This is a genomic window from Alterinioella sp. (genome assembly GCF_058343375.1).
Map to the genome: position 1 here is coordinate 1 of NZ_JBTUJH010000032.1, position 43,259 is coordinate 43,259.

The following is a 43,259-nucleotide window of genomic DNA, read 5'->3' on the forward strand; positions in this document are numbered from 1 at the left end:
GATCTGGCGGCGATCCTGACCAATCTGGAGGCCCGCGATGTGCTGTTCATCGACGAGATCCACCGGATGAACCCGGCGGTCGAGGAAATCCTCTATCCCGCGCTGGAGGATTTCGAACTGGATCTGGTGATCGGTGAAGGCCCCGCGGCGCGCACCGTGCGGATCGAGTTGCAGCCCTTCACGCTGGTCGGCGCGACCACAAGGATGGGGCTGTTGACCACACCGCTGCGCGACCGGTTCGGCATTCCGACCCGGCTGCAATTCTACACCGTGCCGGAATTGCATGAGATCGTGACCCGCGGGGCCCGGCTGCTTGGCATTCCCTCCGACGCCGATGGCGCGCTTGAAATTGCCCGCCGGGCCCGTGGCACGCCGCGAATTGCCGGGCGGCTGTTGCGCCGGGTGGTGGATTTCGCGCTGGTCGAGGGTGACGGGCGGCTGTCGCGCGCTCTTGCTGATTCTGCCCTGACCCGGCTTGGCGTCGATCATCTGGGGCTTGACGGGGCCGACCGGCGCTATCTGACGCTGATCGCGGAAAACTATGGCGGCGGGCCGGTGGGGGTTGAAACCATGTCGGCGGCGCTGAGCGAAAGCCGCGATTCGATCGAAGAGGTGATCGAGCCCTTCCTGCTGCAACAAGGGTTGATCGCGCGCACCCCGCGCGGGCGCATGTTGGCCGCCAAGGGCTGGTCGCATCTCGGGCTGGCGGCCCCTTCCGCCCCCGATCAGAGCGTATTGCTCTAAACCGATAAGGCACCCGGTGGGGCAGGGGCTGACCGCATCGGGCCCGGCAGCATCATGGTGGCCGATACATTGGTATGGGCACGTAGTTCGAAGGATTTGGCATGAAAATCTGGATATATGCGCAGGCGCTTTTCCTGCTCAGCGTGACGACGGCAACCGCACAGGTCGAGCCGGGCTTTTTCGACCGGTTTCAGACCCGGTTCGGGCTGGTCGAGGTGGTCGGTGAGACTTATCAGCAAACCATCGCCATCAACGGCCAGATCCTGCCGCTGGAGCCGAATTTCTCCTTCAACATCCTCGGGGCCTGGGGGCTGGCCGATGTCGATCAGGATTGGGTCTTCGTGCAGGGCCATCATGGCGGCAACATGTGCGGGCCGGGGCTCAGCGTTCTGCGCCTGTCGGTGGCGGCGATCGAGGTGCTTGGCACGCTGGAGGATTGCACCGGTTTTCCGTTCCGGACCCGCATTTACCCCGATGCGATCGAACTGGATATCTATGACAGCGGCTTGCAGGTGGATTTCACCACCTATCGCTTTGACGGTGCCGGGGCCACGCAAACCGCCAATGCGGGCGTCTTTGCCAGTGCCATAGCTGCCGGGCCGGGGGCGGATGCGCTCAGATGGGTTGGAACACATCCCTCCGAGCTGTTTCGGGACGCCTCTGAGCGGGCCCGGTTTCTGACCATCATGTCCGAGGATCAGATCCGCGATCTGGCCGCCCGCATCGGCCCGGCGGATAATGCCCTCCAGCGCGGCGATTGGGTGCTTGGCGCGGGCTGCATGGCGTATGCCTGTAACGTGGCGGGCGCGCTCTGGGGCATTCGCATCTCGGATGGGGCGGCGGCGGCGGCAATGCTGGATCAGGGCCAGCCGCCGGTTGGCTATGGCGCTGGCTCCCTTGACCCGGTATTCAGCGGTTGGATGGACGAAAACCGGCTGTGACGGGGGCGGGTATGGACGCAAGCCAGATCGCGCAGTTTTTTACCCGCTCGGATGGGCAATATCTCTTTGCGCGGTGGGGGCGGCCGATTGTGCCGGTGGTGTTCGGGGTCGAGGATGCGACCGTCAGCATCCTGAAAGGTGCGATCGAGGCGGTGGTGGCGCTGGCCGGTCACGAGATGGCCGAGACAGACCCGGAGCTTGGGGCCAACCTGATGCTGTTCTTCATCCGCGATTGGGCAGAGCTGACCGAGACCCCCAATCTGGCCCGCCTGATCCCCGATCTGGCCCCGCTGGTGGCGCGCCTGCAGGATGCCGATGCCAATCAGTATCGCAGTTTCCGCTTTGACAAGGCCGGGGCGATTCAGGCCAGTTTCGTCTTTATCCGCATGGATGATGCGATGGCGGCGGTTCCGGCGGAAACCCTTGCCCTGGCCCAGATCGTGCAGATCATCCTGCTGTGGTCTGACCGCGCCTTTGCCGGGGCCTCGCCGCTGGCCGCAGTTGCGGGCGGGCCCGCGATGCTGAAGCCTGAAATCGCCGATCTGATCCGGGCCGGATATGATTCGGTGATGCCGGCCTGTGCCCGTGATACCAGCCACGCGCTGCGGCTGGCGGCACGAATGGGGGCGGGGCTATGAAGCGGACGCTGACGGAATTCGGGGCGCTCAGCCCGGCGGAAGAGACGCTGCGCGATGAAATCTGCGGCGGGCAGGGTGTTGTTCTGGGTGACGGCACGCGCCCGGGCGAGGCGGCAGGGCCGGACCGGCAGGTGCGGGCCGAGTTTCTGCGCTACCTGATCCTTGGCGGCTGTGACGGCTTGCCGGGGGCTATCCCGGAACATGGCGTGCGGGTCGTGGGCGCGTTTGTGATGGGGGAGCTGAACCTGGAGGGCGCACGCATTCCCCGCGATGTGGTGCTGATCAATTGCCGCCTCGATACCATCCCCAATTTCAGCTCGGCGCAGATCGACACGCTCAACCTGACCGGGTCGGCCTTGCCGGGGCTGTTCGCGGATCGCTTGCAGGCTGGGAGCAATGTGTTTCTGAGGGATGCCGACGCGACCGGGGAAGTGCGGCTGCGGGGTGCGAGGTTGGGCGGGGATCTGGATTGCGACGGCGCGTGGTTTATGGCGGGGGTGAGCGGCAAGGCGCTGATCGCGGAAAGCTTGCAGGCCGAGGGCAATGTGTTTCTGAGAGATGTCGTGGCGACCGGCGAAATCCAGCTTTTGGGCGCGAGGTTGGGCGGGGATCTGGATTGCCACGGTGCGAAGTTTACGGCGGGGGAGGGAAGGCGGGCGCTGACTGTCTCCGAGGCGAAAATCAGCGGCGTGTTCTACCTGCGCGACAAGGCCGAGGTTGAAGGCGTGCTGGACCTGACTGCTGCGCGGTTTGGCAGCATTCATGATGAGGAAGCCAGTTGGCCCAAGCCCGGCTACCTGAAGCTCGACCGCTGCCAATACGGAGATTTTGCCGGCGGGCCAGTCACCGCTGCCGCGCGCATGCGCTGGCTCGATCTGCAGGATCCCGCCCGGTGGGATGCGGATTTCTGGCCACAGCCTTGGGAGCAGTGTGCCAAGGTCTTGCGCGAAATGGGCCACGCGGATGCGCCGCGGCAGATCCTGATCGGCAAGGAAGCGCGGCAGCGGGCGGACAGACGCAAACGCTTGCGGCGCGACAGTCGCTATCTTTGGTCGGCCTGGGCCGGTTTCTGGGATTTCGTTCTTGGCATCACTGTGCGGTATGGCCATCAACCTCTGCTGGCATTCCTGTGGCTGGCTCTGCTCTGGGGTGCGGGCGTTGGCATTTTCGGATACGCTGCAGCCACCGACGCTATCAAGCCCAATAACGCCTTCGTCCTGCGCAGCGCCGAATGGTTTGCCTGCGCGCCCGATTACCTGCCTGATGAAACCGGCCCGGCCTCGCGCTGGTCAGAAGATTACGCCTCGCAACTGGCCTGTTTCCTTGCCCAACCCGAGGCCGCCAGCTATCCGGCCTTCAATGCGCTGATCTATTCCGCCGACACCTTGCTGCCCATTGTAGCGCTTGAGATGCAGGAATTCTGGATCCCCGATGAAAGCCAGGGCACGCGCGGGCAGGCGACGCGGGTTTTTCTCTGGGCGCAGATCATTCTTGGATGGGCCCTGTCGCTGTTGGCGGTTGCGGGGTTTTCCGGCCTTGTGAGATCGGATTGATGCCATGACCCACCGCTTTGCCCTGCGCGTCTATTACGAGGATACCGATCTGGCGGGCATCGTCTATCACGCCAATTACCTCAAATTCATCGAACGCGCCCGGTCTGATCTGGTGCGCGCGGCAGGTGTCAGCCAGAGCGAGATGAAGGATCAGGCGGGCATCGTCTTTGCCGTGCGCCGGATGGAGATTGCCTATCTCAGCCCGGCAAGGTTCGAGGATGATCTGGAGGTGCGCACAGCGTTCGGCCCGCTGAAAGGCGCGCGGTTCGATCTGGACCAGAGCGTCTGGCGCGGCGATCAGGCCCTGTTTCAGGCCGATGTGCAGGTGGTCTGCATCGACCAAAAGGGGCGCGCGGTGCGGATTCCGGCGGATATTCGCCAAAAGCTGACCCAATTTGCGCAAGGCCATGGCGGCAAACCGGAATAATTGGTTTTTCCCCTTCCGCTTTGCTAGGGTCTGCCCCAAATGAGGTGTCGGTATAATCAGGCATCCGATCAGAGGCCGGGCAGACAGGAATTACACGTCATGGAAACCGAAACGCTGAACATGGCGCAGGAGATGGATTTCTCGCTGCTGGCCCTGTTCTTACGCTCATCACTTGTCGTTCAGATGGTGATGGTGCTGCTGTTTGCAATGTCGATCTGGGTCTGGGCAATCGCCTTCTCGAAATTCACCACCTATCGGCTGTCGCGCAAGCGGGCGGGTGAATTTGATACGGTGTTCTGGTCGGGCGAGCCGCTGGATGAGCTGTATGAGAAAGTGGTGGAGGCCCCGGGGTCAGCCTCGGAACGGGTGTTTGTGGCTGGCATGACCGAATGGCGGCGCAGCCTGCGCGATGATGGCGCGCTTATTCCCGGCGTGCAGCAGCGCGTCGACCGGTCGATGGATGTGGCCATTACCCGCGAATATGAACGGCTGTCTTCGGGGCTGAATTTTCTGGCCACCACCGGGGCGACGGCACCCTTTATCGGGCTGTTCGGCACGGTCTGGGGCATCATGCGGTCATTTCAGGAAATTGCGACCTCGGGCAATACCTCGCTTGCGGTTGTGGCCCCCGGCATCGCCGAGGCCCTGATGGCCACCGGGCTTGGCCTGTTGGCCGCCATTCCCGCCGTCATCCTCTACAACATGCTGTCGGCCGATGCGGACCGTCTGGTGGCGGGGTATGAGGGTTTTGCGGATGAATTTTCGACCCTCCTGTCACGGCAGTTGGATTAAGCCATGGGGGCCGGGACCAGCCATAAACAGGGGGCAGGGCGCAGGCGCACGCGGCGATCGCGCCATGCAACCATGTCCGAGATCAACGTCACGCCCTTTGTCGATGTCATGCTGGTGCTGTTGATCGTGTTCATGGTGTCAGCGCCATTGATGACGGTCGGGGTGCCGGTGCAATTGCCCGAAACCGCGGCCGAGGCGCTGCCGGGCGAAACCGACGAGGAACCGCTGGCCATCACCATGACCGAAGATGGCCGGATCCTGATCCAGACCACGCAAGTGGCACCAGAGGAGCTGATCTCCCGGCTCCAGGCGATCGCAGCCGAACGCGACAGCAACCAGATCTTCCTGCGCGCCGATGGCGGTATTCCCTATGAACAGGTGATGCGCGTGATGGGCGCGCTGAATGCGGGCGGGTTTCGTGAGATCGGGCTGGTCACCGATGCGGGCGGCCCGCGGTTGAACGCAGGTCAGGAGTGACGTGGCTATGCGGCGCGCGCTTTATGCTTCCGGCGGGATCCATCTGGCCGTTCTTGGGTGGGCGCTGTTGGGCGGGCACCTGTTCCGGGACACGGATGTGCCCGAGTTTGAGGTGACCGGCGTGACGCTGCTCAGCACGTCTGAATTCAATGCGATGTTCAGCGCTGCCCCCTTGCCCGCGCTGACCCAAACGCCCACCGCACCCGTGGCCCTGCCTGAGACCGATGCCCCCGATGCGCCAACCGCCGAGGCAGCCGGCCCCGATTCCGTGACGCCTGAGGCCGCCTTGCCGCCACCGGCCGAATCCGAGCCTGACGTGAGCGCGATGGCCCCGCCACTGCCAACCGATGTGACCGATCAGATCGCCGCATTGCCAAGCCCGCCGGCGCAGGATGAAACCGCGCCGCTGGCCGATACTCCCGCCCCGAGAGAAGCGCCGCGTGTGGCCCCGACACCTGCCCCCGCGCCGCCGCCCGAGGCCGAAATCGCACCCCAGATCGCACCGCAGCCAACGCCTGCCGAGACGCCCACGCCGCTGCCCGACACGCCGCCGACCGCGCCCGAGGAAGCCGCGCCCGAGATCGTGACCGAAGCCGAAACGCCTGCCTCCAGCCTGGCGCCGGTGGCCTCGACCCGGCCTGCCGCGCGCCCCGAACGGGTGGTGCAGGCGGCGGTCGCGGCCCCCGAAACGCAGGCCCCGGCAGCAGATGAAAGCGACCCGTTTGCCGCGGCCATCGCCGCCGCCGTGGCCGAAGCCGCCAACGCGCCCGCCGCCCCGGTCACGCCATCAGGCCCGCCCTTGTCACGCGGTCAGCGCGAAGGCCTGCGCCTTGCGGTGCAGAATTGCTGGAATGTCGGGGCGCTGTCCTCCGAGGCGCTGCGCGTGACGGTGACGATCGAGGTTCGGATGGGGCGCGACGGCGTGCCGGAACAAAACTCCATCCGGATGCTCGGCAATACCGGCGGCTCCGACACCGCCATTCGTCAGGCCTATGAAGCCGCCCGCCGGGCCGTGCTGCGCTGTGGCACATCGGGCTATGACCTGCCGGACGAAAGCTATGACCAGTGGCGGACCATCGAGATCACCTTCAACCCCGAAGATATGAGGTTGAGATGACGCTACTGTGCCAATTCCGCGCGGGCTTTGATTTGGCGCATCCATGCCATTACGATTGGCGCAAGATTGAAATTGCATTTATTCAAGAAGAATTGAGGTTGAGATGACCCGGTTTCTGACATTCCTTTTTCTGGCCATGGCCTGGTTTGGCGCCTCTGGCGCGCTGGCGCAGGTCAACCCCGGCCCGTTGCAGATCGAGATTACCGAGGGCGTGATCGAACCCTTGCCCTTTGCCATGCCGCAATTCATCGCGCGCCGCGGGGTCGAGGATCAGGCCGCCGATATTACCCGCGTCATTGCCGCCGATCTGGTGGGCACGGGCCTGTTTCGTGAAATTCCGCGTGACGCGTTCATTTCCTCTGTCACCAATTTTGACAGCCCGGTGCAATATGCCGACTGGCAGGCGATCAATGCGCAGGCGCTGATCACCGGATCGGTCACGATGGAGGGCGGCCAGCTGGTGGTCCGGTTCCGCCTGTTCGATGTGTTTTCCAATGAACCCCTGGGCAGCGGGCTGCAATTTGTCGGCGCGCCCGAAAGCTGGCGGCGCATGGCCCATAATGTGGCCGATAATGTCTATGAACGGATCACCGGCGAAGGCGGCTATTTCGACAGCCGGGTGGCTTTCGTGCATGAGGAAGGCCCGAAAAACGCCCGCCTCAAACGCATCGCGATCATGGATTATGACGGTGCCAATGTGCAATATCTGACCGATAGCCGGTCGCTGGTTCTGGCCCCGCGGTTCTCGCCCGATGGCCAGACGCTGCTCTATACAAGCTACGAGACCGGGTTTCCGCAGCTCTATACGCTGGATCTGGCAACCGTTGTCCGGCGCCCGCTGGCCGAACAGATCGAAGGCACAATGACATTCGCGCCGCGGTTTTCACCTGACGGGCAGCGGGTTGTCTATTCGTTGGAAAGGGGCGGCAATACCGATATTTATCTGATGGATCTGGCGAGCGGCAGGCAGACCCGCCTGACCGAGGCCCCCTCGATCGAGACCGCGCCAAGTTTTTCCCCCGATGGCACCCAGATCGTGTTCGAAAGTGATCGTTCCGGCGGCCAGCAGATCTATATCATGCCGGCAACGGGTGGCGACGCGCGCCGGATCAGCCAGGGCAATGGCCGCTATGGCACCCCGGTCTGGTCGCCGCGCGGCGATCTGATTGCGTTCACCAACCAGCAGAGCGGGCGGTTCCATATCGGTGTCATGCGCACCGACGGGTCCGAGGAACGGCTGCTGACATCCTCTTTTCTGGATGAAGGGCCGACCTGGGCCCCGAACGGGCGCGTCGTGATGTTCACCCGTGAAACCGCCGGCGTGAATGGTGCGCCCGCGATTTATTCGGTCGATATCTCGGGGCGCAATCTGCGGCGTGTGTCGACGCCGGGAATGGCCTCGGATCCGGCCTGGTCACCGCTGAACGACTGACCCCATGTTCAGCAGGGACGAGACATGGTAAATTGTCGCCAGAGTGGCGCAAAACAAGGAAAATACAGGTATGAACCTCCTTCTTAAACTGACCCTTTTCATCGCGGTTATGGGCCTTGGGGCCTGTGCGCAAACCGGATATCTGGGCGATACGTCGATCAATGGCGCAGGTGCCGCCGGCGATCCCAATTCGGTGGCCTATTTCAACCAGACCCTGGGCGACCGGGTGCTTTTTGCGGTCAATGAAAGCACGCTGTCGCCGGTGGCACAGCGTATCCTGGATGATCAGGCCGACTGGATGCTGCGCAACATGGAATATTCGGCGCTGATCGAAGGCCATGCCGATGAACAGGGCACACGCGAATATAACCTGGCGCTTGGCGCGCGTCGCGCCGCATCGGTCGAGGCCTATCTGATCAGCCGCGGCATTTCGGCCTCGCGGCTGAATACCATCAGCTACGGCAAGGAACGCCCGATCGAGATCTGCTCGGCCGAAAGCTGCTATGCCCAGAACCGGCGCGCGGTGACCGTGCTGTCGGCCGGCACAGGGAGCTGACGGGCATGTGGCGCGCGGTGATCTTTGCGGTTGCACTGGGCCTGCCCGGTGCGGCCCATGCGCAAGCGGAAACGCTGGCCGATATCCGGCAGGAGCTGTCGGTGCTTTTTGTCGAGATCCAGCGCCTGCGTGGCGAACTGAACACGACCGGCGCGCCGTCAGGCTCGGGCGGCAGCGGCACCATGCAGAACCGGATGGACGCTATCGAGGCCGAGCTGCGCCGCTTGACCAGCGCCACCGAGGAGCTGGACCTGCGGGTCAATCGTGTCGTTTCGGACGGGTCCAACCGGATCGGCGATCTGGAGTTTCGCCTATGCGAACTGGAAGCCGGCTGCGACATCAGCACGCTTGGCGAAACCTCGACCCTGGGCGGCGATACGGCCCAGGCGTCAGCGCTGCCGCCGGTCAGCACGGGCACCGACAGCACGGGCGCGCCAACCAGTATGGCGGCGGCCGAGCAAAGCGATTTCGACAGCGCCATGGAATTGTTCGAGGCGGATGAATTTTTGGCTGCGGCAGCGCAGTTCGAGGCCTATACCGAGACCTATCCCGGCGGCGCACTCAGCTCCGAGGCGCATTTCTGGCGCGGCGAGGCCGAGGCGGCGCAAGGGGCCTGGAACCGGGCCGCGCGTGCCTATCTGGCCAGTTTCAGCGGTGCCCCCGATGCACCCCGCGCGCCCGAAAGCCTGTTTCGGCTTGGCACCAGCCTGCAGGAATTGGGCCAATCCGAAGAGGCCTGCCTGACCCTGGCCGAAGTCGAGAACCGCTACCCGTCATCTTCATCGGTGCTGGATGCGCGGGCCGCGATGATCCGTTTCGGCTGCAATTGAGCCTTCGTGACCGGTTTGCAAAGGCGATGGATGCCGTGCTGGCCGGGGCGCATCCCGAACGGCTGTGCGTTGCGGTGTCTGGCGGCAGTGATTCGCTGGCCTTGCTGGCGCTGACCTGTGACTGGGCCGGGCAGCGCGTCGCGGTTGACGCCGTGACCGTTGATCATGGGTTGCGCGAAGGCAGCGCCGAGGAAGCCCGGCAGGTGGCCCGGGAGGCGCGCGCCCTGGGGGCGCGGCACGTGATCTTGCGTTGGCAGGGATGGGATGGCAGCGGCAACCTTCAGGCCGAAGCCCGCACTGCCCGGCGCCGCCTGATCGCGGACCATTGCGCTGCAGAAGGCATTGGTGCCGCTCTCTTGGGTCATACCCAAGATGATCAGGCCGAGACCCTGCTGATGCGGCTGGCGCGCGGATCGGGGGTTGATGGCCTGGCGGCGATGTCGGCGGGGCGCTACGGGCAGGGCCTGTTCCTGCGGCCGCTGCTGAACGAAACCCGGGCTGAATTGCGCGGTTTTCTGAGCGCGCGCGGCATGGCATGGGTCGACGACCCCTCAAATGAGGATCCGCGCTTTGAACGGGTGCGCATGCGGCGTGCGATGGCCGAGCTTGGCCTTGATGCGGCCCGCCTGGCTGAAACCGCCACCGCCATGGCGCGCGCCCGCGCGGCCCTTGAAATGCGGGCGCATGACGTCGCGCAAGCAATTGTGACTGAAACCAACGGTCTGCTGAGTTTCGATGCAGCCGCGCTTTGCGATACCGAGGAAGAAACCCGTCTGCGCCTGGTCGCCCATGCCTTGAAATGCCTGTCATCAGCCCGCTACAGGCCGCGATTGCAGGCGCTGGCCGAGGTGCTGGCGACGGCCCTGGCCGGCCGGTCAGGCACATTGCATGGCTGCCATCTGATCGCGCATCGCGACCGATTGCTGATCTGCCGGGAATATCAGGCGGTTGCGGGGGTGCAGACGGAGGCATCCGACGGCCTGTGGTGGGACAATCGCTGGCACATCACCGCGCCGGATCTGCCCGGTGCCCGCATCCGTGCGCTCGGGCCTGCCGGCCTGAAACAAATGCCGCGTCCGGACGGGTTTCCGCATGCCGCGCTGACCTCATTTCCGGGCCTCTGGCAGGGCGATGATCTCTGCGCTGTTCCGGGGTTTTTGAATGATAATCTGATGGCATATCGCTATGCCCCGTCGGCATCTTTTCACCGGACCATATTATCGCATTGAAACCCCCGCCCGTATGCCTATTTTAGGCGGGTGTCACCGGGCCGCGGCCCGCGCCGGTCACGTCATGTAAGGAGAAGTCATTTGGGTAATGCTAGAAACATTGCTTTCTGGGTCATTCTGTTTTTGTTGATCCTTGCGCTTTTCAACATGTTCAGTGGCAACCAGGCGAATGTGAATGCGCGTGTGGTCGCCTATTCCGATTTTATTTCACAGGTTGAAAATGGCAGCGTGACGGCAGTGGTGCTGGATGGTGAGACCATTCAATTCACCACCGGTCAGGGCAATTTCGAAACCGTGCTCCCGCCTGCGGTCGATGTGACCCCGGTTCTGCTGGAAAACGAAGTGCGCGTTCAGGCGCGCCCGCAGGAACAGTCGGGCTTCATCTCGGGGCTGATGGTGTGGCTGCCGGTGCTGGTGCTGATCGGCGTCTGGATCTTCTTCATGAACCGGATGCAGGGCGGTGGTCGTGGCGGCGCGATGGGATTTGGCAAATCCAAGGCCAAACTGCTGACCGAGAAATCGGGCCGCGTGACCTTTGACGAGGTTGCCGGCATCGACGAGGCCAAGGAAGAGCTTGAGGAGATCGTCGAGTTTCTGCGCAATCCGCAGAAATACAGCCGCCTGGGCGGCAAGATCCCGAAAGGCGCGCTGCTGGTTGGCCCTCCGGGCACCGGCAAGACGCTGCTGGCGCGCGCCATTGCGGGTGAGGCGGGCGTGCCCTTCTTCACCATCTCGGGGTCCGATTTTGTCGAGATGTTTGTTGGTGTCGGTGCGTCCCGCGTGCGCGACATGTTCGAACAGGCCAAGAAAAACGCGCCCTGCATCGTGTTCATCGACGAGATTGACGCCGTGGGCCGGTCCCGGGGCGTCGGGTATGGCGGCGGCAATGACGAGCGCGAGCAGACGCTGAACCAGTTGCTGGTGGAAATGGACGGGTTCGAGGCCAATGAGGGCGTGATCATCGTCGCGGCCACCAACCGCCCCGACGTGCTGGACCCGGCGCTGCTGCGCCCGGGCCGGTTCGATCGCCAGATTCAGGTGCCCAATCCCGACATCAAGGGCCGTGACTAGAGTCTGGCGGTGCAGGCCCGCAAGGTCCCACGGGGGCCGGATGTGGATCTGCGCATCATCGCGCGCGGCACCCCGGGCTTTTCCGGTGCCGATCTGGCAAATCTGGTGAATGAGGCCGCGCTGACGGCGGCCCGTGTCGGGCGCCGTTTCGTGGTGATGGAAGATTTCGAGAACGCCAAGGACAAGGTCATGATGGGGGCCGAGCGGCGGTCCATGGTGATGACCGAGGACGAGAAAAAGCTGACTGCCTATCATGAGGCCGGTCATGCCATCGTCGGGCTGAACGTGCCGCAGCATGACCCGATCCATAAGGCGACGATCATTCCGCGGGGCCGGTCCCTTGGTCTGGTGTTATCCTTGCCCGAACGCGACCAGCTTTCGGTCAGCTACACCAAATACACCTCCAAGATTGCCATGGCGATGGGCGGCAGGGTGGCCGAAGAGCTTATTTTCGGCCCTGAAAACGTCACCTCGGGCGCGGCGTCGGATATCCAGCAGGTCACCCGGATCGCGCGCGCCATGGTCACACAGTTCGGCTTTGCAGAAGAGCTCGGCTATGTCGATTACGCCAATGAAAACCAATCGCATCTGGGCCCCTATGGCGGCGGCACTGTCCATTCGGCCGCAACCCAGAAGATAATTGACGACAAGGTCAGGGAACTGGTCAATGAAGGCTTTGCCACCGCCAAGCGGATACTGACCGAAAAGTCCGAGGATCTGGAACGTCTGGCGCAGGGCCTGTTGGAATATGAGACCCTGACGGGCAGTGAGATTACCAAGGTGATTGCGGGCGAGCCGCTGAACCGCGGTGAGGATGACAGCGATGACGCCGATACTGGTGGCACGCCGTCGGTCACGGCCATCCCCAAGACCAAGCCCAAGAAAGCCGCCCCCCCTGACGATGGCGGGCTGGAGCCGGAACCAACGACCTGATCGTGCAAAAAACATGAAAAAAGCCCCGGCACTGACCGGGGCTTTTTTTCAGGCGCGCGGCTTGGCGGCAGGACCCTAACCGCCGATCAGGAGCAAAACGGTCAGCCCAAGGGCGATGCCGAAACCGAAACCTGCGTGGATCAAAAGGATGGGGGCGGTCATGGTCGGCCTCTTTCGGTTGGATCTGTTTGCGGTTACCCATATGTCGGTTGGCAGGTGCAAATGGTTCAGAAAATTTTCGCTGCTGCATGGTGAAAACCGGAATTGGCGGATGCATGACGGAATTGGTCGCAATCGCTCCGCTTGGCGTGCCAAAGGATTGATATAGCCGACCTATATTTTGCCGCTTCCAACAGGAGCCTGCCACCATGGCCTTCAAGACCGACATCGAAATTGCCCGCGAAGCCAGGAAACGCCCGATCCAGGAGATCGGGGCGAAACTTGGTATCGCCAGCGAGCATCTGCTGCCCTACGGGCATGACAAGGCCAAGGTGAGCCAGGAGTTCATCAACTCGGTTCAGGATCGCCCGAACGGCAAGCTGATCCTGGTGACCGCGATCAACCCGACCCCCGCCGGCGAAGGCAAGACGACCACCACCGTGGGTCTGGGGGATGGGCTGAATGCGATCGGCAAGAACGCCGCGATCTGTATCCGCGAGGCATCGCTCGGCCCCAATTTCGGCATGAAGGGTGGGGCCGCCGGGGGTGGTTATGCCCAGGTCGTGCCGATGGAAGAGATGAACCTGCATTTCACCGGTGATTTTCACGCCATCACCAGCGCCCATAACCTGCTGAGCGCGATGATCGACAACCATATCTATTGGGGCAACGAGCTGCAGATCGACGAACGCCGCGTCACCTGGCGCCGCGCGCTGGATATGAACGACCGGGCGCTGCGCGACATCGTGACCTCGCTTGGCGGCGTCACCAACGGGTTCCCGCGCCAGACCGGGTTTGACATCACCGTGGCCTCCGAGGTGATGGCGATCCTGTGCCTGGCCAAAGACCTTGCCGATCTGACCGAACGTCTGGGGCGGATGATCGTGGCCTATCGCCGCGACCGCAGCCCGATCTACGCGCGCGACATCAAGGCCGATGGCGCGATGACGGTGCTGCTGCGCGATGCGATGCAGCCCAATATCGTGCAGACGCTGGAAAACAACCCCGCCTTCGTGCATGGCGGCCCCTTCGCCAATATCGCGCATGGCTGCAACAGCGTCATTGCCACCACGACCGCCCTGAAACTGGCCGATTACGTGGTGACCGAGGCAGGCTTTGGGGCCGATCTGGGGGCCGAGAAGTTCATGAACATCAAATGCCGCAAGGCAGGTCTGGCCCCCGATTGCGTGGTGCTGGTCGCGACCGTGCGGGCGATGAAGATGAATGGCGGCGTGGCCAAGGCCGATCTGGGTGCCGAAAGCGTCGATGCGGTCAATAAGGGCTGCCCAAATCTGGGCCGCCATATCGGCAACCTCAAATCCTTCGGGGTGCCGGTCGTGGTGGCGATCAACCATTTCGTCACCGATACCGTTGCCGAAGTGGCGGCGGTCAAGGCCTATGTCGAAGGCCAGGGCTCCGAGGCGATCCTGTGCCAGCATTGGGCGCATGGGTCTGCCGGCACCAAAGAGCTGGCAACCCGCGTGGCTGAAATTGCCGATAGTGGCGTCAGCCAGTTTTCGCCGCTCTATCCCGATGAGATGGGCCTGTTTGAAAAGATCGAGACCGTGGCCAAACGCATCTACCACGCCGATGAGGTGTTGGCCGATGCCAAGATCCGCGCCCAGTTGAAGGAATGGGAAGCGGCCGGCTATGGCAACTTGCCGGTCTGTATGGCGAAAACGCAATACAGTTTCTCGACCGATCCGAACCTGCGCGGGGCCCCCACCGGCCATTCGGTGCCGGTGCGTGAAGTGCGCTTGTCTGCCGGTGCCGGGTTCGTCGTGGTCATCTGCGGTGAGATCATGACCATGCCGGGCCTGCCGCGCAAACCCGCCGCCGAAACCATCTGCATCAATGATGAAGGCGTGGTGGAAGGCCTGTTCTGAAGCAGCCAGGCACCCTGAGCCGAGAGTGGCACCTGCCTGCCTGTCTGGATCTGCAATCAGGCAGGTGCCGGTGGCGACGCTGATGAAAAACGCGGTTCTGGCCACCCGGATGCAAATGGCGCATTACAGGTCAAGCCTTGCCAATACGGATTTTTGAGACGAGCAGAGGGAGCGAAAAGACATGAGCGCAACGATCATTGACGGCAAGGCCTTCGCGGCCAGGGTGCGGGCGCAGGTCGGGGCCCATGTGGCGCGGCTGAAGGCCGATCACGGCATCACGCCGGGGCTGGCCGTGGTGCTGGTGGGCGAAGACCCGGCCAGCCAGGTCTATGTCCGGTCCAAGGGCAAGATGACGGTCGAGGTCGGCATGAATTCGTTCGAGCACAAGCTGGAGGCGGACACATCCGAGGCCGACCTGCTGGCCCTGATCGAGCAATTGAACAACGATCCGGACGTGCATGGCATTCTGGTGCAATTGCCGCTGCCGGGTCATCTGGATTCCGACCTGGTGATCAATTCGATCGACCCGGCCAAGGATGTCGACGGCTTTCACATCTCCAATGTCGGGCTTCTGGGGACGGGTCAGAAATCCATGGTGCCCTGCACACCGCTTGGCAGTCTGATGATGCTGCGCGACCACCTTGGCAGCCTGTCGGGGCTGAATGCGGTTGTGGTGGGACGCTCGAACATTGTCGGCAAGCCGATGGCACAGCTTTTGCTTGGCGATAGCTGCACCGTGACCATCGCCCATAGCCGGACCAGGGATCTGGCGGAGGTTTGCCGCCGGGCTGACATTCTGGTGGCCGCTGTCGGGCGGCCCGAAATGATCCCCGGCGATTGGATCCGCCCTGGTGCCACGGTGATTGATGTCGGGATCAACCGTATTCCGCACCCGGAAATTGAGGGCAAGACCAAGCTGGTTGGCGATGTGCATTTTGAAAGCGCTGTTCAGGTTGCGGGCGCAATCACGCCGGTGCCCGGTGGTGTCGGCCCGATGACCATTGCCTGTCTGCTGGCCAATACGCTGACAGCGACCTGTCGCGCCAATGGGTTGGATGAGGCTGAGGGGCTGACCGCCTGACCGCCTGACAAAAGCCTGTTTCGCCGCCTGACGGCGCCGACAAGCGGGGGCTTTGCCCCCGCACCCCCAGAGTATTTTTCAAAGAAGAAGTGAGGGGCCGTCAATGGTTTTTGGCCCTGCCACAGGTTTTGACCCCGCCCGCAAGCCCTGGGTCGACCCTGATGGTGCGCCTGCCAAAGACATGGCCGCAATGATCCGCAGCTATCCGTCGGGTGCCTTGCAGTTCGCGCGGCTGGATGGCGGGGTGGCTGGAAATGCCGCGCCGGTGGCCGCTATCGGGCTGTCCCCCCGCGCGCCGTCAATGCGCGATGGCTTCCTGTGTCACGAACATGTTTTCCCAGGCCCGGTCCAGCAGATCGGGGCGCATTTGAATGGGAATGCCCTCAAATTCACAGATCGCGATGATCTGATCCATCAGGAACGGCGCGTGATAATTGGCGTAGACGTTGTCCACCAATGGGTATTTCTTCTTCAGCAGATGCAACAGCGAGGCCTCATCCAGCGGCACTTTTTTCTTGCGCGCCACCATGGCAAGGATCTTCAGGAACTCCTCCTGCGTCGGGCCGTCGATCTTCACCTTGAAGAAAATCCGGCGCAGGGCCGCGCCATCGAACAGGTCATTGGGGTGGAAGTTGGTGGAAAACACCACCAGCGTGTCAAACGGAACCTCAAACTTTTCGCCCGATTGCAGGGTCAGGATGTCATATCCGACCTCCATCGGGACAATCCAGCGGTTGATCAGGGCCTGGGGCGGTTCTTCCTGACGGCCAAGGTCATCGACAATGAACACGCCGCCCGATGCTTTCAGTTGCAGGCTGGCCTGATAGGTGCGCGAAGTCTTGTTGTAGTTCAGATCGAGCATCGAAAGGCTCAGCTCGCCGCCCGTCATCACCGTTGGACGCTGGCACATCAGATACCGCGTATCGAAACGTTCCGACCGTCGCCGCAGCACGCTGGTCTCGGCTTCTTCAATCGTCACGGGAGTGTGCACGATCGGGTCGAAAACGCTGATGACCTGACCGGCATAGGATATGGCGCGCGGAATAAATACCGTGTCGCCCAACGCCGCCCGGATGCCTTCCGCGATGGAGGATTTGCCGTTGCCCGGGGGCCCGTATAACAGGACCGACCGGCCCGAGCTGACGGCGGGGCCAAGCTGGTCGATCATGCCTTTGGGCAGGATGAGATGGCCCATGCTGGCCTCGAGCGCGGCCCGCGTGATCAGCACGTTTTTCACCGATTGGCGTTTGACCTGGATTTTGTAGGCTTCCAGCGGCACCGGCATCGCGCCGTAATATTCCGACTGGCTCAGCGCATCGAGCGCGCGCGCCTTGCCGGCATCGGTCAGTTGGAACCCCATTTCAGAGCTGGAGGTCGCGTGCAGCGTGCCCATCGCCTGCAACAGGCCCATTTCGCGCAGCGTGTCGATCAGCGCCTGGGTCAGCGGCATCGGCAGGCAAATGGCCTCGGCGATCTGACTGGCCTGTTCGACATTCTTGCGGAACACGGTTTTCAGCAGGATATCGCGCATCATCACCACGGGCAGGCCGGTATCTTCCAGATTGCGCAGCTTGGGCGGCGCGAAAGATGCGGTTTCATTGGCTTGCATGTTCATGGCGCACGGGCCCTTTCGCATCACCTCAAGCCCCCGGGTCGCAAGATTGCCTTGCCGGGGTTTGCGATCCGGTTAAGAGGCGCTCAATATTCCAAGCGCAAGGTAAACGACAAGGGCACCGGCCAAGGCCACGCCCATCGGGAAAAGCTTGCCCCGGTCCCATGAGATCCAGCCCGGCGTTGCCCGGCGCACGGCAGGCACCATGCCCGCGCCGCGATGGGTGATCCAGGCCCCGATCAACACGGCTGCAAACAGCATCAGGAACATCAGATAATCGCCCGGCGCGATGAACGGGGCCATGGCGGCGGCGAATTTCGCGTCGCCTGCACCGACAAGGCCAAGCGAGGTAACCAGAAAACCCGCCAGCAGCACGATCACCAGTTGCAACAGGCGCATGTAATAGACCTCGAACGGCAGCGCGATAAGGCCCACGGCCAGAAACACCGCCGCCAATGCCAGAACGCTGACATTCGGAATTCGCATTTCGCGCAGGTCGGACCAGGCGACATAGATACAGATCGGGAGCACGAAAGGCAGGAACCAGAGGGCTTCGGTAAAGCTCAGGGCAAGTGTCATGGGCGATTATCCTTGAGATTCGAGCGTGCGCAGCGCCTGCACAGCGGCCTCAAAATGGCGCGGATGGGTGTCGATGGCGTCCTGCAACAACCCGCGGCCGATGTCGATATCGCCGCGGCGCACGGCAGACAGAGCCATGGTGTGCAACAATTGCGCGCGTTCGATCTGCGTCATCTGCACCAGCGGCAGAGTATATTGCCCGCGCGCGGCACGGGCCAGAACCAGATTGTTCTTGGCGGTGAAAAGACTGGGGTCATAGGTGATGGCTTCGGTGAACAGGCGTTCGGCGGCCTCATTGTCGCCGCGCGTCAGCATCGAATAGCCCCAGTTGTTCAGAACACCGGCCGGGCGCATCGTCAGCCCGACAGCGGTTTCATAAAAACTGTCGGCCCGGTCCCATTCCTGCCCGCTATCGGCGATCATCGCCTCCAGCCGGTAACGTTCATAGGTCTCGTATGTGGGCGGCACCAGATCCAGCTGCGTCTCGGCCTCTTCCCAGTCATTGGTGCGGATCAATGCATCGGCGTAATCGACACGGTCCTGATCGGTGCCTTCGCTGCTGTTGACGACGCCGCGCCAGGTGGCCACGCCTTCGGTGTTCATGCGGGCGCGGATCAGGCTGACGGCCAGCCCGCGCTGCAAATCAATGCGGTCGGGGTTTTCACGGGCGGCGCGGCGGAAATAGGTTACCGCCTCTTGCGGGTCCGCGGCGGTCAGCATGATATCATTGAGATTGGTTTCGTCGATGGCATTGACGCCATCAAGCGCACGTTCCACGTCGGCTGATCTGGACTGCTCGCAGGCGGCAAGCACAAGCCCGACAGACATCACTGCCGTGATTTTGACAAATTGGCGCATAAACGGCCTCTTACTGCTCTTGTTCCCTTCGATCATGGGGTCCGGAGAAGGACGTAGCGCCCGCCACCGCGACGTTCCAGGTCGAAGCTGTTATTTATATGGTCCTGAGTATAGACCGAATTTTCCATTCGCGCGATAGCCAAGCGCAGGTTTTCGCGGATCGAGTCGGTTTGGCCACTATCCAGCGCATAGGCCTGCTGGAAAACGCGCCGTGCCTCGCCATATTCGCCCAATTCCATCAAAACCACGCCCAGATTGTTCCAGGCCGGCACGAAATCGGGATCAATTTCAACCGCCTGGCGCAGCTGCGTTTCTGATTGGCCAAGACGGCCCAGGCGCAAGTTGGCAGATCCGAGTGAAGAAAGCGTTTCCGCAGTCATGCCGTTTTCACCCGCCGCGCGCAGATAGGCCGACAGCGCCAGCTCGTATTCGCCCGCATTCATCAGGCGATGGCCCACGATCATCTGATCGACGCCATTGCGCAGAACCACGGTGCCTTCGGGCAATGCGGGCCCTTCGCGTAACGGCTCGAGCCGCGCCGATTGCTCGCACGCGGCCAGGCTGAACACTGCCACCACCAATAATGTCTTGCCCCACATCGTCGCTATGTCCCTTGGTTCATTGTCCGCCCAGATTTTGTGCAATTCCGTAGACCGACGGCCCGATCAGGATGATCAACAGCGGCGGCACACAGAACATCATCGTGGCCAGCGTCAGTTTTGTCGGCAGTTTGTTGGCCTTTTCCTCGGCCCGCATCATGCGCTTGTCGCGCATTTCGTCGGCATAGACCTGCAATGCATCGGCGATCGAGGTGCCGAAGGTGGCCGACTGGATCAGCACGGTGACAAAGCTGTTCACATCCTGCACACCGCACCGTTCGCCAAAGTCGCGCAGAACCTTGACCTTGTCCTTACCGGCCTTCATCTCATAGGCCACGATCTCGAACTCATCGGCCAGCGATTCATAGGACGCCCGGATTTCCTTGGCGACGCGGATAATCGCCTGATCCAGCGATTGCCCGGCCTCGACACAGACCAGCATCAGGTCAAGCGCGTCGGGAAAGCCCGATGTGATCTCCTCTTCGCGTTTCTGCACCCGGCGTTGGACCCAGTATTTCGGCAGGTAATACCCGACCGCACCGGGGATCAGGACCGACAGAATGCTTTTCTGCGTGCTCATCTCGCCCGCCATCAGCGTGTAGATCACGCCAATCGCCAGAAACCCCATGCCAAGTGCGAACTGCGCGAAATGGAAAGTCTGAACCGCCCCTTTCGAGCGATAACCGGCGCGGATCAAAGTCAGCTGCACAGCACCGTATTCATCCTGGTTCTGCGGCTCAAGGAACTGCTTGAAACGGTCAAGTTTTTCGTTCTTGCCGCCGACGCGCAGGCCCTTGGGCAAGGCGTCGCTCCGGTCGATCTGCGATTCCTTCAGCTTCGACAGCGGGTCTTTCTTCTGGAACAGGATCGCCGGCAGGGCCAGCAAAACCAGGGCCAGACCCAGACCGCCAATCAGGAACAGGGGGCCAAGCGGTCCAAGAAGATCGGTAACATAGGTGTTGATCGCGTCCATTTCCAGGCACTCCTCAGACCTTGATATTGACCATCATGCGCATGACAATCACGTTGACGCCCAACATGACGGCAACAACGGCAGCAGCCGGAATGAAAGCGGGGCTTTCCATGACTTCTTCGTAGTAATCAGGTTGCGCCACATTGATGGCAATCAGGGCCAGCAGCGGGAAAACCGACAAAAACATGCCCGACCCCTTGGCCTCGGCGGTGATCGCCTTGACCTTGCGAAAGAGCTTGAACCGCGAGCGGATCACGCGCGCCAGACCTGACAGGATCTCGGCCAGGTTGCCGCCTGATTTCTGTTGGATGGCCACGGCAACCGCCAGAAACCGCAGATCCTGAATATCCAGCCGCTCGGCCATCGCCTCGATTGCATCCGCGATGTCGCGGCCATAGGCGGCCTCATCAGCGATAATGCCAAGCTCGGACCCGAGCGGATCGGACATTTCCTTGGCAACGGTGCCGATGGCAGAGACAAATGGGTGCCCGACGCGCAGGCTGCGGACCATCAGTTCAACCGCGTCGGGCAGCTGTTCCTCGATCATGGCGATGCGTTTCTTGGCCTTTGAGTTGACCCAGAAAAACACGCCCCCCACGCCCATGATGACCGACACAAGCGCGCGGATCGGAAAGGCGGCACCGGTTGTCATCGTCAGCATCACAAAGGCCGCGATGGTCAGGCCAAGCATGACCAGCATCAGTTGCTGCGGCGTAAAGGCGATATTGGCCTTTTGTGCCTTGCTGGCGATCAATGTGTAAAGCGGGATGGTCTTTGACCCGGTATGCTGATCCAGCTCCTTGCGCAGCTTGGCCAGCACATCTTCGCGGTTGCCGCCTTTGTTGATCAGGTCCAGCCGGCGGTTGACGCGCGAATTCAGGCTGATGGATTTGCCGAAAACCATCAGGTAGACACCTTCGACCAACATGATGATGCCGATGAAGATGCCGATATAGATAAGCGGTTCAATACTGAGGTTCATGGCGGTCAGTCCCCTGCGGGTTCATAGATGGATGCGGGCAGGTCATAGCCCCATTGGCGGAACCGATCCGAATAATGCGAACGCACGCCGCAAGCGGTAAACCGGCCGATAATCTTACCATCGGGCTGAAGCCCCAGGCGTTCGTAGGTGAAGATTTCCTGCATCGAGATCACATCGCCTTCCATCCCGGTCACTTCGGTGATGGAGACCATGCGGCGCGAACCATCCTGCAGGCGGCTGACCTGCACGATCAGGTTCACGGCGCTTGAGATCTGGCTGCGCACCGCCTTGAGAGGCATTTCGATCCCGGCCATGGCGATCATGTTTTCCAGGCGCGACACACCATCGCGGGCCGAGTTGGCGTGGATCGTGGTCATCGAGCCGTCATGGCCGGTATTCATCGCCTGCAACATGTCGATGACTTCTTCGCCGCGGGTTTCGCCGACGATAATCCGGTCCGGGCGCATGCGCAGGGCGTTGCGCAGACAATCGCGCTGCGTAACCGCGCCCTTGCCCTCGACATTTGGCGGCCGGCTTTCCATCCGGCCGACATGTTCCTGTTGCAGTTGAAGTTCCGCCGTATCCTCGATCGTCAGGATGCGTTCGGAATTGTCGATGAAGGAACTGAGCGCGTTCAGGGTGGTGGTTTTACCGGATCCTGTCCCGCCCGACACGACCACATTCAGGCGACAGGCAACGGCGGCCTGAAGATAGGCGGCCATTTCTTCGTTGAAGGCCCCGAATTGCACAAGATCGTCAATGCCGAGCTTGTCTTTCTTGAATTTACGAATCGACACCAGCGAGCCATCGACACCCACCGGCGGCACCATGGCGTTGAACCGCGAGCCGTCTTTCAGGCGGGCGTCGACATAAGGGTTGCTTTCGTCGACGCGGCGGCCCACGGCCGACACGATCTTGTCGATGATGCGCAAGAGATGGCGTTCATCCTTGAAGTGGATATCCGTTTTGCTGAGCTTGCCGTCGCGTTCGATAAAGACGTTGAAGGGGCCGTTGATCAGGATGTCGTTGACCGTGTCATCCTTGAGCAGCGGCTCAAGCGGACCGAGGCCCGTGACCTCGTCAAACAGCTCGGTTTGCAGCGTGTTGCGGTCTTCGCGGTTCAGAACCGCGCCCATTTCGGACAGTTCATCATTGGTGATCGAGATGATCTCGGCCCGCAGCTCGCTTTCCTTGGCGTTTTCCAACTCGGAAAGGTTGAGATTGTCCAGCAGCCGCGAATGCATCTCGGTCTTGATCTCATCCAGACGGGCGCGGCGCTTGGCCTCTTTGTCCATCGCGGCCGGTTCGGCGGCCGCGACCTCTTTTTTCTGCGGTGCCTTGCGCATCGAGGTTCTTTGGGCCGCAGCGACCGGGGCCGGTGCAGCTTTGGCCGTCAATGCGGGATGGACAGGCGTGGCCGTGTCGGATTTCTTGTAGCGCGAAAACATCCCTGCGATCCTTATTTGGCGACTGCTTGGACCGCGATGGCCCCATGCAGCGTCTTGGCGAGTTTCAGGATTTCCTTGCGCAGCGGGTTTTTCTTGGCCATGTCGGCCAGCGGCACGCCGTGATCACATGCATGGGCCACCTGTTTGGTGCCGTCAGGCAGCTGCGTCTTCAATTCGATATCCAGGCTTTCGGCCAGCCGCTTGATGCGGGCCTTGCCGGACAGGTCCAACCCGCGCGGCGCGCGGTTCAGCACGTAATGCATCTTGTCGACCGGCAAGTCTTCGGCCTGCAACGCCTTGATGAAGCGCATGGTATTCTGGGCCGAGCGCATATCCAGTTCCAGCGTCGCGAAATAGATATCGGCGGCGTTCATCACTGTTTCGGTCCATTGCACCATGGTTGCCGGCATATCGACGATGACCACGTCAAAGGTGTCGCGCGCCAGTTTCAGCAGGGCGGTCACCTCATCGGGGCCGACAATGTCCAGCGGCAGAATTTCTGTCGGCGCGGTAAAGACGGAAAGCTTCTGGTTGAAACTCAGCAGCGCCTGTTTGAACGCCTCGGTATCCATGGTCTGCGCATCTGACAAAACTTCAAAGATCACTTCACGGCGTGGCAGGTCCAGATAGGTCGAGACCGAGCCGAATTGCAGATCCAGATCCATCAGGCACACAGATGGCGGGTTTTTCTTGTCGATATTGGCCAGTTCCCAGGCCAGGTTGACAGCCAGCGTGGTGGCACCGGTGCCGCCCGCCATGCTTTGCACGGCAAACAGGACATGGTCCTTGATATCGGTGGTTGTGGGCTGAATCGCTGTAGCCCCTTCCGAGACATGGCCACCAATGTCAGCCTCGGCGGGCGTTTTCGAGCGGATCCGTTGCAACGAGTCGTGAAATGCGTGTTCGGGCAGGGGGTAGGGCACGAAATCATCGGCCCCCGATTGCAACAGCTTGTGCAATGCGGCGGGGCTGACATCTTCGGCGATCAGCATCACCTTGACGTCCTTGGATTTCGCCAGCCGGATGACCGAACAGACCATCTCGATATCGGGCTCGTCCTGATCGTCAATTGCGATGGCAACGAATTCAAGGGATTCACCGTCGGGCTGGTTCAAAAAGGCCTGCGCCTCCATAAAACCAAGATCGCCCCAGGCTTCGCCCAGTTCTGCCTCGATATCATCGATCAGCAAATCGAATGTCTGCACATCGCGCGCGATGGTGCAGGCAACGATTGGTGCTGGATTCGACTGTAACGCCAAGCCTCCGCTCATCCTCAAAACCCCGAATCGCCCGACTTACTGTCGGGTCAGTTGTCAGTTCAGCTCCGGCACTTGGCCTGTGAACCGGAAGGTCGTTTTGGGATTCACGTTCGATCAGAACCCGGCACCCGCGCCTCCGGTGCAATTCATGCCGGTTAACTTGGGCAAGAATGCGACCAAAAAACCGAAATACTGGGGTATTGTCCCTGATTTGTGGCTATTTGTGCGTGTTACTCGCCGCCGCCGGCGCTGCCGGTAAAGGTCCGGTAAACGATGTTGGCGTAATTGCCGTCCAGGACCATCTGGTTGCCCTGCACAAAGCCGCTGACCTCGGTCACGGTGCGCCGGTTGCGCAATTCACGGTTCGGCGTGGCTACCAGAGGCTGCGTTTCGCCAAGCGACACAAGCGCATCCAACCTGTCGCGATCAATGCCCTGGGCGACCAGGAAATTCACCGCCGCGCGCGCACGGCGCAGACCAAGCCGATAATTGAAGGAATCCGAGCCGACCAGATCGGTATGGCCATAGACGCTGAACCGCACTTCGGGGAATTGCCGGATCCAATTGGCCTGCGCGCGCAACACATTTTGCGACGTCACGTCCAGATCATCCGAATTGAAGGCGAAATTGATCGTGGTGGGCACTTCCCGGGCAAAACGCTCGGCCAGCTGTTCATAATAGCTGCGCTGGCCGGTCATCACGAGGACGTTGTTCATGGTCGGGTCGCCAAAACGCCCTTCGTCCAGAAAACGCCCGGCCTCACCCGCAGAACGGATCCGTTCACAGCCCGAAACCACCAGCAGAACAATGCCCATGGCAAGTGCGATTGAGAGACGTGTATTCATGTTCTTACTCCATCACATAGCCGTAGGAACCGCTGAAATCCTGCTGCGCGACGTCGCCCGCAGCACTGCCCGCGGCGGGGCGCCCTGCGGTCTGGCCCAGAAGGAACAGCTCATTCTCGGTCGGAATGCGGATGCGGTCGGTGGGCAGGGCGAAAGCCTCGCCCCGCGTCGGTGACACCAGATGCGCGGTGATGATGATCACCAGTTCGGACTGGTCACGCTGGTAATTTGCACTGCGAAACAGCGCGCCCAGAATCGGAATATCGCCCAACCAGGGCACCTGGCCGATACTGTCGCGGAAATCATCCTGCAAAAGCCCGGCAATGGCAAAGCTCTCGCCGTCGCGCAGTTGGACCGTGGTGCTGGTGGATCGGGTTCTGAGGCCCGGCACACCGGTGGTTGCATTGGTCAGTTGCGCATCAATGGCCGAGACTTGCGCGGACATTTCAAGGTTGATCACCTCATCGCTGACAACGGTCGGCGTAAAGGCCAGCTGGATGCCGAAGGGGCGAAACTCGACCGTGGTGCCTTCACTGGTCTGCACCGGCACCGGATATTCGCCACCGGCCAGGAAAGTTGCACTTTGGCCGGAAAGCGCGCTGAGGTTCGGCTCGGCCAGTGTGCGCACGACGCCATTGGCCTCAAGCGCCTCAAGAAGAACGGAAATTTGCAGGCTGTTGCTGCCAAAGCTGAACCCCATGGCACCTTCGCGGCCAGCCGCAGAGCCGGGAAAACCCGGGTTTGTCGCAAAATCGGACGCGCCGCCGCCGCTGTTCTGGCCGCTGCCAAGCGAGAATCCGTTACCTTGGCCAAAGGCGGTTCCGGCAATGCCAAGCGACATGCCCAGATCACGCCGCACCGTGCGTGACATTTCGGCGAATCGCACCCGCAGCATCACCTGTTGCGTGCCGCCCACGACCATCAGGTTGGACACCCGGTCGGGCGCATAGCGTTGCGCAAGCTCCAGGGCGCGGTTCAGGATCTGGCCCGAAGACACCGTGCCGCTGAGCACGATGCCGTCATTGGCGCTGCGCACTTCGACGCCCTCATTTGGCAGGATCTCGCGCAGGCGTTCGCGGAATTCGGCCAGATCGGGGACCACCTGAATCTCGACATTTGCAATCAGCCCGCCATCGGCACCAAGCAGCGTCATTGTCGTGCGTCCGGGCGAGCGGCCCAGAACATAAATGGTGCGTTCTGACAGGGTCGCAATATCGGCGATCTGTGGATTTGCCACCGAAATCTCGGCAAAGAGCGCCTCGCTTTCCACAACCACGGCGCGGTTCATCGGAACCCGCAGCGTTGTCGAGGTTGCACCTTCCAGCACGCGCAGGACCTGAGCCTGAGACGAAACGGGTGAAAGAAGAAATAGCGCACTGCCAAGGGCGGCGGCGCAAATCTGGCGTAATATGCTCATTGTGATCCTGCCTCTCTGATCACCGGATTTTCGTGGGTTCTTTTGACCCAGTTGATCGCACCATGCCTGAATTTGCTTAAATGCGCAAGAATCAGCATCTTGCAGCACGAGTCTCATGTGATTTTATGAACACGAAGCAGCAGGGCTAGCGTCAAAACGAAATTGGCCCCCAAGATCATGGGGGCCAATGTCTGTTTTGCTTGGTGTCAGTTGATGCAAGGCACCGCCGTCACCACCACTTCGGCACCGCGTCGGTTGCGCACCGTGCAGATCACCGGGGCTTCGGTTTCAGAAGTCTGGGCGATACCCAAAAGCATATCCTGATTGACCTCGATCGTTTCGCTTTCGGTCTGGTCGCTCACGCCGACCAGCGACAGGCTCAGCCCGCCGGTGGCCTGTGCCTGGGCCAGCGCCGCAATCTGCTCGGCGGGCGCGGCAATGGTAATGGTGCGCGCCACGGTCGGATTGCGGCGGTCCTGATCCGAGATCTGGTCAATCGCGATGATCGGCACCGAGGCCTGGATCAGCCGCGTCACGTTTTCGCCGCGCGAGTTGCCGGACCAATACACATCGACCCGGTCGCCGGGACGGATAAAGCCCGAAACGCCGGTGGCCACATCGACGCGCAGCGCAAAGGCACGCATGCCCTGCGCCAGTTGGGATGCTACGCCTGCATCCTCGCCGGGGGCCGATACTTTCGAGATCAGCACCGGCTCGTTGCGCTCCATGACGCGCAGCACGGTGCGCGGGTCTTCGCCATCGGGGAACAGATCCTCTGCATTGGTGAAGGCCCCAAAGGGCACATATTCCTCGGGCCACTCGATGGCCTCGACGTCAGCGGGCCGGATCTGTTCGCCATACCGCATCTCGCGGGTGACGACATAGACCGAAGTCGTGGGCACAATCGAATTGCGCTGCGACGCAAGTGCTTCCTGATATTGGGTGAACCGGTCCTTTGCCACGTAAACGGCAAATCCCGCCAGGCCCACGCCTATGATAAGGACAAGTCCGAAGATAACGCGCATTTTTACAGCCCCCTAAATAATGCCTGTGATGCGGCCGGATTGCTCCCGCCGGTTTTGTTCCCCGCCAGCCTGTCAGGTGATTGGGGCAAAAGAATGGAACGGATGGGACGATGTTTCGACAGCCATTGGCCCGGCGCGGCCCGGCATGTCGGGCACCGCGCCGGGTATTTGCCTGGCATCAAGGTGTCGTAGTTGTGGTTCCGAAGGCATCGGTGATGTGATCGGCCGCCAACTGGCCCTGGATATCGCCGGAAAGATCTTCCAGCCCGCTGGATATGACCGACATGACGGCCAGACCAAGACCCACAAGGGCAGCGGTCAGCACGACCCAGTCAACGGTCACGGCACCCGACTCGTCAGAGAAAAACTTCTGGAATGATTTGAAAGACATGGCTTGCTCCTGCATTTGCCTTGAACATGGGCCCGCAGATGTTGCGGGAAGAGCAGCGCATTCTGTCGCCTGGACCTCGAAGGGCCTCTTGCAATTGGCCCTCCGGAGGCGGCAGAAAAAAGGCAGAGCAGGGACGGAGCGGTGCAAAAAGCCGCAGGTTTTAAGCAAATGCGCCGATGCCCGATCGGGACCGGACCCCGGCAAGGGTGCTGTTGGCGTTACTCGAAGCCGGTCGTGACGTGGTCACGCTCCAGCTGAGCCCGGATCTCGGATGACAGATCCGACAGGCCCGCGCCGACCGTATTGGTCACGGCAAGGCCCAGACCGACAAGGGCGGCGGTCAACACGACCCAATCAACGGTGACAGCACCGGATTCCGACAAGATAAACGACTTCAGGCGAGCGGCAGCACGCATGGCAGATCCTCCAGGGATTAAGGGATGTGGCAGCATCCCGAGCAGACCCTGACAAGATCGCGGCGAACTGAGGCGGAAATGGGGCAAAAATGGGCAATTGATGACAAAATATGGCGGTATTTTGGAAACAAAAAACGCGAATAATGCTCAAATCGGAAACGAAAAAGGGGCCGCGCTGGTTGCGCGGCCCCTTTTGCAGAATTGGTTTTGTCGGCGTTTACGGGGTCGTGAAGGTCGTGCTGATCTGGTCAGTTTCCAGTTGGGTCTGAATGTCGCCCGACAGGTCTTCGACACCGGCGGACACGACGGCCATGACGGCCAGGCCCAGGCCGACGATGGCGGCGGTCAGCACGACCCAGTCGACGGTCACGGCACCGGATTCGGATTTGGCGAAGTTCTTGATATATGCGGTCATTGCTCTAGCTCCAGTTTTGGTCTTCATAAGGGTTGGCCCGTTTGGGGGCGTGCCCCTTGGGATGGGTTGAATATGTCGGTCAATCGGGGCGCGATTTGGGCGCTGAAAAGGATTTGTGAAGAATTTTCAGCGATATTTTCGAGATATTTACGAAGCACCGGGTGGCGGATGTGAAAAGGGGCCGCGCTGAACAGGCGGCCCCTTTTCGGGAATGGTCTGGTGGTCGGGCTGGTTTAGTCGAACGACGTGCTGATCTGGTCGGTTTCCAACTGGGTCTGAATGTCGCCCGACAGGTCTTCGACGCCCGAGGACACGACGGCCATGACGGCCAGGCCCAGGCCGACGATGGCGGCGGTCAGCACGACCCAGTCAACGGTCACGGCACCGGATTCGGATTTGGCGAAGTTCTTGATATATGCGGTCATTGGTTTGGCTCCAGTTTTGGTCTTCATAAGGGTTGGCCCGTTTGGGGCGTGCCCCTTGGGATGGGTTGAATATGTCGGTCAATCGGGGCGCGATTTGGGCGCTGAAAAGGATTTGTGAAGAATTTACCGCGATATTTTCGAGACATTTATAGCGCGTCGCGCCTGATCGGGTTCGAGCATTCATCACCCGGACCGAGGCAGCGTTCGCGCAATCGAATGCGTTCGGGTCGGCCGCTGAATTCGATTTGGCGCGACGCGCTCTATGAAGCACCGGGTGGCGGATGTGAAAAGGGGCCGCGCTGAACAGGCGGCCCCTTTTCGGGAATGGTCTGGTGGTGGGGCTGGTTTAGTCGAACGACGTGCTGATCTGGTCGGTTTCCAACTGGGTCTGAATGTCGCCCGACAGATCCTCAACACCGGCGGACACGACGGCCATGACGGCCAGGCCCAGGCCGACGATTGCGGCGGTCAGCACGACCCAGTCAACGGTCACGGCACCGGATTCGGATTTGGCGAAGTTCTTGATATATGCGGTCATTGGTTTGATCCCTCGATAAGTCAGTTTTTTCATTTGCCCGCCTGACTTGGTAAGGAGCCGTTTTGCGTGTTCCGCGGCCCTGCCCGTTTCGGCGACAGGGACCGTTAAGCCAGCGAAAGAGGGCAGGAATTGGGCGGGTTTTCGGTAATTTAAGGTAAAAATGGTTAACAACGCCATGCAAGTTTTTCCCAAAACTATTGAATATCAATCCATTAACGAGAAGTTCGGCAATCGCCAGCCATTGTCTTTCAAATAAAATGACCTTCAGGCACACTGAAAAGAAAACGATCCGAGGCAATCAGGAGCAGCCCGATGCGCATTGCAGGTTTCACGGCCCTCTGTCTGGTTTGGGCCGGGTCTGTCTCAACAGCGTTGGCGCAGGTCGAAGACGATGACGGCCCGCCGCCTTTCCCCGAATTCAGCTTTCGCCGCATCACCGTGCCCGATGCCGGTTATTCCGGTGCGCGTATCAACATCCAGATCGGAGCAGAGCAGGCCGCACCCCCGGGCGGGGCAGAGGCCGCGGCACCGGTGCTTGCGCCCGCCGAGGCCATCTCGACGGCGTGGTTCTGGGATCAGATCGCGCCGGGCCGCGATGACGGGGCGGGGCGTTTCATGGCCGCAATGGGTCTGTTGGAAACCGCGCCCGAGGCCGCCGCCCTGCAAATCGCCGGGGCTGAGCTCCTGCTGGCGCTGTCGGATGCGCATGATCTGGACATTCTGCGCGCCACCATCGGCACGCGTGTGTCGCCCGCCCTTGTGCTGGCCGTCATGGCGGTGGAATCGCGCGGCGATCTGATGGCGCAAAGCAGTGCCGGCGCGCAAGGCCTGATGCAGCTGATCCCGGCCACCGCGCAACGTTTTGGCGTGACCGACAGTTTCGATGCGACCCAGAATATCGCCGGCGGGGTGGCCTATCTTGATTGGTTGATGGAGGAGTTCGACCGCGACCCGATCCTGGCTCTGGCGGGCTATAACGCGGGCGAAGGCGCGGTGAATGCGGCAGGCGGCGTGCCCGAATATCCTGAAACGCGCGATTATGTGACCCGGGTTCTGGCCACCTGGCGCATGGCGCGGCTGTTATGCGTCACGCCGCCGGAACTGGTCAGCGATGGCTGCGTGTTGCAGACCATGTTGGACGGTTAAGGCGCGCGCAGGCCCAGAATGTCGCGCGCCTGCTGCCAGCTGGCGACCGGGCGTTCATAACGCTCACACACCGCGACCGCCCGCGCCACCAGCGCCGCATTCGACGGTGCCAGCGTGTCCCGGTCCAGCCGCACGTTATCCTCCAGCCCGGTGCGCGTGTGCCCGCCCGCCGCAATCGCCCATTCATTGACCTCCAATTGATGCCGGCCGATGCCCGCGGCGCACCATTCGGCCTCCGGGGCCAGCCGCGCCATCGTGCGCACATAATAGTCGAACACGTCGCGGTCGACCGGCATCGCGTTCTTCACCCCCATGACAAACTGCACATAGAGCTTTTTCGGCAATCGCCCGTCGCGATGCATGGCAACGGCCTGGTGAATATGGCTGAGGTCAAAGGCCTCGATCTCGGGCAACACATCATATTTGCGCATCTCTCCGGCCAGCCAGTCGACCAGATCGGGCGGGTTTTCATAGACCCGGGTCGGGAAGTTGTTCGACCCCACCGCAAGCGACGCCATGTCGGGGCGGAGCGGCAGCATACCGCCGCGCTCTGATCCGGCCCCGGACCGGCCGCCGGTCGAAAACTGGATGATCATGCCGGGGCAATGCGTCTTCAGCCCCTCCATCAGACGGGCGAATTTCTCAGGATCGCTGGTCGTGGTCTCATCATCATTGCGCACATGGGCATGCGCGATGGCGGCCCCGGCCTCAAAGGCTTCCTGCGTGCTTTCGATCTGTTCCGCGATGGTGACCGGCAGGGCCGGGTTTGCCGCCTTGGTCGGCACCGATCCGGTGATCGCCACACAGATGATGCAGGGTTTGGTCATGGCTTTGCCCTCAGATATCAAAAAACACGGTCTCGTCCTGACCCTGTAGCTTGATGTCGAACCGATAGACAGGCAAGCCGCCCTTTTCGCCGCGTTTGGCAATCAGCGTGGCGCGGCGGCGTTCCCATTCGATCAGGTTGATCACCGGATCCGCGGCATTGGCCGCGTCCTCATCCGAGAAATACATCCGCGTGTTCAGCCCCAGATTGATGCCGCGCGCGACGATCCACAGGTTGATATGCGGGGCCATCAGGGCACCATCACGGCCCATGGCGCGGCCCGGCTTTATGGTGTCAAAGCCCCATTCACCAGTGTCGAAATCGGTGATCACGCGGCCCCATCCGCGAAATCCATCCTCGACCTCGCCGCCCTCGGGATGGGCATAGATGCCGTCGGCATTGGCCTGCCAGACCTCCAGCAGCACATCCTTGATCGGCGATCCGGTGCCGTCGATCACCACACCTTCGACCCGGATCCGTTCGCCGCCCGCATTGGGCCCGGCAATGTCCCAGCCCAATTCCTCGCGGTAGATGTCAAACCCGGCGGCCCCGGGGGCCAGCCCGATATGCACGTAAGGCCCGGCGGTCTGCGACGGCGTTTCCTTCAGGTAGTCGGTTGTCATCAGTTCCCCTCCGGACGGTTTTCAAACAGCGTTGAGCGCCGCCCGCGCAGCACGATATCGAAGCGGTAGGCAATCGCGTCCAGCGGCACGGTCGCGTTCATATCCAGCCGGGCCACCAGCATGTCGATGGCGTCAGGATCGGGGATGGTTGCCACGATCGGGCATTTGGCGATCAGCGGGTCACCTTCGAAATACATCTGCGTGATCAGCCGCTGCGCAAAGCCCGATCCGAATACCGAGACATGAATATGGGCGGGGCGCCAGTCATTGACCCAGTTGCGCCAGGGATATGCGCCGGGTTTGACGGTGCGGAAATGATACTGGCCTTCCGCATCGGTCAGCACCCGCCCGCAGCCGCCGAAATTCGGGTCGATGGGCGCAAGATAGGTATCTTTCTTGTGGCGATAACGACCGCCGGCATTGGCCTGCCAGATCTCGACCAGCGTGTTGGGCACCGGGCGCGCGTTTTCATCCAGCACCCGGCCATGCACGATAATGCGCTCGCCGATCGGGGTTTGGCCGGGCTGCGCGTAATTCAGGATCAGATCATTGTCGATCGGGTCGATATCATTATGGCCAAAGACCGGGCCGGTGATCTCGGAGACCGAAGCTTGCAGCGAGATCGCGGCATATTGCGGCGACCGCGTGACGCTGGTCTTGTAATTCCGGGCCAGCGCGGGCGGGTGCCGGCGCCGGTCACGGGCATAATATTCGGCCGGGTTCATGTCCGATCCTCTCGCGCCATTTCTTCATATGTGGCCTTGGCCAGCTTTATCGCATGATTGGCCTTTGGCACGCCCGCGTAAATGGCGACATGCTGAAAGGCCTCGATCACATCGCTTTGGCTGGCCCCGGTATTGGCCGTGGCGCGGATATGCATCGGGATTTCCTCGAAATTGCCGGTGGCCGCCAGCAGCGCCAGCGTCAGCATTGACCTCTCGCGCAGGCTGATGGCGTCAGAGGCCCAGACCGTGCCCCAGGCGGCCTCGGTTATCAGGCTTTGAAAGGGGGCGTCAAACGCGGTTTTGTCTGCCTCGGCCCGGTCGACATGGGGTTCTCCCAATACCGCGCGGCGGATCTTTGTGCCGCGCTCAAATCTCTCGCTCATCGCCTGTCCTTTCAATATGGCAGCCCGACATAGTTTTTGGCAAAGACCTTTTGCGCGCAGTCGTGGTCGCGCAGAAATTCCAGATCGGCGCGCTGCATCTTCAGATCAAATTCGCTCTGATCGGGGTAGCGGTGCAACAGGTTTGTGGTTGACCAGCTGAAACGTTCGGCCTGCCAGATCCGGGCCAGGGCCTTTTGCGAATAGCGATCCAGCCCTTCCGCCTCGCCGTCAGTATAATGCGCCAACAGCCCGTGATAGAGGTAATGAATATCGGAGGCTGCGGTGTTCAGCCCCTTGGCCCCGGTCGGCGGCACGATATGGGCGGCATCGCCGCATAGAAACAGACGGCCCCACCGCATCGGCTCGGTCACAAAGGACCGCAGCGGCGCGATGGATTTCTCGATCGACGGCCCGGTGATCAGCGCCTCGGCATGGGCCTCGGGGATCCGGCGCTTCAATTCATCCCAGAAGGCGGCATCGGTCCAGGCATCGGGGCTGTCGCTGAGCGGGCACTGGATATAATAGCGGCTGAGATTGGCGTTGCGCATCGAACAAAGCGCAAAACCGCGCGGCGAATTGGAATAGATCAATTCGCCGTGGACGGGCGGCGTTTCGGACAGAACGCCAAGCCAGCCGAAGGGATAGATTTTCTCATATTCGCGCCGCACGCCCAATGGGATGGTCTGGCGGCTGACACCATAAAACCCGTCGCAACCGGCCACGAAATCGCAATCGATGCGCTGTTCTGCTCCGTCAATGTGATAGGTGACGAAGGGTGCGTCGCTATCGGCCCCGTGGATCGTCACGCCCTCGACATCAAAGACGATCTTGCCATCCATGGCCTTGCGCGCATCATACAGATCGCGCGTCACCTCGGTCTGGCCATAGACCAGGACGCTGGTGCCGGTATGTTTCTTGAAACTGACCTCGAAACTCTGGTTGTCAAAGGCGATGACCGCGCCGTCATGGACAAACCCTTCGCGATCCATCCTCTCGGCCACGCCAGCCTCGCGCATCAGCCCGACCAAACCGATCTCCAGAATGCCGGCACGAATGCGGCCAAGCACATAGTCGCGCGTCTTGCGTTCCAGAACGACCGTGTCGATACCCTTGCGGTGCAAAAGCTGTGACAGAAGCAAACCCGACGGTCCACCGCCGATGATGACAACCTGAGTGCGCATGGCAGCCCTCCTTTTGGGGCAGGCTAGTATATACAGAACGTGCTTCAAAATCAGTTCTTTGGCATTATGATTATCAAAAGGGGCAACCATGATCGACCAACGCGTCAAATACCGCCATGTCCAGGCTTTCGTGGAAATTACCCGCCAGGGCCGCCTGAAACGCGCCGCAGAGGTGCTGTTTCTGACCCAACCGGCGATATCCAAGACCCTGAAAGAGCTGGAGGATATCCTGGGTGTGCGGCTTCTTACCCGCAGCCGGGCCGGTATCGCGCTGACGCCACAGGGCAAGATCTTCCTGCATTTCGCAGAGATGAGCCTGGCGGCGCTGCGTCAGGGTGTCGATGGGGTGGCGCAGTTTGAACGCAAGGGCCGCATGGTGCTGTCGCTTGGCCTGTTGCCAAGCGTCGCGGCCTGGCTGATGCCCGAGGTGGTGCGCGAACTGGAGGTGGCGATGCCCGATCTGGGGCTGCGCATTCTGGACGGCCCGATTGCATATCTGACCGGGAAACTGCGCGATGGTGATCTGGATCTGGTGATTGGCCGCATGGGACCACCCGACACCATGACGGGGCTGTCCTTCATGCAGCTTTACAATGAACATGTGGTCTTTGTGGTGCGCCCCGGCCATCCGATCCTTGCAAATCCGCGGCTGGAGGATGTGGCGAACTGGCCCGTCGTCTACCCGCCCGAAGGCGCGGCCATCACGCCGCTGGTGGAACGGTTCATGATTGCGCATGGCATCACGGATATCCCGCGCCGGTTGGAAACCGTGTCGGAGGCCTTTGGCCGGGTCTATACCAACCGCTCCGATGCCATCTGGATCATCTCGTCGGGGGTTGTGGCCAATGAGCTGGCCGAAGGCAAACTGGTGGCGCTGCCCTTTGACACCAGCATCACCAAAGGCCCGGTCGGCCTGATGCTGCGCCCTGATGGCGAACCGGCCATGGGGCTGGGGCCGTTCCGCAAGGTGGTGGAAGGCGTCGTGGCGCGGCTGGCACCGGGCGGGGCCGCAGCCGGGTAACTTCTTACCCGGCCTTGTTTTCTTTAATCAACGATGGTGGCCTCGGTCGCTTCGCGCAATTCGGCCTCGGACACGCCATCGGCGGTTTCGACAATGCGCAAGCCGCCCTCAACCACATCCAACACGCCCAGATTGGTGATGATCCGGTCGACCACGCCCCGGCCGGTCAAAGGCAGGGTGCAGGCCTTCAACACCTTGCTGGCACCATGTTTGTTGGTGTGATCCATCACCACGATGACCCGGCCCACGCCCGCCACCAGATCCATCGCGCCGCCCATGCCCTTGACCAGCTTGCCGGGGATCATCCAATTGGCCAGATCGCCGTTTTCGGCCACCTCCATCGCCCCCAGAATGGCCGCCGCGATCTTGCCGCCGCGGATCATGCCAAACGAGGTTGCGCTGTCGAAATACGAGGTCCGCGCCAGTTCGGTGATGGTCTGCTTGCCGGCATTGATCAGGTCGGGGTCTTCCTCGCCCTCATAGGGGAACGGGCCCATCCCCAACATGCCGTTTTCCGATTGCAGGGTGATGTCCTTGTCGCCGACATAATTGGCCACCAGCGTCGGAATGCCGATGCCAAGGTTGACATACCAGCCATCTTCCAGCTCATCCGCCGCGCGCGCGGCCATCTGATTGCGATCCCAGGCCATTAGACAGCCTCCCTTTGGCGCGTGGTGCGCTGTTCGATGCGTTTTTCGTGCTGGCCCTGGATCAGGCGATGCACATAGATGCCGGGCAGGTGGATCAGGTCGGGGTCCAGCGCGCCGCGCGGCACGATCTCTTCCACTTCGGCGATACAGATCTTGCCGCACATCGCGGCGGGCGGGTTGAAATTGCGTGCGGTCTTGCGAAACACCAGATTGCCGGTGTCGTCGGCCTTCCAGGCCTTGACGATCGAGAGATCCGCAAAGATGCCTTCCTCAAGGATATAATCCTCACCGCGAAAGGTTTTTACTTCCTTGCCATCGGCGATCACCGTGCCAACGCCGGTCTTGGTATAGAAACCCGGAATGCCGCAGCCCCCGGCGCGCATCCGTTCGGCCAGCGTGCCTTGCGGGTTGAATTCCAGCTCCAGTTCGCCGCTCAGATATTGGCGCATGAATTCAGCGTTTTCACCCACGTAAGAGGACATCATTTTCTTGATCTGGCGCGAATCCAGCAGCTTGCCCAAGCCGAACCCGTCAACACCGGCATTGTTGGACGCGATGGTCAGATCCTTGACGCCGGAGGCCACGATGCCGTCGATCAGCAGTTCCGGGATACCACATAGGCCAAAGCCGCCAGCCGCGATCAGCATGCCGTCATGCAACGTGCCCTCCAGCGCCTCGGCAGCCGAACCATATACCTTATTCATGGGACAATCCCCCTTTCGATCTGCGGGCAAAGTGCCGTGCCGCCCCGGCCCTGTCAATGCGCCATGCTGCGCAGCAGCAAGAGGCGTCAGAGCGCCGCCTCCATTTCCGCGATCAGCACCGAACAATAGCGTTCGAACCGGGCCCCGGGCTGGCGCGCGGCAAAGGTTTCGGCCAGCGGGTCGGGCGCGGTGATGGCGCTGCCCGACAGTTCCTGCAACACGCCATGGCCGCAAAACGGCACATAGGCCTCGGAATATCCGCCCTCATGAACCAGCACCAGCCGCCCGGCGCACAGATCACCCGCCGCCTCCATCGCCATTGCGGTCAAGGCGCGAAAGGTTTCCGCTGTCGCCAGCATCCGGCTCAAGGGATCGATGGCGGCCGCGTCATAGCCGCAGGCGACGAGGATCACATCGGGCCGGAACTCGGCCAGGGCCGGGATCACAAGCCGGTCCATCGCCTCCAGATAGGTGGCGTGACCGGCCCCGGGCGGCAGCGGGATATTGAGGTTGAACCCCTGGCCCGCACCCGATCCACGATCCTCGAAATCGCCGGTATCGACGGGGTAATTGCGTTCCTGATGGATCGAGATCGTCAGCACATCGTCGCGGTCGTAATAGATGGCCTCGGTGCCGTTGCCATGATGCACATCCCAGTCAACCACCGCGACACGGGCCGCCAGATCATCGACCAAGGCCGCCTCGATTGCGATGGCGATATTTGCCAACAGGCAGAAACCATTGGGAAAATCAGGCAGGCAATGATGGCCGGGCGGGCGTGACAGGGCATAGGCATTGTGCAATTCGCCGCGCAGAACCGCACCGAGCGCCGCCTTGGCCAGACCCGCCGAAAGGCAGGCAATATCATAGCCATCGGGGCCAAAAGGCGTGCGCAGGCCCAATTCACCGCCGCCCGCATCCGACATCTGTTGAAACGCGTCGAGATAGTCTTGCGGATGCACGCGCAGCAGATCTTCGCTGGTGGCGGGCGGCGCGCCAAGCGGGATCAGATCCTCGATCAGCCCCGACACCTCCAACAGGTTTTTCAGCCGCCGTTTGGTTTCCGGGTTTTCGGGCAGGCCGCTTGCCATCGGCTGGACCAGACCGCCGGCCGCCATCGTGCCCGCGTAATTGCCGCCGGAATGCCAGAAACAGCGTTCATTCCAGAAAAACCCCGTGCGCATTGCCGTGCCCTCCGCCTTGATAGCTGGCAGAGTGGCGGGGCCGTCCGGTCAGTGCAAGGGGAAGAATATGGTCGATGATCTGAGCCATCTGGCGCAAACCGGCGCGGTTCTTGAATTGCGGGTCACGCCGAAAGCGGCGGCAAATACAGTGGCGCTGAGCCAGGATGGCCGCATCCGCGTGACGGTGACGGCCATGCCGGCGGAGGGCAGGGCCAATGCGGCGGTGATCGGGCTGATGTCGAAAGCGCTGAAATGGCCGAAAACCCGGCTGGCGATCACCCGGGGCGCGAAGGGCCGCGATAAATGGTTGAAAATCCTATGAATGCTTGACGCGGGCCTGGCGCGCATTGCGGCGGGCGAATTTGGCTGGTGCGCGGAATGTGGCGGGTTCATCGGCTTTGGGCGGCTCGATTCCGATGCCACCGTGATGCGCTGTATTTCCTGTGCGTCCTGAAGGGGGCGAGCCTTGATGCGCCGTCAGTCGATGACGGGGCGCAGGCGATAGATGCCTTCGGGCAGGTCAAGGGCGGCCGCCAGATCGCGCAGCTGGCTTTGTGACAGGGTGATTTTCTGCACCCGGTCGCTGCGCGGATCGAGCTGTTCCAGCGTCACGCATTCCGCAAAAGCCGAGATCGTCAGATCCTCCTGCAAGGGCGCGGGGCCCTCGTCGACAAGGGTCACGATGGTGGCGTCAAATTCATGTTCAATGGTAAACATGGCAGCACTTTAGACCTCTGTGGCGGGCTTGCCCAGCCCCTGATGTATCGCGGCGTTGGTTTTGGTTTCCCTTGTTATTCAAATAGTTGACTTGTCGACAAGGTGGCCATTGATCTGCGTCAAGGCAGGGCTTGCCGGGGCAGGGCATGTTTGGCGGACCCGCCGCAGCCCCAATGCGGCCAAAAGGGAGGCGCATTGCGATGCCGGGCAAAACACAGATCGAGGAACACAAAAAACTGATGGATCAGATGGCGGACCGTCTGGGCAGCGATCTGGATGAGGCCGAACTGCGTGGCGAACTGGCCCCCGGGATGCGCGACGCGATGGTGTTGAGCTGCACCAATTGTGCCTCGCCCGAGGAGTGCCGGAAATGGCTGGCCGCGCATGACAGCGCCGATGAGGCCCCCCAATATTGCCGAAATGGCGAGGCCCTGGCCGCGGTTGGAAAGACCTGAACGGGGTGGAATCCCTGTCTCGTTGCATCCGTCCCTGCGCAAAAAGTGACGCAAGTGTCACTTTTAACTGACGCATGTGTCATTTTTTAGAGTGCGTCGCCGCACCGGCCTGCCCCATGGTTCCAATCGTCGGGATCACCGGACTTGGTCGGGGACAGGTGGATTGGCCCCTTTTCGACCGGACACTCAGCCATGATCATGGAGGCAATCCCGGGCATGGCCGACGCCCTGAACCCTGACCGGAAAACGGTTCTCAATTTCGCCCCCAACCCGGCTTGATCGCTCGAAAATTCGGCAAACTCCCCCAGTTTTCCCACAGGTTTACCCCCAAATACCCGCCGAATTATCCCCAACATATTTCCATCCAGGCCTGCTTTTTTCTTGAGGGAATCACCAATTCGGTCAACTCTGATCCTACCGTCAACGGGCTTCGGTCCTGACGGCGGGGCGCAGGAAACCTGAATGGACCAGCGCATTGCGTGGCCGGGCTTCGGTACCGGGTCGGAATGCAACGGAACATGGGGTGCATCGCCGGAACGTGAAGGGTCTTTCAGAGCCGGATCGGAAAGGTCGCAGTCCAAAGGCGGACAGCGCGTCATGGAAACGGCCCTCGGGTCAAGACCATGGCAGCGGCGGGTCGCAAGACCCAATGCAAACTGGGCTGGCGGCCCCCTGGGGGGATCAAAGGTTCATTGGAAGGCGTCGGGACATGTCGCAAGACATGAGTTTGGGTTCTGCCCAGGCGCCCGGCGCCTTCTGCATTTCTGCCCCTCCGAAATCAGGGATCATCGACGGCCATGGCAGGTCTTGGCCAGCGCCATGGCGCGCGCCGGTCCCGGTGCCGGTCAGGCGTCCAGAAACACCCGCAGCGCGGCCTCGAACTCGCGTGGTTTGTCGGCATGCAGCCAATGCCCGGCAGCGGGGATTTTTGCAAAGCGCGCGGCCGGGAAATAGCTGCGGATGATCGCGCGATGGGCCGGCAGAACGTAATCGGACGCCGCCCCCGACAGCATCAGCGTGGGACCAGTGAACTGGCCGGTAATGTCTTCGGGCCAACCGGTGATCTGATCCATATCCGCCTCAAGCACATCGAGGTTCAGCCGCCAGCGTTTTTCCTTCACGTCCAGCGATTGCAGCAAAAAGGCCCGCACGCCCGGATCGGGCACGGCATCGGCCAGCTGCGTATCCGCGTCGCGCCGCGATGTTACCCTGGTCAGATCGACCGATCGCATGGCCTCGATCAGATGGCTCTGGCTGTGGCCATAAGCCACCGGCGCGATATCGGCCACGACAAGCTTGCGCAGCAACCCTGGGTGGCCAAGCGCCAGCACCATCGCGGCCTTGCCGCCCATGGAATGGCCCAGAACATCGGCCCGCCCGCCATGGGCTGCGATAACCTCGGCCAGATCACCGGCCATATCGGCATAGCTTTGCGACCGGTTGCGCGGGCTGAGCCCGTGATTGCGCATATCGACCGAAATCACCTGACGGCTGTCGGACAGGCGTTTGGCGATGACATTCCAGTTGCGCGCCGAGCCAAAGAGCCCATGCGCGATCAGCAGGGGTGTCCTATCGGTGGCGGGGCCGGTCAGGGTGGTGGCGAGCATGGCTGCGATCTAGCGCATCGAGGCCGCCCATGCCAGCCCGGTTGTAAGGCGGCCCGCGCCGCGTTAGGGTTTTCTGCTGAGATGGGGAGGGTTATGGGGATCGACCCGGAAGACTATGCCGCGACCTGCGCCCGGCTGAACGACCTTCTGCATGGCCAGATCGGCGCGCGGGGGGCGGATTTCGCGGCCAGCCTGCGCTATGCTGGCCGGACGCTGCCGCGTGCGGTGCGTCAGGCCGGGGCGCGCATTGTCGATCTGGGCGCGCAGGTCGAGAACCCCGAACCTGCGTCGGGTGCCGATGCCGAAGCGCTGGCCCGCGATGCCGCGATTGTCGAGCGTTTCCTGAACCGCCAGAACCCCAAGATCCGCAAGGCGCGGGCGCGGGCCAACATGGCGGCGGGACTGGCGTTTCAGATTGCCGTGGTGATTGCCCTGATGATTTTCGTCCTGCGCTGGCGGGGGTTGATCTAGCGATGCGGTCGCAGGAAGGTGCCGTTTTTCAGATCCCGCATTGCGGTGCGGATTTCCTCTTGCGTGTTCATCACGATGGGCCCGTGCCAGGCCACCGGCTCTGCGATCGGGGCCCCTGAAATCAGCAGGAACCGGACCCCTGTTTCGCCCGCCTGCACGGTGACCTCGTCACCGGTGCCGAACCGGATCAGGGTGCGGTTGCCGGACCGGTCGCGGATATTGACCTCTTGGCCCATCACCTCTTTCTCCAACAGAACGCCCTCGGGGGCAGAGGCATCGGCAAAGGCGGCCTCGCCCTCGAACACATAGGCGAATGCGCGGCGGTAGGTGTCGATCCGGAAGGTTTTCCGCACCCCCGCAGGCACGGAAATATCCAGATATTGCGGATCGGCGGCGATGCCATCGACCGGCCCGCGCTTGCCCCAGAATTCGCCCACGATAACCCTGACCCTGGTGCCATCATCATCGACCAGTTCGGGGATTTCGCTGGAGGATACATCCTGATAGCGCGGATCGGTCATTTTCATCGAGGATGGCAGATTGCCCCAGAGCTGAAACCCGTGCATCTGGCCGCTGGCGTTTCCGGCAGGCATTTCCTGATGCAGGATGCCGGACCCGGCTGTCATCCATTGCACGTCACCGGCCTGAAGCGTGCCGGTATTGCCCAGGCTGTCGCCATGTTCGACCGATCCGGCCAGAACATAGGTAATCGTCTCGATCCCGCGATGCGGGTGCCAGGGAAAGCCAGCCTGATAATCGGCCGGTGTCTCGCCGCGGAAATCATCGAACAGCAGGAACGGGTCCAGCTCGCTCGGGTCATGAAACCCGAAGGCGCGGTGCAGTTTGACCCCGGCCCCTTCCGTCGTGGGTCGGGCGCGGCGGGTTTCAAGAACGGGGCGGATCGACATTGGCGCTCTCCTGTGGCTGAGATCCGGAAATATGGCGCGTGGCCCGGCAATGCAATTCCGCGATGCCGAACCGGGATTGTGCGTTCCTGCAAAACCCGGTTTCAGGCCAGAGGGGCAGGGCGCGGGCATGGAACGGATGGCCAGGGGTATCGGTCTGGTTCAGGGGGCGCGGAGCGGGCTGGTCTGCGGCTGGAGGATGCCACCGGCCTCAGCATTCTGGCCGAGGGGTTGGCGGCCGGGATGGTCGATGACGGGCGGAAAGAACCCGGCCACGAGCTGCGGCGCATCTGAGCCTCGTCAATCCTGGCCAGACCGGTTATGGGAAGCGGGCAGATTGCTACAAAGGGCCCAGACCAGATGCCGGATATCGATACGGATGAAGTGATCGAGCGGATCACACCAAGTGCAAGCCGCAGGGTATTGGCCACCGCGGCTCTTGGCCTTCTGGGCTCGATGCTGCTGGTCGTGGCGGCCTCGAGCCCGCCTGCTGACATTGCCTGGAGGGTGTTTCTGATCGCGGTTGGCTTGGGCAGCATGTGGTTGTCCTGGACACTTTGGCGGGTCACCGGCGTGGTGCTGGAGCTGACGCGCGAGGAATTGCGCGAAGCCAATGGCCGGGTGCTGGCGCGGATCGACAACATCCGCTCGGTCGATCGCGGGTTCTTTGCCTTCAAACCGGCGTCGGGGTTTCGTCTCAGCCTGATCGAGCGTGGCCCGACGGTTTATGCGCCCGGGTTGTGGTGGCGGCGCGGTCGCATGGTCATGGTCGGCGGCGTCACGTCACGCGGACAATCAAAATCAGTGGCTGACCTGATTTCCATAATGATGGCGCAACGACGCGGCGAGATCTAGGGTCAGGACCCATTAACCCTGCATCACTGGTTTGACAGATTTTTTCTCTGACAAGGCGCAGGGCGCATGTAAATCTGGTTGATTTTCAAAGCCCTGTAACGCTGTCAGTGGGAAAATCCGTCAAATCCAAGGGACGCTGATTTGCCTTCATCTCAGCG

At 61.7% G+C, this 43,259-nt stretch carries 49 protein-coding genes and 2 pseudogenes; 24 read left to right on the forward strand and 27 right to left on the reverse strand.

What is annotated here, in order from left to right; all coding sequences use genetic code 11:
* The 17 genes and pseudogenes from ruvB to ACW8PS_RS05600 form a co-directional block, all read left to right on the forward strand.
* The coding region (ruvB, locus tag ACW8PS_RS05520) for a Holliday junction branch migration DNA helicase RuvB (RefSeq protein WP_491526313.1) at positions 1-744 on the forward strand (744 nt) is incomplete at its 5' end.
* A gap of 101 nt (positions 745-845) precedes the next feature.
* The gene (locus ACW8PS_RS05525; RefSeq protein WP_491526314.1) at positions 846-1,685 is read left to right on the forward strand and encodes a hypothetical protein; all 840 of its coding nucleotides are present in this window, start codon (positions 846-848) and stop codon (positions 1,683-1,685) included.
* Positions 1,686-1,696: 11 nt separating this feature from the next.
* Positions 1,697-2,323, forward strand: coding sequence for a hypothetical protein (locus ACW8PS_RS05530; RefSeq protein WP_491526315.1), 627 nt, complete (start codon positions 1,697-1,699; stop codon positions 2,321-2,323).
* Complete coding sequence (locus ACW8PS_RS05535) at positions 2,320-3,876, forward strand: hypothetical protein (protein WP_491526316.1); 1,557 nt, start codon at positions 2,320-2,322, stop codon at positions 3,874-3,876. The genes ACW8PS_RS05530 and ACW8PS_RS05535 overlap by 4 nt, the downstream gene beginning before the upstream one ends.
* Before the next feature lie 4 nt (positions 3,877-3,880).
* On the forward strand, positions 3,881-4,303 hold the full coding sequence (gene ybgC, locus ACW8PS_RS05540; protein WP_491526317.1) for a tol-pal system-associated acyl-CoA thioesterase: 423 nt from the start codon (positions 3,881-3,883) through the stop codon (positions 4,301-4,303).
* Positions 4,304-4,402: 99 nt separating this feature from the next.
* Positions 4,403-5,095 carry a protein TolQ gene (tolQ, locus tag ACW8PS_RS05545; RefSeq protein ID WP_491526318.1) on the forward strand — a complete coding sequence of 231 codons (693 nt, stop codon included), beginning with the start codon at positions 4,403-4,405 and terminating at the stop codon, positions 5,093-5,095.
* Between the two features lie 3 nt (positions 5,096-5,098).
* Positions 5,099-5,572 (forward strand): protein TolR, encoded by a 474-nt coding sequence (gene tolR / locus ACW8PS_RS05550; protein ID WP_491526319.1) that lies wholly within the window; start codon positions 5,099-5,101, stop codon positions 5,570-5,572.
* Between the two features lie 7 nt (positions 5,573-5,579).
* Entirely contained in the window at positions 5,580-6,689 is a 1,110-nt protein-coding gene (locus ACW8PS_RS05555; protein ID WP_491526320.1) for a hypothetical protein, read from the forward strand.
* Positions 6,690-6,792: 103 nt separating this feature from the next.
* On the forward strand, positions 6,793-8,121 hold the full coding sequence (gene tolB / locus ACW8PS_RS05560) for a Tol-Pal system beta propeller repeat protein TolB (protein WP_491526321.1): 1,329 nt from the start codon (positions 6,793-6,795) through the stop codon (positions 8,119-8,121).
* Positions 8,122-8,191: 70 nt separating this feature from the next.
* A complete protein-coding gene (pal, locus tag ACW8PS_RS05565; protein WP_491526322.1) occupies positions 8,192-8,677 on the forward strand; it encodes a peptidoglycan-associated lipoprotein Pal in 486 nt (161 codons plus the stop codon).
* 5 nt (positions 8,678-8,682) lie between these two features.
* Positions 8,683-9,507, forward strand: coding sequence for a tol-pal system protein YbgF (ybgF, locus tag ACW8PS_RS05570; protein ID WP_491526323.1), 825 nt, complete (start codon positions 8,683-8,685; stop codon positions 9,505-9,507).
* Entirely contained in the window at positions 9,504-10,736 is a 1,233-nt protein-coding gene (tilS, locus tag ACW8PS_RS05575) for a tRNA lysidine(34) synthetase TilS (RefSeq protein ID WP_491526324.1), read from the forward strand. The genes ybgF and tilS overlap by 4 nt, the downstream gene beginning before the upstream one ends.
* 81 nt (positions 10,737-10,817) lie before the next feature.
* A pseudogene (gene ftsH / locus ACW8PS_RS05580) lies at positions 10,818-12,740 on the forward strand (ATP-dependent zinc metalloprotease FtsH).
* Between the two features lie 368 nt (positions 12,741-13,108).
* Entirely contained in the window at positions 13,109-14,785 is a 1,677-nt protein-coding gene (locus ACW8PS_RS05585; RefSeq protein WP_491526325.1) for a formate--tetrahydrofolate ligase, read from the forward strand.
* A gap of 25 nt (positions 14,786-14,810) precedes the next feature.
* The gene (locus ACW8PS_RS05590; protein ID WP_491526326.1) at positions 14,811-14,942 is read left to right on the forward strand and encodes a hypothetical protein; all 132 of its coding nucleotides are present in this window, start codon (positions 14,811-14,813) and stop codon (positions 14,940-14,942) included.
* A gap of 24 nt (positions 14,943-14,966) precedes the next feature.
* Positions 14,967-15,866, forward strand: a complete 900-nt coding sequence (gene folD / locus ACW8PS_RS05595) for a bifunctional methylenetetrahydrofolate dehydrogenase/methenyltetrahydrofolate cyclohydrolase FolD (protein ID WP_491526327.1) — start codon at positions 14,967-14,969, stop codon at positions 15,864-15,866.
* Between the two features lie 103 nt (positions 15,867-15,969).
* Positions 15,970-16,083 (forward strand): annotated as a pseudogene (locus ACW8PS_RS05600) ((4Fe-4S)-binding protein); the annotation flags it as partial.
* Positions 16,084-16,164: 81 nt separating this feature from the next.
* On the opposite strand, the gene ACW8PS_RS05605 reads toward ACW8PS_RS05600, so the two are convergent.
* The 16 genes from ACW8PS_RS05605 to ACW8PS_RS05680 all read right to left on the reverse strand — a co-directional run bounded on the left by ACW8PS_RS05605 (position 16,165) and on the right by ACW8PS_RS05680 (position 29,648).
* Complete coding sequence (locus ACW8PS_RS05605) at positions 16,165-17,481, reverse strand: DUF8689 domain-containing protein (RefSeq protein ID WP_491526328.1); 1,317 nt, start codon at positions 17,479-17,481, stop codon at positions 16,165-16,167.
* A 72-nt stretch (positions 17,482-17,553) separates the two neighbouring features.
* Positions 17,554-18,057 (reverse strand): prepilin peptidase, encoded by a 504-nt coding sequence (locus tag ACW8PS_RS05610; RefSeq protein WP_491526329.1) that lies wholly within the window; start codon positions 18,055-18,057, stop codon positions 17,554-17,556.
* Between the two features lie 6 nt (positions 18,058-18,063).
* Positions 18,064-18,915 (reverse strand): tetratricopeptide repeat protein, encoded by an 852-nt coding sequence (locus ACW8PS_RS05615; protein WP_491526330.1) that lies wholly within the window; start codon positions 18,913-18,915, stop codon positions 18,064-18,066.
* A gap of 32 nt (positions 18,916-18,947) precedes the next feature.
* On the reverse strand, positions 18,948-19,514 hold the full coding sequence (locus ACW8PS_RS05620; protein WP_491526331.1) for a tetratricopeptide repeat protein: 567 nt from the start codon (positions 19,512-19,514) through the stop codon (positions 18,948-18,950).
* A 19-nt stretch (positions 19,515-19,533) separates the two neighbouring features.
* A complete protein-coding gene (locus ACW8PS_RS05625) occupies positions 19,534-20,487 on the reverse strand; it encodes a type II secretion system F family protein (protein WP_491526332.1) in 954 nt (317 codons plus the stop codon).
* 13 nt (positions 20,488-20,500) lie between these two features.
* Complete coding sequence (locus ACW8PS_RS05630) at positions 20,501-21,469, reverse strand: type II secretion system F family protein (RefSeq protein ID WP_491526333.1); 969 nt, start codon at positions 21,467-21,469, stop codon at positions 20,501-20,503.
* Between the two features lie 5 nt (positions 21,470-21,474).
* On the reverse strand, positions 21,475-22,917 hold the full coding sequence (locus ACW8PS_RS05635) for a TadA family conjugal transfer-associated ATPase (protein WP_491526334.1): 1,443 nt from the start codon (positions 22,915-22,917) through the stop codon (positions 21,475-21,477).
* Between the two features lie 11 nt (positions 22,918-22,928).
* Entirely contained in the window at positions 22,929-24,188 is a 1,260-nt protein-coding gene (locus ACW8PS_RS05640) for a CpaE/TadZ family protein (RefSeq protein ID WP_491526335.1), read from the reverse strand.
* 218 nt (positions 24,189-24,406) lie between these two features.
* A complete protein-coding gene (locus ACW8PS_RS05645; RefSeq protein WP_491526336.1) occupies positions 24,407-25,021 on the reverse strand; it encodes an OmpA family protein in 615 nt (204 codons plus the stop codon).
* Positions 25,022-25,025: 4 nt separating this feature from the next.
* Positions 25,026-26,438, reverse strand: coding sequence for a type II and III secretion system protein family protein (locus ACW8PS_RS05650; RefSeq protein ID WP_491526337.1), 1,413 nt, complete (start codon positions 26,436-26,438; stop codon positions 25,026-25,028).
* A 206-nt stretch (positions 26,439-26,644) separates the two neighbouring features.
* The gene (cpaB, locus tag ACW8PS_RS05655) at positions 26,645-27,463 is read right to left on the reverse strand and encodes a Flp pilus assembly protein CpaB (protein ID WP_491526338.1); all 819 of its coding nucleotides are present in this window, start codon (positions 27,461-27,463) and stop codon (positions 26,645-26,647) included.
* A 178-nt stretch (positions 27,464-27,641) separates the two neighbouring features.
* Positions 27,642-27,854 carry a pilus assembly protein gene (locus ACW8PS_RS05660; RefSeq protein WP_491526339.1) on the reverse strand — a complete coding sequence of 71 codons (213 nt, stop codon included), beginning with the start codon at positions 27,852-27,854 and terminating at the stop codon, positions 27,642-27,644.
* A gap of 218 nt (positions 27,855-28,072) precedes the next feature.
* Positions 28,073-28,270 (reverse strand): pilus assembly protein, encoded by a 198-nt coding sequence (locus tag ACW8PS_RS05665; RefSeq protein ID WP_491526340.1) that lies wholly within the window; start codon positions 28,268-28,270, stop codon positions 28,073-28,075.
* A gap of 217 nt (positions 28,271-28,487) precedes the next feature.
* On the reverse strand, positions 28,488-28,685 hold the full coding sequence (locus ACW8PS_RS05670; RefSeq protein ID WP_491526341.1) for a pilus assembly protein: 198 nt from the start codon (positions 28,683-28,685) through the stop codon (positions 28,488-28,490).
* 233 nt (positions 28,686-28,918) lie between these two features.
* Positions 28,919-29,110, reverse strand: a complete 192-nt coding sequence (locus ACW8PS_RS05675; protein ID WP_491526342.1) for a pilus assembly protein — start codon at positions 29,108-29,110, stop codon at positions 28,919-28,921.
* Positions 29,111-29,456: 346 nt separating this feature from the next.
* Positions 29,457-29,648, reverse strand: coding sequence for a pilus assembly protein (locus ACW8PS_RS05680; RefSeq protein WP_491526343.1), 192 nt, complete (start codon positions 29,646-29,648; stop codon positions 29,457-29,459).
* A gap of 312 nt (positions 29,649-29,960) precedes the next feature.
* On the opposite strand from ACW8PS_RS05680, the gene ACW8PS_RS05685 reads away from it, so the two are divergent.
* Entirely contained in the window at positions 29,961-30,794 is an 834-nt protein-coding gene (locus ACW8PS_RS05685) for a lytic transglycosylase domain-containing protein (protein WP_491526344.1), read from the forward strand.
* On the opposite strand, the gene ACW8PS_RS05690 is transcribed toward ACW8PS_RS05685, so the two are convergent.
* Genes ACW8PS_RS05690 through pobA form a run of 5 tightly spaced genes read right to left on the reverse strand, consistent with a single transcriptional unit; the run spans position 30,791 to position 34,532 of the window.
* Entirely contained in the window at positions 30,791-31,621 is an 831-nt protein-coding gene (locus tag ACW8PS_RS05690; RefSeq protein ID WP_491526345.1) for a 3-oxoadipate:acetyl-CoA acetyltransferase, read from the reverse strand. The two genes, ACW8PS_RS05685 and ACW8PS_RS05690, sit on opposite strands and share 4 nt — an antisense overlap.
* Before the next feature lie 10 nt (positions 31,622-31,631).
* Positions 31,632-32,243: a protocatechuate 3,4-dioxygenase subunit alpha gene (gene pcaG / locus ACW8PS_RS05695; RefSeq protein WP_491526346.1), complete on the reverse strand. Its 612-nt coding sequence runs from the start codon at positions 32,241-32,243 to the stop codon at positions 31,632-31,634.
* Positions 32,243-32,968, reverse strand: a complete 726-nt coding sequence (pcaH, locus tag ACW8PS_RS05700; RefSeq protein WP_491526347.1) for a protocatechuate 3,4-dioxygenase subunit beta — start codon at positions 32,966-32,968, stop codon at positions 32,243-32,245. Before pcaH ends, pcaG begins: the two co-directional genes overlap by 1 nt.
* Entirely contained in the window at positions 32,965-33,351 is a 387-nt protein-coding gene (gene pcaC, locus ACW8PS_RS05705; RefSeq protein ID WP_491526348.1) for a 4-carboxymuconolactone decarboxylase, read from the reverse strand. Before pcaC ends, pcaH begins: the two co-directional genes overlap by 4 nt.
* 11 nt (positions 33,352-33,362) lie before the next feature.
* Complete coding sequence (gene pobA, locus ACW8PS_RS05710; RefSeq protein WP_491526349.1) at positions 33,363-34,532, reverse strand: 4-hydroxybenzoate 3-monooxygenase; 1,170 nt, start codon at positions 34,530-34,532, stop codon at positions 33,363-33,365.
* 88 nt (positions 34,533-34,620) lie between these two features.
* Here pobA and pcaQ point away from each other — a divergent pair, with 88 nt between their 5' ends.
* Entirely contained in the window at positions 34,621-35,553 is a 933-nt protein-coding gene (gene pcaQ / locus ACW8PS_RS05715; RefSeq protein ID WP_491526350.1) for a pca operon transcription factor PcaQ, read from the forward strand.
* Positions 35,554-35,576: 23 nt separating this feature from the next.
* Here the strand turns inward: pcaQ and ACW8PS_RS05720 are convergent, their stop codons facing one another.
* From ACW8PS_RS05720 to ACW8PS_RS05730, 3 genes are all read right to left on the reverse strand, one after another.
* Entirely contained in the window at positions 35,577-36,203 is a 627-nt protein-coding gene (locus ACW8PS_RS05720) for a 3-oxoacid CoA-transferase subunit B (protein WP_491526351.1), read from the reverse strand.
* A complete protein-coding gene (locus tag ACW8PS_RS05725; RefSeq protein WP_491526352.1) occupies positions 36,203-36,907 on the reverse strand; it encodes a CoA transferase subunit A in 705 nt (234 codons plus the stop codon). Before ACW8PS_RS05725 ends, ACW8PS_RS05720 begins: the two co-directional genes overlap by 1 nt.
* Positions 36,908-36,993: 86 nt before the next feature.
* On the reverse strand, positions 36,994-38,091 hold the full coding sequence (locus ACW8PS_RS05730; RefSeq protein ID WP_491526353.1) for a class II histone deacetylase: 1,098 nt from the start codon (positions 38,089-38,091) through the stop codon (positions 36,994-36,996).
* 67 nt (positions 38,092-38,158) lie between these two features.
* On the opposite strand from ACW8PS_RS05730, the gene ACW8PS_RS05735 reads away from it, so the two are divergent.
* Positions 38,159-38,413, forward strand: coding sequence for a DUF167 domain-containing protein (locus ACW8PS_RS05735; protein ID WP_491526354.1), 255 nt, complete (start codon positions 38,159-38,161; stop codon positions 38,411-38,413).
* The gene (locus ACW8PS_RS05740; RefSeq protein ID WP_491526355.1) at positions 38,414-38,545 is read left to right on the forward strand and encodes a TraR/DksA family transcriptional regulator; all 132 of its coding nucleotides are present in this window, start codon (positions 38,414-38,416) and stop codon (positions 38,543-38,545) included.
* Positions 38,546-38,568: 23 nt separating this feature from the next.
* Here the strand turns inward: ACW8PS_RS05740 and ACW8PS_RS05745 are convergent, their stop codons facing one another.
* On the reverse strand, positions 38,569-38,808 hold the full coding sequence (locus ACW8PS_RS05745; protein ID WP_491526356.1) for a DUF8831 family protein: 240 nt from the start codon (positions 38,806-38,808) through the stop codon (positions 38,569-38,571).
* A 200-nt stretch (positions 38,809-39,008) separates the two neighbouring features.
* Here ACW8PS_RS05745 and ACW8PS_RS05750 point away from each other — a divergent pair, with 200 nt between their 5' ends.
* Positions 39,009-39,263 carry a DUF6455 family protein gene (locus ACW8PS_RS05750; protein ID WP_491526357.1) on the forward strand — a complete coding sequence of 85 codons (255 nt, stop codon included), beginning with the start codon at positions 39,009-39,011 and terminating at the stop codon, positions 39,261-39,263.
* Positions 39,264-40,108: 845 nt separating this feature from the next.
* Here the strand turns inward: ACW8PS_RS05750 and ACW8PS_RS05755 are convergent.
* Positions 40,109-40,870, reverse strand: a complete 762-nt coding sequence (locus tag ACW8PS_RS05755) for an alpha/beta fold hydrolase (RefSeq protein ID WP_491526358.1) — start codon at positions 40,868-40,870, stop codon at positions 40,109-40,111.
* Positions 40,871-40,963: 93 nt separating this feature from the next.
* On the opposite strand from ACW8PS_RS05755, the gene ACW8PS_RS05760 reads away from it, so the two are divergent.
* On the forward strand, positions 40,964-41,341 hold the full coding sequence (locus ACW8PS_RS05760) for a hypothetical protein (RefSeq protein ID WP_491526359.1): 378 nt from the start codon (positions 40,964-40,966) through the stop codon (positions 41,339-41,341).
* On the opposite strand, the gene ACW8PS_RS05765 is transcribed toward ACW8PS_RS05760, so the two are convergent.
* Entirely contained in the window at positions 41,338-42,249 is a 912-nt protein-coding gene (locus tag ACW8PS_RS05765) for a pirin family protein (protein ID WP_491526360.1), read from the reverse strand. The two genes, ACW8PS_RS05760 and ACW8PS_RS05765, sit on opposite strands and share 4 nt — an antisense overlap.
* Positions 42,250-42,606: 357 nt before the next feature.
* Between ACW8PS_RS05765 and ACW8PS_RS05770 the strand changes: the two genes are divergently transcribed.
* Positions 42,607-43,101 (forward strand): hypothetical protein, encoded by a 495-nt coding sequence (locus ACW8PS_RS05770; RefSeq protein ID WP_491526361.1) that lies wholly within the window; start codon positions 42,607-42,609, stop codon positions 43,099-43,101.
* Positions 43,102-43,259: the final 158 nt, after the last annotated feature.

Excerpts from the sequence above, each read along its gene's own strand:
- ACW8PS_RS05525 (WP_491526314.1), top strand. The coding sequence starts at position 846 with ATGAAAATCTGGATATATGCGCAGGCGCTTTTCCTGCTCAGCGTGACG.
- ACW8PS_RS05530 (WP_491526315.1), top strand. The coding sequence starts at position 1,697 with ATGGACGCAAGCCAGATCGCGCAGTTTTTTACCCGCTCGGATGGGCAA.
- ACW8PS_RS05535 (WP_491526316.1), top strand. The coding sequence starts at position 2,320 with ATGAAGCGGACGCTGACGGAATTCGGGGCGCTCAGCCCGGCGGAAGAG.
- ybgC (WP_491526317.1), top strand. The coding sequence starts at position 3,881 with ATGACCCACCGCTTTGCCCTGCGCGTCTATTACGAGGATACCGATCTG.
- tolQ (WP_491526318.1), top strand. The coding sequence starts at position 4,403 with ATGGAAACCGAAACGCTGAACATGGCGCAGGAGATGGATTTCTCGCTG.
- tolR (WP_491526319.1), top strand. The coding sequence starts at position 5,099 with ATGGGGGCCGGGACCAGCCATAAACAGGGGGCAGGGCGCAGGCGCACG.
- ACW8PS_RS05555 (WP_491526320.1), top strand. The coding sequence starts at position 5,580 with ATGCGGCGCGCGCTTTATGCTTCCGGCGGGATCCATCTGGCCGTTCTT.
- tolB (WP_491526321.1), top strand. The coding sequence starts at position 6,793 with ATGACCCGGTTTCTGACATTCCTTTTTCTGGCCATGGCCTGGTTTGGC.
- pal (WP_491526322.1), top strand. The coding sequence starts at position 8,192 with ATGAACCTCCTTCTTAAACTGACCCTTTTCATCGCGGTTATGGGCCTT.
- ybgF (WP_491526323.1), top strand. The coding sequence starts at position 8,683 with ATGTGGCGCGCGGTGATCTTTGCGGTTGCACTGGGCCTGCCCGGTGCG.
- ACW8PS_RS05585 (WP_491526325.1), top strand. The coding sequence starts at position 13,109 with ATGGCCTTCAAGACCGACATCGAAATTGCCCGCGAAGCCAGGAAACGC.
- folD (WP_491526327.1), top strand. The coding sequence starts at position 14,967 with ATGAGCGCAACGATCATTGACGGCAAGGCCTTCGCGGCCAGGGTGCGG.
- ACW8PS_RS05605 (WP_491526328.1), bottom strand. The coding sequence starts at position 17,481 with ATGAACATGCAAGCCAATGAAACCGCATCTTTCGCGCCGCCCAAGCTG.
- ACW8PS_RS05610 (WP_491526329.1), bottom strand. The coding sequence starts at position 18,057 with ATGACACTTGCCCTGAGCTTTACCGAAGCCCTCTGGTTCCTGCCTTTC.
- ACW8PS_RS05615 (WP_491526330.1), bottom strand. The coding sequence starts at position 18,915 with ATGCGCCAATTTGTCAAAATCACGGCAGTGATGTCTGTCGGGCTTGTG.
- ACW8PS_RS05620 (WP_491526331.1), bottom strand. The coding sequence starts at position 19,514 with ATGTGGGGCAAGACATTATTGGTGGTGGCAGTGTTCAGCCTGGCCGCG.
- ACW8PS_RS05625 (WP_491526332.1), bottom strand. The coding sequence starts at position 20,487 with ATGGACGCGATCAACACCTATGTTACCGATCTTCTTGGACCGCTTGGC.
- ACW8PS_RS05630 (WP_491526333.1), bottom strand. The coding sequence starts at position 21,469 with ATGAACCTCAGTATTGAACCGCTTATCTATATCGGCATCTTCATCGGC.
- ACW8PS_RS05635 (WP_491526334.1), bottom strand. The coding sequence starts at position 22,917 with ATGTTTTCGCGCTACAAGAAATCCGACACGGCCACGCCTGTCCATCCC.
- ACW8PS_RS05640 (WP_491526335.1), bottom strand. The coding sequence starts at position 24,188 with ATGAGCGGAGGCTTGGCGTTACAGTCGAATCCAGCACCAATCGTTGCC.
- ACW8PS_RS05645 (WP_491526336.1), bottom strand. The coding sequence starts at position 25,021 with ATGAATACACGTCTCTCAATCGCACTTGCCATGGGCATTGTTCTGCTG.
- ACW8PS_RS05650 (WP_491526337.1), bottom strand. The coding sequence starts at position 26,438 with ATGAGCATATTACGCCAGATTTGCGCCGCCGCCCTTGGCAGTGCGCTA.
- cpaB (WP_491526338.1), bottom strand. The coding sequence starts at position 27,463 with ATGCGCGTTATCTTCGGACTTGTCCTTATCATAGGCGTGGGCCTGGCG.
- ACW8PS_RS05660 (WP_491526339.1), bottom strand. The coding sequence starts at position 27,854 with ATGTCTTTCAAATCATTCCAGAAGTTTTTCTCTGACGAGTCGGGTGCC.
- ACW8PS_RS05665 (WP_491526340.1), bottom strand. The coding sequence starts at position 28,270 with ATGCGTGCTGCCGCTCGCCTGAAGTCGTTTATCTTGTCGGAATCCGGT.
- ACW8PS_RS05670 (WP_491526341.1), bottom strand. The coding sequence starts at position 28,685 with ATGACCGCATATATCAAGAACTTCGCCAAATCCGAATCCGGTGCCGTG.
- ACW8PS_RS05675 (WP_491526342.1), bottom strand. The coding sequence starts at position 29,110 with ATGACCGCATATATCAAGAACTTCGCCAAATCCGAATCCGGTGCCGTG.
- ACW8PS_RS05680 (WP_491526343.1), bottom strand. The coding sequence starts at position 29,648 with ATGACCGCATATATCAAGAACTTCGCCAAATCCGAATCCGGTGCCGTG.
- ACW8PS_RS05685 (WP_491526344.1), top strand. The coding sequence starts at position 29,961 with ATGCGCATTGCAGGTTTCACGGCCCTCTGTCTGGTTTGGGCCGGGTCT.
- ACW8PS_RS05690 (WP_491526345.1), bottom strand. The coding sequence starts at position 31,621 with ATGACCAAACCCTGCATCATCTGTGTGGCGATCACCGGATCGGTGCCG.
- pcaG (WP_491526346.1), bottom strand. The coding sequence starts at position 32,243 with ATGACAACCGACTACCTGAAGGAAACGCCGTCGCAGACCGCCGGGCCT.
- pcaH (WP_491526347.1), bottom strand. The coding sequence starts at position 32,968 with ATGAACCCGGCCGAATATTATGCCCGTGACCGGCGCCGGCACCCGCCC.
- pcaC (WP_491526348.1), bottom strand. The coding sequence starts at position 33,351 with ATGAGCGAGAGATTTGAGCGCGGCACAAAGATCCGCCGCGCGGTATTG.
- pobA (WP_491526349.1), bottom strand. The coding sequence starts at position 34,532 with ATGCGCACTCAGGTTGTCATCATCGGCGGTGGACCGTCGGGTTTGCTT.
- pcaQ (WP_491526350.1), top strand. The coding sequence starts at position 34,621 with ATGATCGACCAACGCGTCAAATACCGCCATGTCCAGGCTTTCGTGGAA.
- ACW8PS_RS05720 (WP_491526351.1), bottom strand. The coding sequence starts at position 36,203 with ATGGCCTGGGATCGCAATCAGATGGCCGCGCGCGCGGCGGATGAGCTG.
- ACW8PS_RS05725 (WP_491526352.1), bottom strand. The coding sequence starts at position 36,907 with ATGAATAAGGTATATGGTTCGGCTGCCGAGGCGCTGGAGGGCACGTTG.
- ACW8PS_RS05730 (WP_491526353.1), bottom strand. The coding sequence starts at position 38,091 with ATGCGCACGGGGTTTTTCTGGAATGAACGCTGTTTCTGGCATTCCGGC.
- ACW8PS_RS05735 (WP_491526354.1), top strand. The coding sequence starts at position 38,159 with ATGGTCGATGATCTGAGCCATCTGGCGCAAACCGGCGCGGTTCTTGAA.
- ACW8PS_RS05740 (WP_491526355.1), top strand. The coding sequence starts at position 38,414 with ATGCTTGACGCGGGCCTGGCGCGCATTGCGGCGGGCGAATTTGGCTGG.
- ACW8PS_RS05745 (WP_491526356.1), bottom strand. The coding sequence starts at position 38,808 with ATGTTTACCATTGAACATGAATTTGACGCCACCATCGTGACCCTTGTC.
- ACW8PS_RS05750 (WP_491526357.1), top strand. The coding sequence starts at position 39,009 with ATGCCGGGCAAAACACAGATCGAGGAACACAAAAAACTGATGGATCAG.
- ACW8PS_RS05755 (WP_491526358.1), bottom strand. The coding sequence starts at position 40,870 with ATGCTCGCCACCACCCTGACCGGCCCCGCCACCGATAGGACACCCCTG.
- ACW8PS_RS05760 (WP_491526359.1), top strand. The coding sequence starts at position 40,964 with ATGGGGATCGACCCGGAAGACTATGCCGCGACCTGCGCCCGGCTGAAC.
- ACW8PS_RS05765 (WP_491526360.1), bottom strand. The coding sequence starts at position 42,249 with ATGTCGATCCGCCCCGTTCTTGAAACCCGCCGCGCCCGACCCACGACG.
- ACW8PS_RS05770 (WP_491526361.1), top strand. The coding sequence starts at position 42,607 with ATGCCGGATATCGATACGGATGAAGTGATCGAGCGGATCACACCAAGT.